The 55778-nt window shown below is 69.5% G+C and carries 61 protein-coding genes and 3 tRNA genes (1 of these 64 only partly in view); 61 read left to right on the plus strand and 3 right to left on the minus strand.

What is annotated here, in order from left to right; translation table 11 throughout:
* From CLV63_RS22285 to CLV63_RS22325, 9 genes are all read left to right on the plus strand, one after another.
* Positions 1-1643 carry the final stretch of a TIGR02680 family protein gene (locus tag CLV63_RS22285; protein WP_106585135.1) on the plus strand. 2779 nt of this gene lie to the left of the window's left edge, so 1643 of the gene's 4422 nt are visible here — the last part of the coding sequence; the start codon falls outside the window, past its left edge; its stop codon occupies positions 1641-1643.
* Between the two features lie 315 nt (positions 1644-1958).
* Positions 1959-4040 (plus strand): AAA family ATPase, encoded by a 2082-nt coding sequence (locus tag CLV63_RS22290; RefSeq protein ID WP_394339799.1) that lies wholly within the window; start codon positions 1959-1961, stop codon positions 4038-4040.
* A gap of 109 nt (positions 4041-4149) precedes the next feature.
* Positions 4150-4225: transfer RNA gene (locus CLV63_RS22295), tRNA-Thr, on the plus strand.
* 111 nt (positions 4226-4336) lie between these two features.
* Positions 4337-4409: transfer RNA gene (locus CLV63_RS22300), tRNA-Met, on the plus strand.
* Positions 4410-4527: 118 nt separating this feature from the next.
* Positions 4528-4692, plus strand: a complete 165-nt coding sequence (rpmG, locus tag CLV63_RS22305) for a 50S ribosomal protein L33 (RefSeq protein WP_106585136.1) — start codon at positions 4528-4530, stop codon at positions 4690-4692.
* A 153-nt stretch (positions 4693-4845) separates the two neighbouring features.
* Entirely contained in the window at positions 4846-5307 is a 462-nt protein-coding gene (locus CLV63_RS22310; RefSeq protein WP_106585137.1) for a MaoC family dehydratase N-terminal domain-containing protein, read from the plus strand.
* 13 nt (positions 5308-5320) lie between these two features.
* Entirely contained in the window at positions 5321-5749 is a 429-nt protein-coding gene (locus CLV63_RS22315; protein WP_106585138.1) for a MaoC family dehydratase, read from the plus strand.
* Positions 5750-5760: 11 nt separating this feature from the next.
* A complete protein-coding gene (locus CLV63_RS22320; RefSeq protein WP_106585139.1) occupies positions 5761-6828 on the plus strand; it encodes a UDP-N-acetylmuramate dehydrogenase in 1068 nt (355 codons plus the stop codon).
* A gap of 333 nt (positions 6829-7161) precedes the next feature.
* Positions 7162-7767, plus strand: coding sequence for a TMEM165/GDT1 family protein (locus CLV63_RS22325; RefSeq protein ID WP_281260754.1), 606 nt, complete (start codon positions 7162-7164; stop codon positions 7765-7767).
* A 12-nt stretch (positions 7768-7779) separates the two neighbouring features.
* Here the strand turns inward: CLV63_RS22325 and CLV63_RS22330 are convergent, their stop codons facing one another.
* Positions 7780-8802 carry an adenosine deaminase gene (locus CLV63_RS22330; RefSeq protein WP_106585141.1) on the minus strand — a complete coding sequence of 341 codons (1023 nt, stop codon included), beginning with the start codon at positions 8800-8802 and terminating at the stop codon, positions 7780-7782.
* 138 nt (positions 8803-8940) lie between these two features.
* The gene (locus tag CLV63_RS22335) at positions 8941-10149 is read right to left on the minus strand and encodes a pyridoxal phosphate-dependent aminotransferase (RefSeq protein ID WP_106585256.1); all 1209 of its coding nucleotides are present in this window, start codon (positions 10147-10149) and stop codon (positions 8941-8943) included.
* Between the two features lie 199 nt (positions 10150-10348).
* Here CLV63_RS22335 and CLV63_RS22340 point away from each other — a divergent pair.
* The 50 genes from CLV63_RS22340 (at position 10349) to truA (ending at position 51975) form a co-directional block, all read left to right on the plus strand.
* Positions 10349-10421 (plus strand) — tRNA-Trp (locus tag CLV63_RS22340).
* Positions 10422-10526: 105 nt separating this feature from the next.
* Complete coding sequence (gene secE, locus CLV63_RS22345) at positions 10527-10820, plus strand: preprotein translocase subunit SecE (RefSeq protein ID WP_106585142.1); 294 nt, start codon at positions 10527-10529, stop codon at positions 10818-10820.
* A gap of 159 nt (positions 10821-10979) precedes the next feature.
* Positions 10980-11918, plus strand: coding sequence for a transcription termination/antitermination protein NusG (gene nusG / locus CLV63_RS22350; protein WP_106585143.1), 939 nt, complete (start codon positions 10980-10982; stop codon positions 11916-11918).
* A 228-nt stretch (positions 11919-12146) separates the two neighbouring features.
* Positions 12147-12575, plus strand: a complete 429-nt coding sequence (gene rplK, locus CLV63_RS22355; RefSeq protein ID WP_106585144.1) for a 50S ribosomal protein L11 — start codon at positions 12147-12149, stop codon at positions 12573-12575.
* 81 nt (positions 12576-12656) lie between these two features.
* Positions 12657-13361 carry a 50S ribosomal protein L1 gene (gene rplA, locus CLV63_RS22360; protein ID WP_106585145.1) on the plus strand — a complete coding sequence of 235 codons (705 nt, stop codon included), beginning with the start codon at positions 12657-12659 and terminating at the stop codon, positions 13359-13361.
* Between the two features lie 196 nt (positions 13362-13557).
* Positions 13558-14361, plus strand: a complete 804-nt coding sequence (locus CLV63_RS22365; protein WP_106585146.1) for a DUF6612 family protein — start codon at positions 13558-13560, stop codon at positions 14359-14361.
* Between the two features lie 327 nt (positions 14362-14688).
* The gene (rplJ, locus tag CLV63_RS22370) at positions 14689-15210 is read left to right on the plus strand and encodes a 50S ribosomal protein L10 (RefSeq protein WP_106585147.1); all 522 of its coding nucleotides are present in this window, start codon (positions 14689-14691) and stop codon (positions 15208-15210) included.
* Between the two features lie 136 nt (positions 15211-15346).
* Complete coding sequence (gene rplL, locus CLV63_RS22375) at positions 15347-15727, plus strand: 50S ribosomal protein L7/L12 (protein ID WP_106585148.1); 381 nt, start codon at positions 15347-15349, stop codon at positions 15725-15727.
* 157 nt (positions 15728-15884) lie between these two features.
* Positions 15885-16082 (plus strand): ribbon-helix-helix protein, CopG family, encoded by a 198-nt coding sequence (locus tag CLV63_RS22380; protein WP_211301421.1) that lies wholly within the window; start codon positions 15885-15887, stop codon positions 16080-16082.
* Positions 16079-16459 carry a type II toxin-antitoxin system death-on-curing family toxin gene (locus tag CLV63_RS22385; protein ID WP_106585150.1) on the plus strand — a complete coding sequence of 127 codons (381 nt, stop codon included), beginning with the start codon at positions 16079-16081 and terminating at the stop codon, positions 16457-16459. Before CLV63_RS22380 ends, CLV63_RS22385 begins: the two co-directional genes overlap by 4 nt.
* A 454-nt stretch (positions 16460-16913) precedes the next feature.
* A complete protein-coding gene (gene rpoB / locus CLV63_RS22390) occupies positions 16914-20381 on the plus strand; it encodes a DNA-directed RNA polymerase subunit beta (RefSeq protein ID WP_106585151.1) in 3468 nt (1155 codons plus the stop codon).
* Positions 20382-20414: 33 nt separating this feature from the next.
* Positions 20415-24290, plus strand: a complete 3876-nt coding sequence (locus CLV63_RS22395; RefSeq protein ID WP_106585152.1) for a DNA-directed RNA polymerase subunit beta' — start codon at positions 20415-20417, stop codon at positions 24288-24290.
* A 157-nt stretch (positions 24291-24447) separates the two neighbouring features.
* The gene (locus CLV63_RS33695; RefSeq protein WP_106585153.1) at positions 24448-28119 is read left to right on the plus strand and encodes a hypothetical protein; all 3672 of its coding nucleotides are present in this window, start codon (positions 24448-24450) and stop codon (positions 28117-28119) included.
* Positions 28120-28314: 195 nt separating this feature from the next.
* Complete coding sequence (locus CLV63_RS22405; RefSeq protein WP_146165632.1) at positions 28315-28899, plus strand: hypothetical protein; 585 nt, start codon at positions 28315-28317, stop codon at positions 28897-28899.
* 452 nt (positions 28900-29351) lie between these two features.
* A complete protein-coding gene (gene rpsL, locus CLV63_RS22410) occupies positions 29352-29723 on the plus strand; it encodes a 30S ribosomal protein S12 (RefSeq protein ID WP_106585155.1) in 372 nt (123 codons plus the stop codon).
* A 2-nt stretch (positions 29724-29725) separates the two neighbouring features.
* Positions 29726-30196, plus strand: coding sequence for a 30S ribosomal protein S7 (gene rpsG / locus CLV63_RS22415; RefSeq protein WP_106585156.1), 471 nt, complete (start codon positions 29726-29728; stop codon positions 30194-30196).
* A gap of 45 nt (positions 30197-30241) precedes the next feature.
* Positions 30242-32356: an elongation factor G gene (gene fusA / locus CLV63_RS22420; RefSeq protein ID WP_106585157.1), complete on the plus strand. Its 2115-nt coding sequence runs from the start codon at positions 30242-30244 to the stop codon at positions 32354-32356.
* Between the two features lie 69 nt (positions 32357-32425).
* On the plus strand, positions 32426-33619 hold the full coding sequence (gene tuf, locus CLV63_RS22425) for an elongation factor Tu (protein WP_106585158.1): 1194 nt from the start codon (positions 32426-32428) through the stop codon (positions 33617-33619).
* Positions 33620-33866: 247 nt separating this feature from the next.
* Positions 33867-34175, plus strand: a complete 309-nt coding sequence (gene rpsJ / locus CLV63_RS22430) for a 30S ribosomal protein S10 (RefSeq protein ID WP_013156110.1) — start codon at positions 33867-33869, stop codon at positions 34173-34175.
* A 13-nt stretch (positions 34176-34188) separates the two neighbouring features.
* Entirely contained in the window at positions 34189-34836 is a 648-nt protein-coding gene (gene rplC, locus CLV63_RS22435; protein WP_106585159.1) for a 50S ribosomal protein L3, read from the plus strand.
* 3 nt (positions 34837-34839) lie between these two features.
* On the plus strand, positions 34840-35499 hold the full coding sequence (rplD, locus tag CLV63_RS22440; protein ID WP_106585160.1) for a 50S ribosomal protein L4: 660 nt from the start codon (positions 34840-34842) through the stop codon (positions 35497-35499).
* Positions 35496-35786, plus strand: coding sequence for a 50S ribosomal protein L23 (rplW, locus tag CLV63_RS22445; protein ID WP_106585161.1), 291 nt, complete (start codon positions 35496-35498; stop codon positions 35784-35786). The genes rplD and rplW overlap by 4 nt, the downstream gene beginning before the upstream one ends.
* Before the next feature lie 55 nt (positions 35787-35841).
* The gene (gene rplB / locus CLV63_RS22450; protein WP_106585162.1) at positions 35842-36675 is read left to right on the plus strand and encodes a 50S ribosomal protein L2; all 834 of its coding nucleotides are present in this window, start codon (positions 35842-35844) and stop codon (positions 36673-36675) included.
* Positions 36676-36687: 12 nt separating this feature from the next.
* Positions 36688-36966 (plus strand): 30S ribosomal protein S19, encoded by a 279-nt coding sequence (gene rpsS, locus CLV63_RS22455; RefSeq protein ID WP_106585163.1) that lies wholly within the window; start codon positions 36688-36690, stop codon positions 36964-36966.
* A 72-nt stretch (positions 36967-37038) separates the two neighbouring features.
* On the plus strand, positions 37039-37413 hold the full coding sequence (gene rplV, locus CLV63_RS22460) for a 50S ribosomal protein L22 (RefSeq protein WP_106585257.1): 375 nt from the start codon (positions 37039-37041) through the stop codon (positions 37411-37413).
* The gene (gene rpsC, locus CLV63_RS22465) at positions 37413-38249 is read left to right on the plus strand and encodes a 30S ribosomal protein S3 (RefSeq protein WP_106585164.1); all 837 of its coding nucleotides are present in this window, start codon (positions 37413-37415) and stop codon (positions 38247-38249) included. The genes rplV and rpsC overlap by 1 nt, the downstream gene beginning before the upstream one ends.
* A gap of 3 nt (positions 38250-38252) precedes the next feature.
* On the plus strand, positions 38253-38669 hold the full coding sequence (gene rplP / locus CLV63_RS22470; RefSeq protein WP_106585165.1) for a 50S ribosomal protein L16: 417 nt from the start codon (positions 38253-38255) through the stop codon (positions 38667-38669).
* Positions 38669-38923: a 50S ribosomal protein L29 gene (gene rpmC, locus CLV63_RS22475; protein ID WP_106585166.1), complete on the plus strand. Its 255-nt coding sequence runs from the start codon at positions 38669-38671 to the stop codon at positions 38921-38923. Before rplP ends, rpmC begins: the two co-directional genes overlap by 1 nt.
* A complete protein-coding gene (rpsQ, locus tag CLV63_RS22480; protein ID WP_106585167.1) occupies positions 38920-39204 on the plus strand; it encodes a 30S ribosomal protein S17 in 285 nt (94 codons plus the stop codon). The genes rpmC and rpsQ overlap by 4 nt, the downstream gene beginning before the upstream one ends.
* A 107-nt stretch (positions 39205-39311) precedes the next feature.
* On the plus strand, positions 39312-39680 hold the full coding sequence (gene rplN / locus CLV63_RS22485) for a 50S ribosomal protein L14 (RefSeq protein WP_106585168.1): 369 nt from the start codon (positions 39312-39314) through the stop codon (positions 39678-39680).
* Between the two features lie 3 nt (positions 39681-39683).
* On the plus strand, positions 39684-39989 hold the full coding sequence (rplX, locus tag CLV63_RS22490) for a 50S ribosomal protein L24 (RefSeq protein ID WP_106585169.1): 306 nt from the start codon (positions 39684-39686) through the stop codon (positions 39987-39989).
* A complete protein-coding gene (gene rplE, locus CLV63_RS22495; protein WP_106585170.1) occupies positions 39989-40564 on the plus strand; it encodes a 50S ribosomal protein L5 in 576 nt (191 codons plus the stop codon). Before rplX ends, rplE begins: the two co-directional genes overlap by 1 nt.
* A gap of 13 nt (positions 40565-40577) precedes the next feature.
* Complete coding sequence (locus CLV63_RS22500; RefSeq protein ID WP_106585171.1) at positions 40578-40763, plus strand: type Z 30S ribosomal protein S14; 186 nt, start codon at positions 40578-40580, stop codon at positions 40761-40763.
* Between the two features lie 266 nt (positions 40764-41029).
* Positions 41030-41428, plus strand: coding sequence for a 30S ribosomal protein S8 (gene rpsH, locus CLV63_RS22505; protein WP_106585172.1), 399 nt, complete (start codon positions 41030-41032; stop codon positions 41426-41428).
* Between the two features lie 16 nt (positions 41429-41444).
* Complete coding sequence (rplF, locus tag CLV63_RS22510; protein ID WP_106585173.1) at positions 41445-41981, plus strand: 50S ribosomal protein L6; 537 nt, start codon at positions 41445-41447, stop codon at positions 41979-41981.
* A gap of 2 nt (positions 41982-41983) precedes the next feature.
* Entirely contained in the window at positions 41984-42370 is a 387-nt protein-coding gene (gene rplR, locus CLV63_RS22515; RefSeq protein WP_106585174.1) for a 50S ribosomal protein L18, read from the plus strand.
* A 49-nt stretch (positions 42371-42419) separates the two neighbouring features.
* A complete protein-coding gene (gene rpsE / locus CLV63_RS22520) occupies positions 42420-43022 on the plus strand; it encodes a 30S ribosomal protein S5 (protein ID WP_106585175.1) in 603 nt (200 codons plus the stop codon).
* 2 nt (positions 43023-43024) lie between these two features.
* Positions 43025-43210, plus strand: a complete 186-nt coding sequence (gene rpmD, locus CLV63_RS22525; RefSeq protein WP_106585176.1) for a 50S ribosomal protein L30 — start codon at positions 43025-43027, stop codon at positions 43208-43210.
* Complete coding sequence (rplO, locus tag CLV63_RS22530) at positions 43207-43671, plus strand: 50S ribosomal protein L15 (protein WP_106585177.1); 465 nt, start codon at positions 43207-43209, stop codon at positions 43669-43671. The genes rpmD and rplO overlap by 4 nt, the downstream gene beginning before the upstream one ends.
* A gap of 338 nt (positions 43672-44009) precedes the next feature.
* Positions 44010-45326 carry a preprotein translocase subunit SecY gene (gene secY / locus CLV63_RS22535; RefSeq protein ID WP_106585178.1) on the plus strand — a complete coding sequence of 439 codons (1317 nt, stop codon included), beginning with the start codon at positions 44010-44012 and terminating at the stop codon, positions 45324-45326.
* Positions 45327-45983 (plus strand): adenylate kinase, encoded by a 657-nt coding sequence (locus tag CLV63_RS22540; RefSeq protein ID WP_106585179.1) that lies wholly within the window; start codon positions 45327-45329, stop codon positions 45981-45983.
* Positions 45983-46807: a type I methionyl aminopeptidase gene (gene map, locus CLV63_RS22545; protein WP_106585180.1), complete on the plus strand. Its 825-nt coding sequence runs from the start codon at positions 45983-45985 to the stop codon at positions 46805-46807. Before CLV63_RS22540 ends, map begins: the two co-directional genes overlap by 1 nt.
* Positions 46808-47000: 193 nt before the next feature.
* Entirely contained in the window at positions 47001-47468 is a 468-nt protein-coding gene (locus CLV63_RS22550) for a DUF1707 domain-containing protein (RefSeq protein WP_106585181.1), read from the plus strand.
* Positions 47469-47753: 285 nt separating this feature from the next.
* Entirely contained in the window at positions 47754-47975 is a 222-nt protein-coding gene (infA, locus tag CLV63_RS22555; RefSeq protein WP_017593374.1) for a translation initiation factor IF-1, read from the plus strand.
* Positions 47976-48039: 64 nt separating this feature from the next.
* Complete coding sequence (gene rpmJ / locus CLV63_RS22560) at positions 48040-48153, plus strand: 50S ribosomal protein L36 (RefSeq protein WP_106585182.1); 114 nt, start codon at positions 48040-48042, stop codon at positions 48151-48153.
* 216 nt (positions 48154-48369) lie between these two features.
* The gene (rpsM, locus tag CLV63_RS22565; RefSeq protein WP_106585258.1) at positions 48370-48750 is read left to right on the plus strand and encodes a 30S ribosomal protein S13; all 381 of its coding nucleotides are present in this window, start codon (positions 48370-48372) and stop codon (positions 48748-48750) included.
* Between the two features lie 73 nt (positions 48751-48823).
* Positions 48824-49228, plus strand: coding sequence for a 30S ribosomal protein S11 (gene rpsK / locus CLV63_RS22570; protein WP_106585183.1), 405 nt, complete (start codon positions 48824-48826; stop codon positions 49226-49228).
* 161 nt (positions 49229-49389) lie between these two features.
* Complete coding sequence (locus tag CLV63_RS22575; protein ID WP_106585184.1) at positions 49390-50412, plus strand: DNA-directed RNA polymerase subunit alpha; 1023 nt, start codon at positions 49390-49392, stop codon at positions 50410-50412.
* Between the two features lie 73 nt (positions 50413-50485).
* Positions 50486-51064: a 50S ribosomal protein L17 gene (rplQ, locus tag CLV63_RS22580; protein ID WP_106585185.1), complete on the plus strand. Its 579-nt coding sequence runs from the start codon at positions 50486-50488 to the stop codon at positions 51062-51064.
* Between the two features lie 77 nt (positions 51065-51141).
* Positions 51142-51975 (plus strand): tRNA pseudouridine(38-40) synthase TruA, encoded by an 834-nt coding sequence (gene truA, locus CLV63_RS22585; RefSeq protein WP_245928983.1) that lies wholly within the window; start codon positions 51142-51144, stop codon positions 51973-51975.
* A 167-nt stretch (positions 51976-52142) separates the two neighbouring features.
* On the opposite strand, the gene CLV63_RS34680 is transcribed toward truA, so the two are convergent.
* Positions 52143-53069: a hypothetical protein gene (locus tag CLV63_RS34680; RefSeq protein ID WP_245928984.1), complete on the minus strand. Its 927-nt coding sequence runs from the start codon at positions 53067-53069 to the stop codon at positions 52143-52145.
* 1581 nt (positions 53070-54650) lie between these two features.
* Between CLV63_RS34680 and rplM the strand changes: the two genes are divergently transcribed.
* Positions 54651-55100: a 50S ribosomal protein L13 gene (rplM, locus tag CLV63_RS22595; RefSeq protein ID WP_106585187.1), complete on the plus strand. Its 450-nt coding sequence runs from the start codon at positions 54651-54653 to the stop codon at positions 55098-55100.
* Positions 55101-55137: 37 nt separating this feature from the next.
* Positions 55138-55650, plus strand: a complete 513-nt coding sequence (rpsI, locus tag CLV63_RS22600) for a 30S ribosomal protein S9 (protein WP_106585188.1) — start codon at positions 55138-55140, stop codon at positions 55648-55650.
* The last annotated feature ends 128 nt before the right edge of the window (positions 55651-55778 follow it).

A 55778-nucleotide genomic window follows, 5' to 3' on the forward strand; every position in this document is an offset into this window, starting at 1 on the left:
CCGACCCCGACACCCTGCCCACCGGGGCCGACGAACTCGCCGGTGTCCTCGCCGGGATCGGGCGGCTGCGCGCCGAGATCGGCGCGACGCACCGCGACCTCGAATCGCTCGCCCTGCGCCTGGCTGAGTACCGCACCCGCATCGAGGAGTGGGAGCGGATCCGCGACGACCGGATCCTCGCGGAGGACGCCCGCTCCGCCGCCATCAGCGACATGATCACCGTCCGGCGCGAGACCGAGCTCACCGACCGCGCGCGCGGAGCGGCGCCGGAGCAGATCGAGGCAGCCGTCGGCGAGGTCCGCGGCCGCCGCGACACGGCAGCCGACGCCCTGCCCGCGGTCGAGCGCGCCGCCCAGCAGGCCCGCGACGACAGGGTCGCGGCCGAGACCCGGCTCGACACCGGCGTGTCGGAGCGCGCGGCGCAGGCGCAGCGGGCGCTCGACTCCGGCGCGCCGCTGCGCGCCATGCTGGCGGGCCCCGACGGGGCGCCCGACCCCGCCCTGCTCACGGCGGCCGGCCTGCCCGAGAAGACCGCGTCGCTCGCCGCCGCCGCACCCGAGACGGCGGCGGCCGAGCCGGACACCGACGAACCGGCCGACCTCGCCGAGCAGGTGCGGGCGCTCGACTCCCTCGTCGCCGCCATCGAGGACGCGCTGCCCGACGAGGCGACCGCCGACATCGACAACAGCGGCATCCTGCGCCGCCGCGAGGAATTGCACGGGCTGCTCGCCGAGGGCGGCGCCGCGGCCGCGCGCACCGAGCTGACCGAGCCGGCCGGGGTCAAGCGGCTCCTCGTCCACGACGACGACGGCACGCACGACATCACGGCCTTCGGCGACCGGCTCACCGACGCCATCGCGCAAGCGGAGGAGACGGCCGCGCGGCGCGAGGAGGAGGCGTACGAGCGCCACCTGCTGGGCGAGCTCGCCGCCCACCTGTCCCGCCAGATCGACCAGGCCCGCGCCCTCATCGCCACCATGAACGAGGTCCTCGGCGAGGTCACCACCTCCCAGGGGCTCGGCGTGCGGCTCGACTGGCGGCTCGCGCCGGACGCCGACGAGGACATCCGCGCGGTGGTCCCGCTGCTGGACCGCCCCGCAGAGCAGCGGACCCGGGTCGAGACCACCCGGCTGCGCGACGCACTGCGCCGCTGCATCGAGGCCATCCGCCGACTCGACCCCACCGCCACGGGCGGCGCCCAGCTCCGCTCGGCGCTCGACTACCGGTCCTGGTTCGCCTTCACGGTCTATGTGACCGACACCGCCCGCCCCGAGCGGGAGCGCAGGCTCAGCCACCGCACCGCGCTCAGCCAGGGCGAGCAGCGGGTCATCGCCTACCTGGTGCTGTTCGCCGCGGCGGCGGCGCAGTTCGATTCCCTCGCGGAGCACGCGCCCGACGCGCCGCGCCTCATCCTCCTCGACGATGCTTTCGCCAAGGTCGACGAGCCCACCCACGGCCGCCTCCTCGGCCTGCTCGTCGAGCTCGACCTCGACTTCGTGCTCACCTCCGAACGCCTGTGGGGCTGCTTCGCCAGCGTCCCGAGCCTGCACATCTACGAATGCCTGCGCGACCCCGCGTCGCCCGGGATCGCCACCCTGCACTTCACCTGGGACGGCAACCGCCGCAAACTCCTCGGCGTCTGACCCGATCGATCCGCACCGGAGCCACAACGACCGGCCAAGCAGGCCGGTCCCCGAGGCGTAATCAGTCCGGTCGCCCAAGGGGGTTTTGTACCTCATTCCCAGGGGGTGTCTCCGGGAGTCGCGGTGGAGGGGCGCGCCGGTGTCTGGACTGACGAGCGAGGAGCGACCGAGGTACGAGGGAGCGACGAGCGAGGAGGGAAGGCACCGGCCTGAAGCGCCCCGTAGCCGCGGCGACCAAGAAGCAGGTCTACTTGTTTGGCATGACCTGTCCTAGTCTGCAATGGCGAGATCGACTCAGAAGCAGGTGTGGTGACGGTGACGGCCCCAGCAACGTTCGCCGGACAGGTTCCGAATCGGCGCGGTGATCCGGCGCGTCCTGAGCGTTCTATTGAGGAGCGGCTGGCCGAGGCGCCTCTTGATGGTGAGGCCCGCCGCTGGGCGGTCGCGGCTCTGCTCGGTGATGACGCTGTCGCGTCGTGCGTCGACGGCGATGACGCCCCGCTGCCGGAGCCGCGGCCGGGCCCCGCTCCGGAGCCTGTCGCGGTTCGGCGCAGTTTCCTCAGCAGGGTCGAGGTGCAGGGGTTCCGCGGTATCGGTCGTACGGCGGCGTTGGAGTTCCCGCCGGGGCCGGGGCTCACGGTCATCGTGGGCCGCAACGGTTCGGGGAAGTCCAGTTTCGCCGAGGCGGCCGAGGCGGCGTTGACGGGCCGCAATCTGCGGTGGGATGCCATGCCCACCGCGTGGCGCGATGGCTGGCGGAATCTGCATTTCGACGACCGCACGGAGATCGCGGTCGATCTGCACTTGTCGGGCGACTCCGCGCCGACGCGCATCACGCGCACGTGGTCGGGTGAGAGTGTGCGGTCGGCGCGCGGCCGCGTGGTGGGCCCGGACGGTGTCTCCGGGCCGCTGCGCAGTCTGGGGTGGGACACCGAACTGGTGCGCTACCGCCCGTTCCTGTCCTATGACGAGCTCGGGCGGGCGGTGCATGGCCGCTCCGCGGAGCTGTACGACACTCTCACGGGTTTGCTGGGCCTCACCGGGTTGGCCGATGCGGAGCGGCGGCTCGCCAAGGCGTGTGAGCGTCTGGCGAAGGAGCAGGACGCGCCCAGCCGCGCGCTGCCTCTTCTGGTCGAGCGGTTGCGGGGCTACGACGATCCCCGTGCGCGTTCCGCTGTGGAGCTGCTCACCGCGCAGTCGATCGATCTCGGCCGCGTCGCGGCGATCGCGGCCGACGACGGGCCGGCCGATCCCGCGGCGCAGGTGGTCCTGCGGCGGTTGCGGCGGCTCGCCGTGCCGGAGCGGGCGCTGCTGAACGACGTCGTCAACGAGTTGCGGGGCGCCGCCATGGAGCTCGCCATGGCGGCGGGCACCAAGGGCGACCGCGCCCATGGCCTTGTCGAGCTGTTGGGAGCGGCGCTGGAGCACCATCGCCGCCACCCGGCGGAGCAGGACTGCCCCACGTGCGGCACCTCCGACGCGATCGGGCCGCAGTGGGTGCGCCGCGCCGAGGCGGAGATCGCGTCCCTGCGGACTCTCGCTGCGAGTGCGTCGTCGGCGTACGAACGGGCCGAGAAGGCCCGCGACCAGGCCCGGTTCCTAGTGGCGCCGCCGCCGTCCTGGCTGCCGCCCGACAGCGACCTCGGCGTGCTGTGGGCCGAGTGGGCCGCCGGCGGTGAACTCGCGGACCTCCGCGAGCTGGCCGACCACATCGAGACGGTCGGCCGCAGGCTGCGTTCGGCCGCCATCAGCGCGCGCAAGGCGGCGACCGAGCGTCTGGCCGACCCCACGGAGGGCTGGTCGTCGGCGGCCGAGGATCTCGCGGCGTGGGTCGAGGACGCCCACGCGGCCATGCGGGCCCGGCAGACCCTCGCCCCCGCGGGGCAGGCGCTCGAATGGTTCACCGAGGCGGCCCGGCAGGTCCGGGCCGACCGCCTGCGCCCGCTGTCGGCGCAGGCCGAGCAGGTCTGGCACCGGCTCCGCCAGGAGCGCCACATCGATCTCGACGCTCTGCGCCTGGTGGGCAGGGGCGCGCAGCGGCGGGTGGCGGTCGATGTGAGCGTCGACGGCTCCGATCCCGGCGGCAACGCGCCCGGGCTGCTGAGCCAGGGCGAGTTCCAGGCGCTCGCGCTGTCGATCTGCCTGCCGCGCACGCTCATCGCCGAGAACCCGTTCGGGTTCCTGGTGCTCGACGACCCGGTGCAGGCCATGGACACCGAGACGGTCGAGGGGCTCGCGGCCGTGCTGGCCGAGGTGGGGCGGCACCGCCAGCTCATCGTGTTCACCCACGACACCCGGTTGTCCGACTCCATCCGGCGCCTCGGCCTGCCGGCCGGGATCCGCACGATCCACCGCGATGCGATGTCGAACGTGTGGGTGACCGAGGACACCGCATGAGCCTGCCGCCGGAGGGGATTTCGATTTGGCAGAGCACCCCGCGACACCTGTATAGTCGTGTCCAACGCCAGCGCGGAGCACCGCACGGAAGTGCCGCCCGCAGTAGCGTGCCCCTTTAGCTCAGTCGGCAGAGCGTCTCCATGGTAAGGAGAAGGTCTACGGTTCGATTCCGTAAAGGGGCTCCACCACTTGATGAGGTCCGGTCCACTCAGGTGGGTGACCGGCGGAAATCTCATTCGCCGGTCGGATCGGGTTCGGGTAGCATGCAAAGGCCGCCCGGGGGACCCGGTCGACGAGGCGGAGTAGCTCAGTCGGTAGAGCAAGCGGCTCATAATCGCTGTGTCGTCGGTTCAAGTCCGGCCTCCGCTACTACCTGCGCGTACCCCTGCCGAGTTCGTCAGGGGTCCACGCAGGTCTTTTTGAGTGTCGCGGCATCTTCGCCGCGCGGATATGTCCTAAGGTTTTCCAGCGAGAAAGGCACTCCGACGTGGCTGCCACCGACGTGAGGCCGAAGATCACCCTGGCCTGCCAGGAGTGCAAGCACCGCAACTACATCACGCGCAAGAACCGTCGGAACAACCCCGACCGGCTTGAGCTGAAGAAGTTCTGCCCCAACTGCCGCACCCACCGCGAGCACAAAGAGACCCGCTAGTCTCGCCGCGGCACCGGCGCGCCCGAGGGTCCGGTGCGGTGCCCATCGCAGCAGTAGCCCAGTGAGCGCGCGGCGCTCTCTGGGCTACTAGTGTGTTCGGGGCCCTGCCCGCGGTCGCCGCCCGGGCCCGGGGCCAGTCGTGAGAGGGAGTCCATGGCGATCAACCGCGAGTTCCTGGGGCGGGAGTACACCTCCCCTGAACCGTACGAAGTCACCCGGGTGAAGATCCGCGAGTTCGCCGACGCGATCGGCGACGCCAACCCGGTGTACCGCGACCCGGCCACCGCGCGCGCCGCCGGGTATCCCGACGTCATCGCCCCGCCGACCTTCGCCATCGTCATGGGGATGGAGGGCGCCGGGCAGGCCATGTTCGACCCCGACCTGCGGTTGGACTACTCGCGTGTGGTCCACGGCGACCAGAGCTTCCGCCACTCCCGCCCGGTCCGGGCCGGCGACGTGCTCACCTGCGTCACCCGCATCCGCGACGTCAAGGCGCTCGGCGGCAACGAGCTGCTCACCGTCGACAGCGACATCAGCACGGTCGACGGTGAGCACGTCGTCACCGCGTCCAACATGATGGTCGTGCGCGGCGGTGCCGCGCAGGGCTCCGAGTAGCGGGGAGACGCCCATGACCGCCGTCATCAAGTACGCCGACGTCGAGGTCGGCACCGAGATCCCGGAGCAGTCGTACCCGGTGCGCCGGCTCGACCTCGTCCGCTACGCCGGGGCGTCCGGCGACTTCAACGAGATCCACTGGAGCGGCCGCGTCGCCAAGTCCGTCGGGCTGCCCGACGTCATCGCGCACGGCATGTTCACCATGGCGCAGGCCGGGCGGCTCATCACCGACTGGGCCGGCGACCCCGGTGCGGTCGAGGAGTACTCGGTGCGGTTCTCCGCGCCCGTGGTGGTCCCCGACGACGACACCGGCACCGAGATCACCGTCAGCGGTGTGGTGCGCAAGAAGCTCGACGACAACCGGGTCGAGGTCGCCCTCACGGCGCGCTCCGGCGGCGCCAAGGTCCTGGCCCGCCCCACGGCCGTCGTCCGCCTCGCCTGAGAAGGAACCGCGTGTCAGCAACCGCCCGCCAGGTCCCCCTCTCCGACTACACGACGCTGCGACTCGGAGGGCCCGCAGCGGTCCTCCGGCGCGCGTCCGACACCGAGTCGCTCGTCGCGGCCGTGCGCGCCGCCGACGCCGAGGGGATCCCGCTGCTGGTCCTCGGCGGCGGCAGCAACCTCGTCATCGCCGACTCCGGGTTCCCCGGCACGGTCGTCCACGTCGACTCCCCGGGGGTGCGGTTCACCCCGGGCGAGGGCGACACGGTGCGGGTCGCCGCCGAGGCCGGCGTCGACTGGGACTCCCTGGTCGAGCGCTGCACCGCCGAGGGTCTCAGCGGCATCGAGTGCCTGTCCGGCATCCCCGGCAGGGTCGGTTCCACGCCCATCCAGAACGTCGGCGCCTACGGCCAGGACGTCAGCGAGACCATCAGCACGGTGCGCGTCTACGACCGGCGCACCGGGGAACTGCGCACGCTGACCGGGGCCGAATGCGGCTTCGCCTACCGCGACAGCGCGTTCAAGGGCGACGACCGCTTCATCGTCTGCGAGGTCGCCTTCGACCTCACCCGCTCCCCGCTGAGCCGGCCCATCGCCTATGCGGAACTCGCCCGGCGCCTCGGTGTCGAGCCCGGCGACCGGGTGCCACTGGCCGCCGCCCGCGCGGCAGTCCTCGAACTGCGCAAGGGCAAGGGCATGGTGCTCGACCCCGGCGACCCCGACACCCGCAGCGCCGGGTCGTTCTTCACCAACCCCATCCTGGGCCCCGACGAGTTCACCGAGTTCACCAAGCGCGCCGCCGAGCGCCTCGGCCCGGACCTGCCGCCGCCCGGCTTCGCGGTGCCCGACGGGCGCACCAAGACCTCCGCCGCCTGGCTCATCGAGAAGGCCGGGTTCCGCAAGGGCTTCAGCGTCGGCCCGGCGCGCATCTCCACCAAGCACACGCTCGCGCTCACGAACCCGGGCGGCGCCACGACCGCCGACCTGCTCGACCTCGCCCGGACGGTGCGCGCCGGGGTTGCCGAGGCGTTCGGTGTGACCCTGGTGAACGAGCCCGTCATGGTGGGCACGTCCCTCTGAACGGCGCCGAAAGAATTATTTCAGGCCCGCCCAACTCTCGAATTCGATTGGCTTGATAATTAACGATGGAAAGCCAATGAATTGCGCCGTTCCTTTTTCCTGATAATCTGAGGAATGTCGAGGGGGAGTAGTCCCCAATCCATGCGGTCGACACAATGGCCATAGGCGCGGCCCGGTGCATCCGGGCGGCGCGCGGCCCGGTCGCATGAGCCCGCCGGTGGTCAGCCGCTTCTTCCGCGGCCGCTCGGGCGGACGAGACCTTCGGCCTGGCAGGCAATGCCGGGCCGAAGTGTCGTGTGCACTTCGTCCCGATCCACAAGGACGGAGGACGCCGTGGGATTCCTCGCAGCGCTCGGATTCAGTACCGCAGCGGTATTCATCGCCGAAATGGGCGATAAGACCCAGCTCGTCGCCATGTCCTTGGCGACCCGTTATCGGGTGCGCACCGTGCTCATCGGTGTCACCGTCGCGACCATCGCGGTCCACGGGGTCAGCGTGCTCATCGCCGAGGTGCTCGGCCTCGCGATCCCCACCGACTGGGTGACCCTCGCCGCCGGTGCCGCGTTCCTGTTCTTCGGAGCGTGGACGCTGCGCGGCGACGAACTCACCGACAAGGACGAGGAGCGGGCGGCGTCCCGGAGCATCCGGTCCGGCGTCATCACGGTCGCCACGATCTTCTTCGTCGCCGAACTCGGCGACAAGACCATGCTCGCCACCATCACCGTCGGCGCCAACCACTCGGGCACGCCGCTGGCGTGGCTCGCCGTGTGGATCGGGTCGACCGTCGGCATGGTGCTCGCCGACGGGATCGCCATCGTCCTGGGGCGGGTCCTCGGCAAGAGGCTGCCCGAGCGCGCGATCAGCATCGGCGCCGCCGTGCTCTTCTTCGCCGTCGGCGCGGTCATGACCTGGCAGGGCGTCGCCATGCTGCTGGCCTGACCCGCGGGCGGGTCACTCGGGCGGTGCCGCGAGCCAGGCGTCGATCCCGGCCAGCAGCTCCTTGGCGCGCGACTCCGGCACGGCCGAGCCGCGCACCGACATGCGGGCGAGTTCGGCGAGTTCGGCGTCGGAGAACCCGAACACCGAGCGGGCGATCTCGTACTGCTCGGCGAGGCGCGGCCCGAACAGCAGCGGGTCGTCCGTCCCGAGGGCGATGGGCGCACCGGCGTCGAACAGCCGGCGCAGCGGCACGTGGGCGACGTCGTCCACGACACCGAGACTCGCGTTGGACGTCGGGCACACCTCCAGCGTGACCTCCTGGGTGGCGATCCGCTCGACCAGGTAGGGGTCCTCGATGGCGCGGACCCCGTGCCCGATGCGGTGCGCGTCGAGGTCGTCGAGGCATTCGCGGACGCTGCGGGCCCCCAGCAGCTCCCCGCCGTGCGGCACGGAGAGCAGCCCGGCCCTGCGGGCGATGCGGAACGCGCCCTCGAACTCCAGCGCGCGCCCGCGCCGCTCGTCGTTGTTCAGGCCGAACCCGACGACGCCGCGGCCGGCGTACTGCGCCGCGAGCCGCGCCAGCGCCTTGGCGTCGAGGACGTGCTTGGTGCGGTTCGCGGCGACGACGATCCCGATCCCCACCCCGGTGTCGCGCTCGGCCGTGCGCGCGGCGTCCAGGACCAGGTCGAGGGTCGCGGTGAGGCCGTCGAACCGCGCCGCGTACCCGCTGGGGTCGACCTGGATCTCCAGCCACCCCGAACCGGCCGCGCGCTCGTCCTCGGCGGCCTCGCGCAGCAGCCGGTACATGTCGGACGGGGTGCGCAGCACCGACCGTGCGATGTCGTAGAGGCGCTGGAAGCGGAACCAGCCGCGCTCGTCGGTGGCCCTGAGCCGGGGCGGCCACTCGGCCAGCAGCGCTTGGGGGAGGTGCGTGCCGTGCAGGTCCGCGAGCTCCACGAGCGTCGAATGGCGCATGGAACCGGTGAAGTGCAGGTGCAGGTGGGCCTTTGGCAGCCGGGCGATCGGGCGTGACATGTCCCAAGGGTGCCGCAAAGACCGCGCCGCCGTCGTCCCGAGTGCGGGAAAAGGGTCCCCGGCCGCTGGAGGGCGCCCCCGGCAGCCGCCCCGCGGCGCTGCGGGGCGGCGGCGGGGATCACGGCGCCCGGCCGCCGCTCAGACGGCCTCGCGCAGCAGTTCGGCGATGCGGCCGACGCCCTCGGCGAGGTCGGCGTCGCTCAGCGCGTAGGACAGCCGCAGATAACCGGGTGTGCCGAACGCCTCACCCGGGACCACGGCGACCTCGGCCTGCTCCAGGATCAGCTCGGCGAGCGCGGCGGAGCTCGCCGGGCGCACACCCCTGATCTCCTTGCCGAGCACGCCCTTGACGGACGGATAGGCGTAGAACGCGCCCTGCGGCTCCGGGCAGAGCACACCCGGGATCTCGTTCAGCAGCCGGACGATGGCCTGCCGCCGCCGGTCGAACGCGTCGCGCATCTCGCGGACCGCGGCGAGGTCGCCGCCCACCGCGGCGATCGCGGCCCGCTGCGCGACATTGGCGACGTTGGAGGTCGCGTGCGACTGGAGGTTGCCCGCGGCCCGCACGACGTCCTCGGGCCCGATGAGCCAGCCCACGCGCCAGCCGGTCATGGCGTAGGTCTTGGCGACCCCGTTCACGACGACGGTGCGGTCCGCCAGCTCGGGCACCGCGACGGGCATGGAGGTGACCGCGGCGTGCCCGTACACCAGGTGCTCGTAGATCTCGTCGGTGAGCACCCACAGGCCGTGGGAGTCGGCCCAGCGCCCGATCTCGCGCACCTGGTCGGGGCCGTACACGGCGCCGGTCGGGTTCGACGGCGAGACGAACAGCAGGACCTTGGTCCGCTCCGTGCGCGCCGCCTCCAATCGGTCGACGTCCGCCTGGAAGCCGGTGGTCTCGTCGGTCCGGACGTACACCGGGACGCCGCCGGCGAGGCGGATGGACTCCGGGTAGGTGGTCCAGAACGGCGCGGTCACGATGACCTCGTCGCCGGGGTCGAGCAGCGCGGCGAACGCCTCGTAGATGGCCTGCTTCCCGCCGTTGGTCACCAGGACCTGGCCGGGGTCGACCCGGTAGCCGGAGTCGCGCAGGGTCTTCGCCGCGATGGCGTCCTTGAGCTCGGGCAGCCCGCCGGCCGGGGTGTACCGGTGGTTCCGGGGGTCCCGGCACGCCTCGGCGGCGGCTTCGACAATGGGCGCCGGGGTGGGGAAGTCGGGCTCTCCCGCGCCGAAGCCGATGACGGGGCGCCCGGCGGCCTTCATGGCCTTCGCCCTGGCGTCGACGGCGAGCGTCGCCGACTCGGAGATGCCGCCGATACGTGCGGAGATGCGGGGTCGGTCAGTCATGGCGGCCATGCTTGCACGGTGGCGGCGGCGACACGGCGCCGGTGCCCGGAGTATCGGGTTGGTCCGCGATCGGGATTGGGCATAGACTGCCCAGCGTCCGATTCCGGCCGGGGCCCGCAGCAGTGCGCGACCGAACCGGTACACCGCACCGCGCGTTGGCGGTTATGGTGGACGGACAAGGGGTGCCCGCGGCATCCGAAGGGCAGTGGCTCAATTGGTAGAGCACCGGTCTCCAAAACCGGCGGTTGGGGGTTCGAGTCCCTCCTGCCCTGCAATATCACATCGTTGATGCGGCGCAGCAGCGCATCGGGATCCCGGCCGATCGGCCGTCGGCCGGGTATTTCCACCCAGATCGCCTACCTTTTAAGGACCTCCAGGTGACACAGACTGACGCCGACGCGAAGCCGGAGAAGGAGCGCAAGCGTCGTACCGGTCCGGTGACCTTCACCAAGCAGGTCGTCGGCGAACTCCGCAAGGTCCGCTGGCCCACGCGCCGCGAACTCATCACCTACACCATCGTGGTGATCGTCTTCGTCGTGATCATGGTCGGCTACATCGCGCTCGTCGACCTCGGTGTCGGCGAGGCGGTCACCTGGCTCTACTCCACGCTCGGCGGTGGCGGCAGCGGCGGTGGCGGCGGCATGCCCGGCGGAGCGCCCGGCGGCGGCTGATCCGCCGTATCCGCACTCGAACCGCCCCGCTGCCCCGACCGCGCCATGGTCCGGTGCGATGCGGCGAGACCGTAAGCTGGGCAGGATAGTGGTGCCGACACCGTTGTTCCGCGATGTCGGCCGACCACGAGTGCGTACCCGACGAGAGAAAGAGCAGCCGTGTCCGAGTCCCCACTGACCTCTGACGACCGGCCCACTGAGGAGCGGGATCAGTCGTCGGAGGACGAGACCGGTCCGCGTGCCGAGCAGGCTGCTGACGACGCCGCCGAGGCCGGCACCGGGTCGGCTGAGACCGACGAGCAGGCCGAGGACGACACCGCCGGGACCGAAGAGACCACCGGGTCCGAGGAGTCCGCGGAATCCGAGGAGCAGGACGAGCAGTCCGATCCCGACGCGTCCGGCGAAGCGGCCGAGACCGCCGAGGAGTCCGAGACCGCTGAGGCAGGTGACGCCGAGGCCGACGACCCCGAGGCAGGCGACGCCGAAGCCGGCCCGCCCAAGCTCGACCCCGTCGAGGAGTTCAAGCTCGAACTCCGCCTGCTGCCGGGCGACTGGTACGTCGTGCACACCTACGCGGGCTACGAGAACCGGGTGAAGGCCAACGTCGAGAGCCGCACCCAGTCCCTCAACATGGAGGACTACATCTTCCAGGTCGAGGTGCCCACGCAGGAGGTCACCGAGGTCAAGAGCGGTAAGCGCCAGCTCGTCACCGAGAAGGTGCTCCCCGGCTACGTCCTCGTCCGCATGGAGCTCACCGACGAGTCCTGGGCCGCGGTCCGCAACACCCCCGGTGTCACCGGGTTCGTCGGCCTGTCCAACCGCCCCGCCCCGCTGAGCGTGCAGGAGGTCGCCGACCTCCTGGCTCCCGAGGTCGAGGAGGACGAAGCCGCGCCGGCCCAGAAGAAGGAGTCGGAGGCCCGCAGCGACGTCGCCTACGACATCGGCGAGTCCGTCACGGTCATGGAGGGCCCGTTCGCCACGCTTCCCGCCACTGTCAGCGAGATCAACCCCGACACCCAGAAGCTCAAGGTGCTGGTGTCGATCTTCGGCAGGGAGACCCCGGTGGAGCTGGCGTTCAACCAGGTCTCCAAGATCTGAGCGTCGCGTAGACTTGACGGGTCCGCCCTTTGCGGCGGGCCCGTCGCGCCCCGCCCGTGCGGGGCTTTATCGCGTGCCCCGCCCGGGTTCCGGCGGGCACGTGCCGCGGCACCCCGCACTCGGGGGCCACCGCGTCCGTCACCACCGGGGACCGGCCGCATTCGCGCGCCGCCCCCGCCCGGTGGCGTGGAACCCATCCGAGTAGTGAGAACAGGCAAAGGACCCGAAATGCCTCCGAAGAAGAAGCTTGCCGCCCTGGTGAAGGTGCAGTTGCCCGCAGGGCAGGCCACACCGGCACCGCCCGTCGGTACCGCGCTCGGCCCGCACGGCGTCAACATCATGGACTTCTGCAAGCAGTACAACGCCGCCACCGAGGCGCAGCGCGGCAGCGTCATCCCCGTCGAGATCAGCATCTACGAGGACCGCTCCTTCAGCTTCATCACCAAGACGCCCCCGGCGCCGAAGCTGATCCTCAAGGCCGCCGGCCTGGAGAAGGGCTCCACCGACCCCAACCGCACCACCGCGGGGTCCATCACGAGCGACCAGGTGCGTGAGATCGCGCAGACCAAGCTGCCCGACCTCAACACCGGCGACCTCGCGGCCGCCGAGAAGATCGTCTCCGGGACCGCCCGCTCCATGGGCATCACCATCAAGTAGCCCCTCGCGGCACCGTCAGTTCCGTGGCAGGGCCGAGCGCTGGCCCGAGAACCACAATCCTTGAACACATCAGGAGATCCCGTGAAGCGCAGCAAGAGCTACCGCAACGCCGAGGAGCGGGTCGACCGCACCCGCCTGTACACGCCCGCCGAGGCCGTGCAGCTCGCGAAGGCCAACGTCGCCACCAAGTTCGACCCCACCGTCGAGGTGGCCCTGCGCCTGGGCGTCGACCCGCGCAAGGCCGACCAGATGGTCCGCGGCACCGTCAACCTGCCGCACGGCACCGGCAAGACCGCTCGGGTCCTGGTCTTCGCCACCGGTGAGCGTGCGGAGGAGGCGAAGGCCGCCGGCGCCGACTTCGTCGGCGACGACGACCTCGTCGAGGAGATCCAGAAGGGCTTCCTCGACTTCGACGCCGTTGTGGCGACCCCCGACCTCATGGGCAAGGTCGGCCGGCTGGGCCGCGTGCTCGGGCCTCGCGGCCTGATGCCGAACCCGAAGACCGGCACCGTGACCCCTGATGTCGCACGCGCCGTCACCGAGATCAAGGGCGGCAAGATCGAGTTCCGCGTCGACCGGCACGGGAACCTGCACTTCATCATCGGCAAGGCGTCCTTCGGCGACCAGCAGCTGCTGGAGAACTACCAGGCCGCGCTCGAAGAGGTGCAGCGCCTCAAGCCGTCGGCGGCCAAGGGCCGCTACATCAAGAAGGCGAACCTGGCCACCACGATGGGCCCCGGCATCCCCGTCGACCCCAACGTCACGCGCAACCTCACCGCTGCCTAGAGCAAGCCGCAGGACGCAAAGCACGACGAGGAGGGGCGCCCCCGCCGCACGGCGGGGGCGCCCCTTTGCGTGTGCGCCGTCCTGACCCGCCGGTCGGCCGCTTGCGGCGTTCCTCCCGGAATCGGGAACCGGGCGCCCGCCCGTTCCGTCACACCAGGGCACAACCCCTTCAGACTGGGAGTGGAGAACGATTTCGATGCTGCGGAAGATCACAGGCACCCTGGCAGGTGTCGGCCTGGCGCTCGCCGCCACGGGCTGCGCCGCGATGCCGGGAGCGGCGGGGGGCGGCGGCCTGGGCGGGGGTCCGAGCGTCACGGAGGTCATCGACAAGGTCGTCGACAAGACGCGCGAGGTCGAGACCTACCAGGCGGAGATGAGCATGGCGGGGTCGATGGGCGGGGAGTCCATGGACATCACCAGCGACATCGAGTTCACGGCGAAGCCCGAGCCGACCTACAAGATGAGCATGGACATGGCCGGTCAGGAGAACACCGTGCTGATGCGCGGTTCGGAGATCCTGATGGAGGCCGACCCCGCCATGGGCGGCGGCTGGATGCGCGCCGGCGGCTCCGGTGAGCAGGCCATGAACCAGTCGCAGGACCCGATCGCCGAGGTCGAGAAGCTCCTCGCGGGCGACAACGTCGAGGAGGTCGGCAGCGAGGACGTCGGCGGGGTCTCGACCACCAAGTACAAGGGCTCCTACACCATCGACCAGGCGCTGGAGCAGATCCAGGACACCGAGGCCAAGGACGCAGCCAGGCAGGTCTACGACAAGGCCGGCGTCGACAAGATCGACTTCGAGGCCTGGGTCGGCGACGACCAGCTGCCGCGCAAGGTCACCAGCAGCGCGGGCGACACCGTGGACACCACCCTCACGTTCACGAGCTTCAACGAGCCGGTCGACATCCAGTACCCCGACCCCAGCGAGGTCAAGGACATGGACGACATGCTCGGCGGGGGCGGCGGCGCGCCGGACATCCCCGACCCCGGCGGCTACTGAGCCGGGCGCCGACCGCGGTGCCGGGCCGGTCGGCCCGGCACCGGCCGGGAGTTCGCACTCCCTGCCTGGGGTAGTATTGGAAACTGCCGAAGACCGCCGGTCGCCACCCATACGGGTGGCCTAAGGTCCCATCGCGAATGGGCGGCCCGCGCAGGTTTGATGCGAGCTTCTTCCGTGGTCTGTGCCGCTTCGGGCATTGTGCCGCGATAAGCCCCGTGCGCCTGCGCCGGGGCTCTTTTCATGCGCAGACGAACCTCGCTTCCGACGCCGTGGACCGTTCGTGAGACCCCTTGGCAATCACCGGTGTTCACTGTTGGAAGGAGACCCATGGCGAGGCCGGACAAGGCAGCCGCTGTCGCCGAACTCAAGGAGGAATTCCAGAGTTCGCAGGGCGCTGTGCTGACCGAATACCGTGGGCTCACTGTCGCGCAGGTCTCCGCACTGCGCCGCAGCCTCGGCCAGAACGCGCGGTTCCGCGTTGTGAAGAACACGCTCACCAAGATCGCCGCCACGGAGGCCGGTCTCGACCAGCAGGTCGTCGACCTGTTCGAGGGCCCCTCCGCCATCGCCTTCGTCAGGGGCGACGTGATCGAGGCCGCAAAGGGCCTGCGTGACTTCTCCAAGGCGAACCCGCCGCTGGTGATCAAGGGCGGTGTGATCGACGGCAAGTCGATGAGCCCCGAGCAGATCACCAAGCTGGCCGATCTTGAGTCCCGCGAGGTGCTCCTCTCGAAGCTGGCCGGAGCGCTCAAGGCCAAGCAGGGTCAGGCCGCAGCCGTCTTCCAGGCGCTGCCGTCCAAGACCGTGCGACTGGCCCAGGCGCTGGCCGACAAGCGAGCGGACGCCTAGTTACACGTTCGACACCGCGTCGGCGCACGTGCGCCGACGCCGCACGGCCGGCGGGCTCGACACCCGCCGTTGGGCAAGGACGAATCGGTGCGCGGCCGCAGGGCGGCGCGCCGGAAGAGAAAGAGGGATCGCAACCATGGCGAAGCTCAGCACCGAAGAGCTGCTCGGCGCGTTCGAGGAGATGACCCTCCTCGAGCTCTCGGAGTTCGTGAAGCTGTTCGAGGACAAGTTCGACGTCACCGCCGCCGCCCCGGCCGCCGCCGTGGCCGCCGCCCCGGCCGCCGCCGCGGAGGAGGTCGAGGAGCAGAGCGAGTTCGACGTCGTCCTCGAATCGGCCGGCGACAAGAAGATCCAGGTCATCAAGGAGGTCCGCGGCATCACGAGCCTGGGCCTGAAGGAAGCCAAGGACCTGGTCGACAACGCCCCCAAGGCGCTGCTCGAAGCCGTCAGCAAGGAGAACGCGGAGAAGGCGAAGGACGCCCTTGAGGGCGCCGGCGCCACCGTGACCCTGAAGTAGTCGCATCAGCCGACCGCCAAGGAGGCGGCCACCCCATCGGGGTGGCCGCCTCCTTGCGTTGCCGCAGGTCGCACGGTCCTGTGGAGAACGCCTGGCAGCCGATCGCGGCAGGCGGTATCACTGTGGTGTCACCCGGCCTAGAGTAGGGAGTATGGCGATGACACTGCGTTTGACCGACCGTGAGACCGAGTCGCTGCGCAAGCAGGCCGAGGCCGAGGGCCGCAGCATGCAGCAGGTCGCCAAGGCCGCGATCGAGGAGTACGTGGCGCGGCGGAGTGCCGACGACCAGATCCGGCAGGCCACCGAGGAGAGCGTTCGCACGTGGGCGCCTCTGCTGCGAAGGCTCGGCGAATGACCGCCTACCTGTCGTTGGAACAGGTCCTCTCCGTTGCGGAGGCCGCGGTCGGCGAGACTCCGTCGGTGCGCGATCTGGGCCTGCTCGATTCCGCGGTGCACCGGCCGCAGTCGGAGATGTTCGGGCGGGAGCTGTACCCGGACCTCTTCACCAAGGCCGCCGCGCTGCTCCACTCGATTGCCCTCAACCGCCCGCTCTATGACGGGAACAAGCGCCTCGCCTGGACGGCGACCGACGTCTTCCTGCGGGTGAACGGCGTGCAGATCGGCCCTGCCGAAGACGATGCATACGACTTCATGATCTCCGTGGCCGACGGGACGCTCTCGGAGGTCGAGGAGATCGCCAAGGTGCTGCGGTCGTGGGCCGAGCCGCGGTAGTCGCCGCGGTTGATCGCCGTGGGCGGGCGGCCTCCGGGCCGCCCGCCGGGCACCGCTTTACAGGTCCTTGACTGAAACATCATGCCCAGGTGTCGGCTCGCTCACACTCGTTCGGGTGTGTGGGTCCTCTCACGGGTGGCGAATCGCCCAGGATGGCCCGTGCGGGCTTGACGGATCCGATCGTTGGGGCGATGCTGCGTGGTGTCGTGAGTGGCTCAGGGGCAGGGTGTTGGACAGCGGTGTAGTATTGGGCTACACTGCCCTTTTGCGCTGCCCATTGGCGACTTCTGTGTTCGAACCCGCATACCGCGTCCGATTCTTCCCTGAATAGGCCAGTACGCGCGGGTTCCCGGCGAGGACCGACCATCGACTCACCCGAGTGGTCCATCGTCGTCCCTTGAGTCGTCCGGCGTGCGCGCGCATCAACCGCCACAAGCCTTCGGAAGGACCCCTGTTGGCAGCCTCGCGCAACGCCTCCGCTAACGCCCTTGGTCCGAACCGCGTTTCTTTCGCTCGCATTCAGGAACCACTCGAAGTCCCGAATCTTCTCGCCCTGCAAACCGAGTCCTTCGACTGGCTCCTCGGTAACGAGAAGTGGCGTACCCGAGTTGAGGTGGCCCGTAACGCAGGCCGCAAGGACGTTCCGGAGCAGTCCGGCCTCGAAGAGATCTTCGAGGAGATCAGTCCCATCGAGGACTTCTCGGGCACGATGTCGCTGTCGTTCCGCGACCATCGGTTCGAGCCGCCCAAGTACTCCGAAGAGGAGTGCAAGGACAAGGACATGACGTACTCCGCGCCGATGTTCGTCACGGCGGAGTTCATCAACAACGACACCGGTGAGATCAAGAGCCAGACGGTGTTCATGGGCGACTTCCCGCTCATGACCGTCAAGGGCACCTTCATCATCAACGGCACCGAGCGGGTCGTGGTGTCCCAGCTCGTGCGCTCGCCCGGTGTGTACTTCGACCGCCAGGTCGACAAGACCTCCGACAAGGACCTGTACGGGTGCAAGGTCATCCCCTCGCGCGGGGCGTGGCTGGAGTTCGAGGTCGACAAGCGCGACTTCGTCGGGGTCCGTATCGACCGCAAGCGCAAGCAGGGCGTGACCGTGCTGCTCAAGGCGCTGGGCTGGACCACCGATCAGATCCTGGAGCGGTTCGGCCAGTACGAGTCGATCCGCAACACGCTGGAGAAGGACCCCACGGCCGGGACCGACGACGCGCTGCTGGACATCTACCGCAAGCTGCGTCCGGGGGAGCCGCCCACGAAGGAGTCGGCGCAGACCCTGCTGGAGAACCTGTACTTCAATCCCAAGCGCTATGACCTGGCGAAGGTCGGCCGCTACAAGATCAACAAGAAGTTGGGGCTGGAGGCGGAGTACACGCAGGGCACGCTGACCGAAGAGGACATCGTCGCCACGGTCGACTACATCGTGCGGCTGCACGCCGGCGAGATCGAGCTGGAGCGTCCGCACGGGGCGTTCCCGATCGAGACCGACGACATCGACCACTTCGGCAACCGCCGCCTGCGGACCGTCGGCGAGCTGATCCAGAACCAGGTGCGGTTGGGGCTGGCGCGCATGGAGCGGGTCGTGCGCGAGCGCATGACCACCCAGGACGTCGAGGCCATCACGCCGCAGACCCTGATCAACATCCGGCCGGTCGTGGCCTCCATCAAGGAGTTCTTCGGCACCAGCCAGCTGTCGCAGTTCATGGACCAGACCAACCCGCTGGCCGGGCTCACCCACAAGCGCCGCCTCTCGGCGCTGGGCCCGGGCGGGCTGTCGCGTGAGCGCGCCGGCTTCGAGGTGCGCGACGTCCACCCCTCGCACTACGGCCGCATGTGCCCGATCGAGACCCCTGAGGGCCCCAACATCGGCCTGATCGGCTCGCTCGCCGCCTACGGCCGGGTCAACTCCTTCGGCTTCGTCGAGACCCCCTACCGCAAGGTCACCAACGGGGTCCTGACCGACGAGATCCGCTACCTCACCGCCGACGAAGAGGACCGCTTCGTCATCGCGCAGGCCAACACCCCCGTCAGCGCCGACGGCTCGTTCACCGACGACCGCGTCCTGGTCCGCCGCAAGGGCGGCGAGTTCGAGGCCGTCGTCAAGAGCGAAGTCGACTTCATGGACATCTCGCCGCGGCAGATGGTGTCGGTGGCGACCGCGATGATCCCGTTCCTGGAGCACGACGACGCCAACCGGGCGCTCATGGGCTCCAACATGCAGCGCCAGGCGGTGCCGCTGCTGCGGGCGGAGTCGCCGTTCGTGGGCACCGGGATGGAGTACCGCGCGGCCACCGACGCGGGCGATGTGATCCTGGCCGAGAAGGCCGGGGTGGTCGAGGACGTCACCGCCGACTACATCACGGTGATGGCCGATGACGGCACGCGCACGACCTACCGGGTGGGCAAGTTCCGCCGGACCAACCAGGGCACGTGCTTCAACCAGCGCCCGATCGTGGACGAGGGCCAGCGGGTCGGGGCCGAGCAGGTGCTGGCCGATGGGCCCTCGACCGATCTCGGTGAGATGTCGCTGGGCAAGAACCTGCTGGTGGCCTACATGTCGTGGGAGGGCCACAACTACGAGGACGCGATCGTGCTGTCGCAGCGCATCGTGCAGGACGATGTTCTGTCCTCGATCCACATCGAGGAGCACGAGGTCGATGCGCGCGACACCAAGCTGGGGCCGGAGGAGATCACGCGGGAGATCCCGAATGTGAGCGAGGAGGTCCTGGCCGACCTGGACGACCGGGGCATCATCCGGATCGGGGCCGAGGTGATCGACGGCGACATCCTGGTGGGCAAGGTGACCCCGAAGGGGGAGACCGAGCTGACGCCGGAGGAGCGGTTGCTGCGGGCGATCTTCGGGGAGAAGGCGCGCGAGGTGCGCGACACGTCGTTGAAGGTGCCGCACGGTGAGTCGGGCAAGGTCATCGGAGTGCGGGTGTTCAGCCGGGAGGAGGGCGACGAGCTGCCTCCGGGGGTGAACGAGCTGGTGCGGGTGTATGTGGCGCAGAAGCGCAAGATCACCGATGGCGACAAGCTGGCCGGGCGCCATGGCAACAAGGGTGTGATCTCCAAGATCCTGCCGCAGGAGGACATGCCGTTCCTGGAGGACGGGACGCCGGTCGACATCGTGCTGAATCCGCTGGGTGTGCCGGGGCGGATGAACGTGGGTCAGATCCTGGAGATCCATTTGGGGTGGCTCGCCAAGAACGGCTGGAAGGTCGAAGGCGACGACGCCCCGTGGAAGGACTCCCTGCGCAGCATCGGGGCCGACGAAGCCCCGGCCGACAGCAGGGTGGCCACCCCGGTGTTCGACGGCCTGCGCGAGGACGAGATCGGCGGCCTGCTGGCCTCCATCAGTCCCGACTCCGACGGCGACATCATGATCAACCCGGCCGGCAAGGCGCGGCTGTTCGACGGCCGCACCGGCGAGCCGTTCAAGGAGCCCATCGCGGTGGGCTACACCTACTTCCTGAAGCTGCACCACCTGGTCGACGACAAGATCCACGCGCGTTCCACCGGGCCGTACTCGATGATCACCCAGCAGCCGCTGGGCGGTAAGGCGCAGTTCGGCGGGCAGCGCTTCGGCGAGATGGAGGTGTGGGCGCTGGAGGCCTACGGCGCCGCCTATGCCCTTCAGGAGCTGCTGACCATCAAGTCCGACGACGTGGTGGGCCGGGTCAAGGTCTACGAGGCGATCGTCAAGGGCGAGAACATCCCCGAGCCGGGTATCCCCGAGTCCTTCAAGGTGCTCATCAAGGAGATGCAGTCGCTCTGTCTCAACGTTGAGGTGCTGTCCAGCGATGGCATGTCCATCGAAATGCGCGACAGCGATGAAGACGTTTTCCGCGCGGCGGAGGAACTGGGAATCGACCTGGGTCGGCGCGAGCCGAGCAGCGTCGAAGAGGTCTAATTCCGCGATCCAAGAGCAGGGGACGATAAACAAGTGCTCGACGTCAACTTCTTCGACGAGCTGCGCATTGGCCTCGCCACGGCCGACGACATCCGTCAGTGGTCCCACGGTGAGGTCAAGAAGCCGGAAACCATCAACTACCGCACCCTCAAGCCGGAAAAGGACGGGCTCTTCTGCGAGAAGATCTTCGGTCCCACCCGCGACTGGGAGTGCTACTGCGGCAAGTACAAGCGCGTGCGCTTCAAGGGCATCATCTGCGAGCGGTGCGGCGTCGAGGTCACCCGCGCGAAGGTCCGCCGTGAGCGCATGGGCCACATCGAGCTGGCCGCCCCGGTCACGCACATCTGGTACTTCAAGGGTGTGCCGAGCCGCCTCGGGTACCTGCTCGACCTCGCCCCGAAGGATCTCGAGAAGATCATCTACTTCGCGGCGTACATGGTGACCTGGGTCGACAACGAGGCGCGCGAGCGCGACCTCCAGTCGCTCGAGGCGCACATCTCCGTCGAGCGGCAGAACCTGGAGAAGCGCCGCGACTCCACCGTCGAGGACCGGCACCGCAAGCTGGAGACCGACCTCGCCGAGCTGGAGGAGCAGGGAGCCAAGGGCGACGCGCGTCGCAAGGTGCGCGAGGCCGCCGAGCGCGAGATGCGCCAGATCCGCGACCGCGCCCAGCGCGAGGTCGACCGGCTCGAAGAGGTCTGGAACCGCTTCAAGAACCTCAAGGTCCAGGACCTCGAGGGCGACGAGATGCTCTACCGGGAGATGCGCGACCGCTTCGGGAAGTACTTCCGCGGCGGCATGGGCGCCCAGGCCATCCAGGAGCGCCTCGTCAACTTCGACCTCGACGCCGAGGCCGAGAAGCTGCGCGAGACCATCCGCTCGGGCAAGGGCCAGAAGAAGGCCCGCGCCCTCAAGCGGCTCAAGGTGGTCTCCGCGTTCCTCAACACGAGCAACAGCCCCAACGGCATGGTGCTCGACTGCGTCCCGGTGATCCCGCCGGACCTGCGTCCGATGGTCCAGCTCGACGGTGGCCGCTTCGCCACCTCCGACCTGAACGACCTGTACCGCCGGGTCATCAACCGGAACAACCGCCTGAAGCGGCTGCTCGACCTCGGCGCGCCCGAGATCATCGTCAACAACGAGAAGCGGATGCTCCAGGAGGCCGTCGACGCGCTGTTCGACAACGGCCGCCGCGGGCGCCCGGTCACCGGCCCCGGCAACCGGCCGCTGAAGTCGCTGTCCGACATGCTCAAGGGCAAGCAGGGGCGGTTCCGGCAGAACCTGCTGGGCAAGCGCGTCGACTACTCCGGCCGTTCGGTCATCGTCGTCGGCCCGCAGCTGAAACTGCACCAGTGCGGCCTGCCCAAGCAGATGGCGCTGGAGCTGTTCAAGCCGTTCGTCATGAAGCGGCTGGTCGACCTCAACCACGCGCAGAACATCAAGAGCGCCAAGCGCATGGTCGAGCGGTCCCGGCCCGTGGTGTGGGACGTCCTCGAAGAGGTCATCACCGAGCACCCCGTGCTGCTGAACCGCGCGCCGACCCTGCACCGCCTCGGCATCCAGGCGTTCGAGCCGCAGCTGGTCGAGGGCAAGGCCATCCAGATCCACCCGCTCGTGTGCACCGCGTTCAACGCGGACTTCGACGGCGACCAGATGGCGGTGCACCTGCCGCTGTCGGCGGAGGCCCAGGCCGAGGCGCGCATCCTGATGCTCGCCACGAACAACATCCTGAAGCCGTCCGACGGCAAGCCGGTCACCATGCCCACCCAGGACATGATCATCGGCCTGTACTACCTGACCACCCTCAAGGAGGGGGCGGTCGGCGAGGGGCGCGCGTTCCGCACGCCGGCCGAGGCGATCATGGCCTACGACTCCGGTGAGCTCGACCTCCAGGCGCTGATCAAGCTGCGGGTCGACGGCGATGTCCCGCCGCCGGCCGACTGGGTGCGCCCGGACGACTTCGACGAGACCAAGCCCTACGTCCTGGAGACGACCCTGGGGCGGTACCTCTTCAACGAGACCACCCCGGTCGACTACCCGTTCGTGAACTTCCAGGTCGCGAAGAAGCAGGTGTCGTCGCTGGTCACGGAGTTGGCGGAGAAGTACCCGAAGGTGCAGGTCGCCACGACCCTCGACGCCCTCAAGGACGCCGGGTACCACTGGGCGACCCGGTCGGGCCTGACCATCGGCATCGCCGACGTCGTCGCGCCCCCGCGCAAGCAGCAGATCCTCGACGGCTATGAGAAGCAGGCCGACAAGATCCAGCGGGAGTACGACCGCGGTCTGATCACCGACGACGAGCGCCGCCAGGAGCTCACGGAGATCTGGACCAAGGCCACCAACGAGGTCGCCAAGGAGATGGAGGCCAACTTCCCCGCCGACAACCCGGTGTGGATGATGGTCAACTCCGGCGCCCGCGGCAACCCGATGCAGGTGCGCCAGATCGCGGGTATCCGCGGCCTGGTGTCCAACACCAAGGGCGAGACCATCCCGCGGCCGATCAAGGCGTCCTACCGCGAGGGCCTGTCCGTGCTGGAGTACTTCATCTCCACGCACGGCCAGCGCAAGGGCCTCGCCGACACGGCGCTGCGCACCGCCGACTCCGGGTACCTCACCCGGCGCCTGGTGGACGTCGCGCAGGACGTCATCGTCCGCGAGATCGACTGCGGCACCGACCGCTCGCTGTGGCACGAGATCGGCGAGAAGAACGCCGCCGGGGTCGTGGTGCGCAAGCACAACGTGGAGAACACGGGGTCGGGCCGGACCATCGCCGAGGACGTCGTCGTCGACGGCAAGGTCATCCTGCCCGCGCTGTCCGACACCACCGAGCAGGCGATCGACAAGGCCATCGAGGCCGGTGTCACCCGGGTGCGCGTGCGCAGCTCGCTCATCTGCGAGGCCCGTATCGGCGTCTGCACCACCTGCTACGGCCGGTCGCTGGCGACCGGCCAGCCGGTGGACGTCGGCGAGGCCATCGGCATCATCGCGGCGCAGTCCATCGGTGAGCCCGGCACGCAGCTCACCATGCGGACCTTCCACATGGGCGGTTCGGCCGGGCAGGACATCACGCACGGCCTGCCGCGTGTCACGGAGCTGTTCGAGGCCCGCATCCCCAAGGGTGTGGCCCCGATCTCCGAGCTCGACGGCCGGATCCGGCTGGAGGAGACCGACAAGAGCCGCAAGATCATCCTGATCCCGGACGACGGCTCCGACGAGATCGCCTACCCGGTCCCGATGCGCGCCGCGCTGATGGTCCGCGAGGGCGACCACGTGAAGGTCGGCCAGCAGCTGATCCAGGGCGCCATCAACCCGCACGAGGTGCTGCGCATCCAGGGGCCGCGCGCGGTCCAGCAGCACCTGGTGTCGGAGGTGCAGGAGGTCTACAAGTCGCAGGGCGTCTCGATCCACGACAAGCACATCGAGATCATCGTGCGGCAGATGCTCAAGCGGGTGAACATCCTGGAGGCGGGCGACGCAGCCCTGCTTCCCGGCGAGATGGTGGAGCGCCCCAAGTTCGAGTCGCTCAACCGGCAGGTGGTGGCCGAAGGCGGCCAGCCCGCGTCGGCGCGGCCCGTACTGCTCGGTATCACCAAGGCGTCGCTGGCCACCGAGTCGTGGCTGTCGGCGGCGTCGTTCCAGGAGACCACCAGGGTGCTCACCGAGAACGCCATCCACGGCAAGACCGACCCGCTCCTCGGGCTCAAGGAGAACGTCATTCTGGGTAAGCTCATCCCGGCTGGTACGGGTATGCCCCAGTATCGCAATATCCGAGTGGAACCGACCGAGGACGCCAAGGCGTCTATGTACTCGGTGTCGGGTTACGAGGAGCCCAGCGAGTACACCTTCGGGCAGGGATCCGGCGAAGCCGTCCCGCTGGAGGAGTACGACTTCGGTCCCTACAACAGGTGACCGAGAAGGACGATCGGTGAGATCGCTTGACTGATTCGGCGGCGGCGGCGGTCCACCCCAGATGGGGTGGAACTGCCGCCGTCGTCATGTCCGATCGTCATACTCGGGTGGGGACAGTTCTGATACGCGCTCACGCGCGGGCGGGAGAACGACGACAGTGACCGAACACGGGGGAGGCGGCCCATACGGGTCGGCGGAGGAAGACCAGGAGCACGGGCCCGGCAGACAGGGCACCGAGTCCTGGTTCGTCCCGACCACCGACCGGTACCGGACCCAGGCCGACCAAGACGAGCAGTTCCCGCCGGGGAACCCGGCCGACCAGGCGCCGCAAATGGGCGCCGGGGCCGACGAGCGGGCCGCGGGGGCGGCCGGCGGCGTCTCGACACCCGAGACCGGGGGGTACCCGGGGCTGCGGGGCGGCACGGAACGTCCGGGAATGGCCGAGCCGTACCCGTCGGCGCTGGGCGACCTCGGCGGGCCCGGCCCGCAGGCCGCGGCGCCCGGCGACGGCGACCTCTTCTCCGGGGCCGACGGGTCCCGCGGGTCCGGCGGGGGGCAGGACGAAGGCATCTACCGGCTGCCGCAGTCGGCTCCCCCCGCGCCGCCGTCGGGCGGCACGGGCGGTTACCCCGGCTTCGGCGCGAGCGTGCGCGGCGAACGGCCGCCCGCCGAGCCCGACCAGCAGCCGTGGGGCGGGTCACCGTCCGGCGGCGCCGACACAACGGCCGACCTCTCCGGCGTCCCGGGGACGGGCGGCGGCGCGTCCGGCGGCGGGTTCTCCTGGAGCGACAGCCCGCCGGCCGAGTCCGGCCGGCGGCCGTCCTCGTGGGAGGCGCCGGCGCCTGAGCGGCCCGGCGCCGAACCGCGCGCCGACTCTCCCGCGGTCCCCCGGGCCGAGGGCCACGGCCCTGCGGGCGGCGACCCCTTCGCGCCGTCGCGCCCGCAGCCGTGGGGCGGGGCGCGCTCCGGCGGCGCCGACACCACGGCCGACCTCTCCGGTGCACCGGGGGGCGGCGGCTACGCCGCTCCTGGCGGCGGGTTCTCGTGGGGCGACCCCTCCACCGCGGGGCCCGGCCCGCAGTCGCCGGAGTGGGGCGGGCCCGCGCGCGCGGACTCCGGCCCCGACTCCGACCTCTCCGGTGGCCCCGGCACGGGCGGCCACACCCCTTCGGGCGGCGGGTTCTCGTGGGGCGACACCACGTCCGGAGAGTCCGTTGCGGACGCCCCGTGGCGGCCGGGCGGCGACTCCGGCCCGTCGCGGTTCGACTCCGGCGCGCCGGAATCGGCCCCGTCGGGCTACGGGACGCGGTTCGACCCGGCGGCCTCCGACTCCGCCGCCGCAGGCGGCACCGGGGCGCGCTTCGACTGGGACCGGCCGGTCGGCTTCGAGCCAGGCCCGGCGGCGTCCGCGCCGCAGCCCCCGGCCGAACCCCCGGCGTGGAGCGCCGACTCCGGGTCCACGCGCTCCTTCGGCGAGCCCTACGACCCTGGCGGGCAGGGGGGCTCGTTCCACGGGTCCGACCGCCCCGGCGAGTCCGGCGGCGGTGCTTCGCCGTACCGTCCCGCCGAGGACCGCCCCGCCTGGGACGCCCCGGCGACGGGCGGCCGCGCCGCCGATCCCGCGCCGTTCGACGTCGACTCCGCGAGTTCGGTCTACGCCGAGGGCAGGCCGCCCGCGGGGTCCGCGCGCGAACCCCACGAGTGGGAGAGCCCGGGCGAGACCGGCGGCACGTTCGGCCCGCGGGGTGGGGAGGCCCCGCAGGCGTTCGGTTCCGGTGCGCGATCCGCGTCAGCGGAGCCGGGCCAGGGCGACTACGAGGACTTCTCGCGCCCCTACATGGAGCGCATGTCGTTCGACTCGCCCCCGCCGCCGAGCCGCGGCGGGGCGCCGGGGGACGACCCCGAATCGCGTCGCGACCCCGGCGGCCCGCCGGGCGCGGCTGCGCCCGACCTCTTCGCCCCGGACCGGGCGGCGTCGACGCCTTCTGCGCCCGAGCGGCCCGATCCGCTCGGCGGCGGCCTCGGCACCGGCAGCGGGAACACCTGGGCGTTCAGCCGCGACGACGAACGCCTCCCGCAGAACGTCCGCGACGCAGCCGAGCGCGACCGCCAGCGGCGCCAGAACGGGTCGCCCAGTCACGAGACCCAGGACTTCGCTTCGGGTGACGCGCCGCAGTTCGGCGCCTCGCCGGCCGGCGGCATCGGCGACCAGGCGCCGAACCGCGCCCCGTCGCCGTTCGACCGCGACGGCCCGCGGGACGGCCCCGCGCCCTCGGCCGACAGCCCCGCCCCGCCCGGCGACTACGACTCGCTGTACGCGAGCCGCGGCCCGGCCGACAGCCCTGCCCCGTCCGGCGACTACGACTCGCTGTACGCGAGCCGCGGCCCGGCCGGCTCCGGAGCACGGGCGCCCTCGGCCGACCGCGACGAACTCGGGTTCGACGGACGCCCGGGCGCGTACGGCGACCAGGGTTCCGCCCCGGCACCGCCGTTCGGCGACCAGGGGACCGCTCCCGCATCGCCGTTCGGCGACCAGGGTTCCGCCCCGGCACCGCCGTTCGGCGACCAGGGGACCGCTCCCGCATCGCCGTACAGCGACCAGGGTGCCTATCCCGGCACGCCGTTCGGCGGCGGCCAGGAACCCCGGCCCGACTTCGCCGACCCCGGTCCGGGCACCCGCGAGATCCCGGCCGTCCCCGACGACCGCGGGTTCGGTGCGTCCCCGGGCGGGTTCGGGCAGAGCACGCAGGCGATGCCCGCCGTGGGCGACGAACTCGGGTTCGACGGCCGCGGTTCGACCGCGGGTGCAGCGGGCCCAGAGCCGCGTTACGACGAGCTCGGCGCACGCGAACCCGAGTACGGCGCAGGTCCCGGCGGCCTGAGCGGCCCGCAGGGCTTCGGCGGTCCCGAAGGCTTCACCGGAGGGGAGTACCAGGGCGGCCCCGGAGGCACCGGGGTTCAGCAGGGCTTCGCGGGCACGGGGGGTCAGCAGGGCTTCGCGGGCACGGGGGGTCAGCAGGGCTTCGGAGGCACCGGGGGCCAGCAGGGCTTCGCCGGTCCCGGCGGCTATGGCGGCCCGGAGCAGTACGGCGGCCCGCAGGGCTACGGCGCTCCGGAGGGGTTCGGCGGCCCGCAGGGCCACGGCCCCGAGGGCTACGGCGCCCCCGATGCCTACGGCGGCCCGCAGAACCCCGGGGGCCCCGAGGGCTACGGCGGCCCGCAGGGCTTCGGTGGTCCCGACGGCGGTCACCCCGTCACGCCGCACGGCGGCAACGAGGGCTTCGACCTCTACCGCGAGCGCGGCGGCCCCGATGACGGTTCCCACGGTGGCCCCGGCCCGCAGGGCGGCGCCACCCAGTGGGACGGCGGCGGCTACCGCGGCGGTCCCATCCAGCCGGGGGGCCCGTACCCGCCGACCGGGGACTTCCCGGCGGTCGACGAGTACGCCGGGCACCCGGACGACCCGCAGGGGCGGCGCGGGCGCAGCGGCGGCGGCCGCGACTCCATGGCATCGGAGTTCCCGGGGTTCGAGGAGCGTTCGTCGAGCGGCGAGCGGTACCCGGGCTACGACAACGTCGACTACTGGCCCGAGACCGCGGGCCTCGCCGTTGCGACCATGTGGCTGGGCATCCTCGGCCTGTTCCCGCTCATCGGCCTGTTCACCGCGATCGCCGCGCTGATCACCGGCCCGAAGGCGCGCCGAGCCATCGGCGCGTCGAACGGGGAACTGGAGGGCGGCAACCTGGTGGTGATCGGAACGGCGTTCGCCGTCCTCGGTCTCGTCGCCAACATCGCCGGCGGCGTCGTCGCCTACCTCTACCTCATGTGACGCCGACAGCAGCATGACCACACAAAGGGGCCGGGCACTCCAATCAGGAGAGCCCGGCCCCTCGCCGTGCCAGGGCGGCCTGTCGCACGTCCCGGCCTTCACCGGGCGGCCCGGCTCCGAGCGGATCGCCGCAAGGCCCCGCGGCTCGATCCGTTGGCCTCGCCGCGGCGGCGGCCGGTGTGCGAGGTTGTCGGAGTGGATCAGGAGTACCGGATGGAAGGCGCCGCGTCCGTCGAGCAGAAGGGGTGGCCTGTGGGCGACCGGATGACGCTGCCCTGGGTGGTTCTGGCCGTTGTGCTGACGGCCGGCTGCGTCGGCGGGGAACCGGATCCCGGTCCGTCGCCGACAGCGTCGCCGCTGCCGACATCCACTGCGGCACTCGGCAAGGGGTTCGAGAAGCTCAGCGGCCTGCGGCTGCCGGAGGACGCGACGGGCCTGAAGGTCGACGCGGAACTCCTTGAAGGCGATCGCCCTTACTATCGGCTCCGCTACGAGACGACCCGGGGCGGTGCGGAGGTCGCCTGCACCGCGGACAACTTCACCTTCTATCCCTCCGATGGTCCGCCGGACGCCGAACAGCGCGAGGAGTTCTCCATCGGGGAGCACCGGACGGAGATCGCGGAGACGGTGGAGTGCACGGGGGACCACCCCACGAACGGGCTCGTCCAGAGGGGCGTCCTCGTCGTGTTCCCGGCGGACGGCGCGAAGCGGGACGACGGTGAACCCGATGGCGAGGACACCGCCATGGTCTACGCCTACGCGTCGGAGAACCCCGGGTAGGGGCCCGCCGTCGACGTCCGTACCGGGTGGGTGACGCATCGCTCCCGCTGTGTGGGGGGAAACTGCGTGAGCACTCGTTGTGGGACGTAGAATGGAAGACGACCTACGGCAGCAGCGGGCTGCGCGAGCATCGGGCGACCGGGCCACGGTTTTCATTTTGACCGTGTCTACCGGCTCGGTTACCCTGGACTTTCCTGCCCGTGAGTCGACGGGTCACACGCGTGCGCTCCATTGGATGCGATCTCAGTTCATGTGGGTCGCAGACGCTTGCGCCGCGTGATACCTCCTCCCATGATCATCGACCATTTGGTCGGCGTCGGCCGGTGCTCACAGTGCCGGAACAACCGCGACACGCCCGGATGCGTGGGTCGGGGGGGACGGGAATGTCAGCAGGTCAACAGCGAAGACTCGGCTAACAACCGGCGTAGGTCACGAGTAAGTACGGAGACGCGGTGCCCACCATCCAGCAGCTTGTCCGCAAGGGCCGCCAGAGCAAGGTCGCCAAGAACAGGACCCCGGCGCTCAAGGGGAGCCCCCAGCGTCGTGGTGTGTGCACGCGTGTCTACACCACCACGCCCAAGAAGCCGAACTCGGCGCTGCGCAAGGTCGCTCGCGTGAAGCTGAGCAGCCAGATCGAGGTCACCGCGTACATCCCCGGTGTCGGCCACAACCTCCAGGAGCACTCGATCGTGCTCGTCCGCGGCGGCCGTGTGAAGGACCTTCCCGGTGTGCGCTACCGGATCGTGCGCGGTTCGCTCGACACGCAGGGCGTCCGCAACCGCAAGCAGGGTCGCAGCCACTACGGCGCGAAGAAGGAGAAGTAAGTATGCCGCGCAAGGGCCCGGCGCCGAAGCGCCACCTGATCAACGACCCGGTCTACGGTTCGCCTCTGGTCACCTCGCTGATCAACAAGGTGCTCATGGACGGCAAGCGCTCCATCGCGCAGAGCATCGTCTACGAAGCCCTTGAGGGTGCCCGCGAGAAGTCCGGCCAGGACCCGCTCGTCGTCCTCAAGCGCGCGCTGGACAACGTGAAGCCGGCCCTTGAGGTGCGCAGCCGCCGTGTCGGTGGCGCCACCTACCAGGTGCCGGTCGAGGTTCGCGCCTCCCGCAGCACCACGCTGGCGCTGCGCTGGCTGATCCAGTACAGCCGCGCCCGCCGCGAGAAGACCATGACCGAGCGCCTGATGAACGAGCTGGTCGACGCCAGCAACGGTCTGGGCGCGAGCGTCAAGCGCCGCGAGGACGTCCACAAGATGGCCGAGTCCAACAAGGCGTTCGCCCACTACCGCTGGTAACCCCCGCGGCTTATCGATACGAGAGACCGAGAGAAGACGAGCCACATGGCTACCACTGCTCTTGACCTTGCCAAGGTCCGCAACATCGGGATCATGGCGCACATCGACGCGGGCAAGACCACGACGACTGAGCGGATCCTCTTCTACACCGGCGTGAACTACAAGCTCGGTGAGGTCCATGAGGGCGCGGCCACCATGGACTGGATGAAGGAGGAGCAGCAGCGGGGTATCACCATTACCTCCGCTGCGACCACGACGCACTGGAACGACACGACGATCAACATCATCGACACGCCCGGCCACGTGGACTTCACTGCCGAGGTCGAGCGGTCGCTGCGTGTGCTCGATGGTGCGGTCGCGGTGTTCGACGCCAAGGAAGGCGTCGAACCGCAGTCGGAGCAGGTGTGGCGTCAGGCCGACCGCTACAACGTCCCGCGGATCTGTTTCGTCAACAAGATGGACAAGATCGGCGCGGAGTTCCAGCGCTGCGTCGACATGATCAGCGACCGCCTGGGTGCGAACCCGCTGGCGATCCAGCTCCCCATCGGTGCGGAGTCCGACTTCAAGGGCGTCATCGACCTCGTCCGCATGAAGGCCTACGTCTGGAGCGACGAGGCCGCCAAGGGCGAGATGTACGACACGATCGACATCCCGGACACCCACGCCGAGGCGGCGCGCGAGGCGCACGACAAGATGGTCGAGGTGCTCGCCGAGGCCGACGACGAGATCATGGAGCTCTACCTGGAGGGCCAGGAGCCCACCGTGGAGCAGATCGTCCCGGCGATCCGCCGTGCGACCGTCGCCGGTACGGCCATCCCGATCGTTTGCGGCACCGCGTTCAAGAACAAGGGCGTGCAGCCGCTGCTCGACGCGGTCGTCGACTACCTGCCGACCCCTCTGGACGTCGAGGCCGTCGCCGGCCACGACCCCAAGGACGAGGCGGAGAAGCCCGAGCTCCAGCGCAAGCCGAGCAACGAGGAGCCCTTCTCCGCGCTGGTCTTCAAGATCATGAGCGACCCCCACCTGGGCAAGCTCACCTACATCCGGGTGTACTCCGGTGTCCTGGAGGCCGGCACCGCGGTGCTGAACAGCCTCAAGGGCCGCAAGGAGCGCATCGGCAAGATCTACCGGATGCACGCCAACAAGCGCGAGGAGATCGCGAGTGTCGGCGCCGGTGACATCGTCACGGTGATGGGCCTCAAGGACACCACCACGGGCGAGACGCTGTGCGACCCCGGGCACCCCATCGTGCTGGAGTCCATGACGTTCCCCGCGCCGGTGATCGAGGTCGCGGTCGAGCCGAAGACGAAGAGCGACCAGGAGAAGCTGGGCAGCGCGATCCAGCGCCTCGCCGAGGAGGACCCGTCCTTCACGGTGCACGGCGACGAGGAGACCGGCCAGACCATCATCGGCGGCATGGGCGAACTGCACCTCGAGGTGCTGGTCAACCGCATGCGCGATGACTTCAAGGTCGCCGCCAACATCGGCAAGCCGCAGGTGGCCTACCGCGAGACCATTCGCAAGAAGGTCGTCAAGGTCGACTACACCCACAAGAAGCAGACCGGTGGCTCCGGCCAGTTCGCGCGCGTCATCATCGACCTCGAACCGCTCGTGGTCGACGGTGTGGGCGACAGCGCCGGGTACGAGTTCGAGAACAAGGTCACGGGTGGCCGGATCCCGCGCGAGTACATCCCGTCGGTCGACGCCGGCTGCCAGGAGGCCGCGCAGTTCGGCATCCTCGCCGGCTACCCGCTGGTCGGGGTCAAGGTCACCCTTCAGGACGGTGCCGCGCACGACGTCGACTCCTCGGAGCTCGCGTTCAAGGTGGCCGGCTCCATGGTCTTCAAGGAGGCCGCTCGTCAGGCCAAGCCGGTTCTGCTCGAACCGGTCATGGCGGTCGAGGTCACCACGCCCGAGGACTACATGGGCGACGTCATCGGTGACCTCAACAGCCGCCGCGGTCTGATCCAGAGCATGGACGAGCGCTCCGGCGCGCGGGTCGTCAAGGCCCAGGTCCCGCTCTCGGAAATGTTCGGTTACGTGGGTGACCTGCGCAGCCGTACTCAGGGTCGGGCGAACTACACGATGGTGTTCGACTCCTACGCCGAGGTGCCGACCAACGTCTCCACGGAGATCGTTGCCAAGGCCCGCGGCGAGTAATCGCGACACGCAACAACTCAGTTAGCAAACTCGTACGTCACACGGCGTTAGACCAGTAGGAGAAGTCCAGTGGCGAAGGCCAAGTTCGAGCGGACCAAGCCGCACGTCAACATCGGCACCATCGGTCACATCGACCACGGCAAGACGACGCTGACCGCTGCCATCACCAAGGTGCTGCACGACGCGTACCCGGAACTCAACCCCTTCACGCCTTTCGAGGACATCGACAAGGCCCCTGAAGAGCGCGAGCGCGGTATCACCATTTCCATCGCGCACGTGGAGTACCAGACCGAGTCGCGGCACTACGCTCACGTCGACTGCCCGGGCCACGCCGACTACGTGAAGAACATGATCACGGGTGCGGCCCAGATGGACGGCGCCATCCTGGTCGTCGCCGCCACCGACGGTCCGATGCCGCAGACCAAGGAGCACGTGCTCCTCGCCCGCCAGGTCGGCGTGCCCTACATCGTGGTGGCCATGAACAAGGCCGACATGGTGGACGACGACGAGATCTTCGAGCTCGTCGAGCTCGAGGTGCGCGAGCTCCTCAGCGAGTACGAGTTCCCCGGCGACGACCTGCCCGTCGTCAAGGTCTCCGCGCTCAAGGCGCTGGAGGGCGACGAGAAGTGGGCCGAGGCCGTTCTCGAACTCATGAAGGCCGTTGACGAGAACATCCCGGAGCCGGTCCGCGACGTCGAGAAGCCCTTCCTCATGCCGATCGAGGACGTCTTCTCGATCACCGGCCGCGGCACCGTCGTGACCGGCCGCATCGAGCGCGGTGTCGTCAACGTCAACGAGACCGTCGACATCGTCGGGATCAAGGACACCAAGCAGACCACCACCGTCACCGGTGTGGAGATGTTCCGCAAGCTGCTCGACCAGGGCCAGGCGGGCGACAACGTCGGCCTGCTCCTGCGCGGCATCAAGCGCGAGGACGTGGAGCGCGGCCAGGTCATCATCAAGCCGGGCACCACCACCCCGCACACCGAGTTCGAGGGCCAGGTCGTCATCCTGTCCAAGGACGAGGGCGGACGGCACACCCCGTTCTTCAACAACTACCGGCCCCAGTTCTACTTCCGCACCACGGACGTCACCGGCGTCGTCACGCTGCCCGAGGGCACCGAGATGGTCATGCCGGGCGACAACACCGAGATGAAGGTCGAGCTGATCCAGCCGGTCGCCATGGAGGAGGGCCTCAAGTTCGCCATCCGCGAGGGTGGCCGGACGGTCGGCGCCGGTCGTGTCACGAAGGTTGTCAAGTAGCACAACGCAAGGGGTGCCGGAGTCACGGTGCCTCGGTGTGGCGGTCGGGCCGCAGGTCGGTTCGGCCGCCACACCATGAACGACGCCATCGGGCTCTGTAGCGGTGAAGCCACCTCAGGGGACAGCCCTGAAGCACTTTCTCAGGTGAATAGAGCCAGCAATAGGGCAGCCCCGAGGGGGCCCCGAGCCGGAGTCATCGGCCGGCGCGCGGCCTCTACGGACACGAACGAAGGACGATAAGGCCACCATGGCGGGACAGAAGATCCGCATTCGGCTCAAGGCATATGACCACGAGGTCATCGACAGCTCGGCGCGCAAGATCGTCGAGACGGTGACCCGGACGGGCGCGCAGGTCGCGGGCCCGGTGCCGCTGCCGACGGAAAAGAACGTTTACTGCGTCATCCGTTCGCCGCACAAGTACAAGGACTCGCGCGAGCACTTCGAGATGCGCACGCACAAGCGGCTGATCGACATCATCGACCCGACGCCGAAGACCGTCGACTCGCTCATGCGGCTCGACCTTCCGGCCGGCGTCGACATCGAGATCAAGCTCTAAGGGACGCACAGACATGACCAAGCAGATCAAGGGAGTTCTGGGCGAGAAGCTCGGCATGACCCAGGTCTTCGACGACGCGGGCCGGATCGTGCCCGTGACGGTCCTGAAGGCCGGTCCGTGCGTCGTGACCCGCGTCCGTACTCCGGATACCGACGGCTACTCCGCCGTGCAGCTCGGCTACGGCGACATCAACCCGCGCAAGGTGAACAAGCCTCTCGGCGACTACCTGCGCCGGCACGAGCTCCCCGTCAAGCGCCACTTCGTCGAGGTCCGCACCACCGACGCGAGCGAGTTCTCGCTGGGCGAGGTGCTGGACGCCGGTGCCTTCGCCACGGGCGAGAAGGTCGACGTCACGGGCAAGACGAAGGGCAAGGGGTTCGCGGGTGTGATGAAGCGCCACGGGTTCCGCGGCCTCAGCGCCACGCACGGCACCCAGCGCAAGCACCGGTCGCCCGGCTCCATCGGCGGCTGCGCCACCCCCGGACGCGTGTTCAAGGGCATGCGGATGGCCGGGCGCATGGGCAACTCGCGCAAGACCATCCAGAACCTCATCGTGCACGCGGTCGACGCCGACAAGGGGCTGATCCTCGTGAAGGGTGCGGTTCCCGGCCCGAACGGCGGCCTGGTGCTCGTTCGCACCGCCGCGAAGGGGGGTAAGTAGGCCATGGCGACCATCAAGGTCTCCGGTTCCGACCGGACCGTCGATCTCCCCGCGGAGGTCTTCGAGCAGAAGGTCAACATCCCGCTGATCCACCAGGTGGTCGTGGGCCAGGAGGCGGCGGCCCGGCAGGGCACGCACTCCACCAAGACCCGCGGCGAGGTGCGCGGCGGCGGCAAGAAGCCGTACCGCCAGAAGGGCACCGGCCGCGCCCGCCAGGGTTCGACCCGCGCCCCGCAGTTCGCCGGCGGTGGGACGGTGCACGGCCCCAAGCCGCGCGACTACTCCCAGCGGACCCCCAAGAAGATGAAGGCCGCCGCACTGCGCAGCGCCCTCTCGGACCGGGCCCGGCACGGCCGGCTGCACGTCGTCAGCGACTTCGTCGCGGCCGACGTCACCACCAAGCGCACGCAGACCGCGCTGAAGGCGCTGCGCGAGATCACCGGGTCCGAGAAGGTCCTGATCGTTCTCCACAGCGACGACGAGCACAACCGGCTGGCGCTGCGCAACCTGCCCGAGGTGCACTTCCTCGACGCCGACCAGGTGAACACCTACGACGTCCTGTACTCGGACGACATCGTGTTCACCGAGGCCGCCTACGAGGAGTTCCTCGCCCACGTGCAGGGCACCTCGTCGGCTGCGACGTCTCAGGAGGACGACCAGTGAGGATCCCCGACCCTCGGGACATCATCGTCGAACCGGTGATCTCCGAGAAGAGCTACGGGCTCATGGACCAGAACAAGTACACGTTCCTGGTTCGCCCCGGCTCCAACAAGACGCAGATCAAGCAGGCTGTCGAGCAGATCTTCTCGGTGAAGGTCACCTCGGTCAACACGATCAACCGCCAGGGGAAGCGCAAGCGGACCCGGTTCGGGTTCGGGAAGCGTCCCGACACCAAGCGCGCGATCGTGAGCCTCAAGGACGGCGACCGGATCGACATCTTCGGAGTCTGATCCACCCGCCGTACCGGTTCATCCCGAGCAACACGTAAAGGAATGCGCGAAGAAGATGGGCATTCGTAAGTACAAGCCGACGACACCGGGTCGCCGCGGATCGAGCGTGAGCGACTTCGTCGAGGTCACACGTTCGACCCCGGAGAAGTCCCTGGTCCGTCCGCTTCACTCCAAGGGCGGGCGCAACGGCCACGGCCGTATCACAGCCCGCCACCAGGGCGGCGGTCACAAGCGCGCGTACCGCGTGATCGACTTCCGCCGCCACGACAAAGACGGCGTTCCCGCCAAGGTCGCACACATCGAGTACGACCCCAACCGGACCGCCCGGATCGCCCTGCTGCACTACGTCGACGGCGAGAAGCGCTACATCCTCGCGCCGGCCGGCCTCAAGCAGGGAGCCCGCGTCGAGAACGGCCCCAACGCCGACATCAAGCCGGGCAACTGCCTCCCGCTGCGCAACATCCCCACGGGTACGTTCGTGCACGCGGTCGAGCTGAAGCCCGGCGGCGGCGCCAAACTGGGCCGCTCCGCGGGATCGCAGATCCAGCTCCTGGCGAAGGAGGGCAACTACGCCACGCTGCGCATGCCCTCTGGTGAGATGCGCCAGGTCGAGGTCACCTGCCGGGCGACCGTCGGCCAGGTCGGCAACGCCGAGCAGTCCAACATCAGCTGGGGCAAGGCCGGCCGCATGCGGTGGAAGGGCAAGCGCCCGACCGTCCGCGGTGTCGCCATGAACCCGGTCGACCACCCGCTCGGCGGTGGCGAGGGCAAGAGCTCGGGTGGCCGCCACCCGGTCAGCCCGTGGGGCCAGCCCGAGGGCCGTACCCGCAAGCCCGGCAAGGCCAGCGACCGGCTCATCGTGCGTCGGCGTAGCAAGAAGAAGCGGTAAGGAGCACGTCTGATGCCACGTAGCCTTAAGAAGGGCCCCTTCGTCGACGACCACCTGGTGAAGAAGGTGGAAGGGCAGAACGAGAAGGGCACCAAGAACGTCATCAAGACGTGGTCGCGCCGCTCCATGATCATCCCGGAGATGATCGGGCACACGATCGCCGTCCACGACGGGCGCAAGCACGTTCCCGTGTTCGTGTCGGAGTCGATGATCGGCCACAAGCTCGGTGAGTTCGCTCCCACGCGCACTTTCCGCAGCCACGTCAAGGAAGACCGCCGTAGCCGCCGTTAGCGGTTGCACGAGTAATGAGCCATGTTCCCCATGGTGAATGGGGATGAGAGTTCCGTGAGCGAGGGAAAAGCGATGGGAACGAGGGCACAGGCACGGTTTGTCCGTGTTACGCCCCGGAAGGCCCGCCGAGTGGTGGACCTTATTCGCGGGCTGCCCGCTGACGAGGCACAGGCGGTGCTCCGGTTCGCGCCGCAGGCGGCGAGTGAACCGGTGGGCAAGGTGCTCGCGAGCGCCATCGCCAACGCCGAGCACAACGACAAGCTCGACCGCGGGTCGTTGGTGATCAGCCGGGCGTGGGTGGACGAAGGTCCGACCCTGAAGCGCATCAGGCCGCGCGGTTTCGGCCGTGCGTTCCGGGTCACCAAGCGAACCAGCCACATCACCGTGGTCGTCGAGACGCGCGAGAGCGCCGGCGCCTCGTCCAAGACGAAGGAAAGGACCCGATAGTGGGCCAGAAGGTCAACCCGCACGGGTTCCGACTCGGTATCTCCACCGACTACAAGAGCCGGTGGTATGCGGATAAGCTGTACAAGGACTACGTCAAGGAAGACGTTGCGATCCGCCGGCTGCTGAACCAGAACATGGAGCGCGCCGGCATCTCCAAGATCGAGATCGAGCGCACCCGCGACCGCGTCCGCGTCGACATCCACACCGCCCGGCCGGGCATCGTCATCGGCCGCCGCGGCGTCGAGGCCGACCGCATCCGCACCAACCTCGAGAAGCTGACCAAGAAGCAGATTCAGCTCAACATCATCGAGGTCAAGAACCCCGAGATCGACGCGCAGTTGGTCGCTCAGGGTGTGGCGGAGCAGCTGTCCAGCCGTGTCGCGTTCCGTCGGGCGATGCGCAAGGCGATGCAGAGCGCCATGAAGAGCGGCGCCAAGGGCATCCGTATCCAGTGCGGTGGCCGGCTCGGCGGCGCGGAGATGTCGCGCTCCGAGTTCTACCGCGAAGGCCGTGTCCCGCTGCACACGCTCCGCGCCGACATCGACTACGGCTTCTTCGAGGCCCGTACGACGTTCGGCCGCATCGGCGTGAAGGTGTGGATCTACAAGGGCGACGCTCCGGCGACCCGCGCCGAGCGCGAGGCCGCGGCTGCCGCCGCGCAGCGCGCTCCGGGCGGCGGCGCCGGCGCCGCAGGCAAGGGCGGGCGCGAGCGTCCGCAGCGCCGCCGCCGTCCGCAGGGCGGAGCGCCGGGCCAGCCCGACGCCGCCAAGGCCGGCGCAGCCGCTGAGGCCCCCGCGCCGCAGGCCGCCGAGAAGTCCGGGAACGAGGAGAGCTGACCGATGCTCATTCCCCGTAAGGTCAAGTACCGCAAGCAGCACCACCCCGACCTCAGCGGTCGCGCCAAGGGTGGCACCAGGGTCAACTTCGGTGAGTTCGGCATCCAGGCACTGGAGTCCGCCTACGTCACCAACCGGCAGATCGAGTCGGCGCGTATCGCGATGACCCGGCACATCCGCCGTGGCGGCAAGGTGTGGATCACGATCTTCCCGGACCGCCCGCTGACCAAGAAGCCCGCCGAGACCCGCATGGGTTCCGGCAAGGGTTCGCCGGAATGGTGGGTCGCCCCGGTCAAGCCCGGACGCGTGATGTTCGAGCTGTCCGGTGTGCCGGAGGAGATCGCGAAGGAAGCGATGCGCCGCGCCATGCACAAGCTGCCCATGAAGTGCAAGTTCGTGAAGCGAGAGGCGGGGGAGTAATGGCAAAGTCCCTGACCGCCAGTGAGCTGCGCGGGCAGTCCGTCGAGGATCTGACCGGCAAGCTCAAAGAGGCGAAGGAAGAGCTGTTCAACCTCCGCTTCCAGGCCGCCACCGGGCAGCTCGACAACCACGGCCGGCTCCGTGTCGTCAAGCGTGAGATCGCGCGGATCTACACGGTCATGCGGGAGCACGAACTCGGCATCATGCCGCTGACCGGTGAGTCGGCTGAGGAGACGAAGGAAGCAGCCGAATGAGCGAAGAGAAGGCCCTGACTCGCGACCACGAGCGCAACTACCGCAAGGTGCGCGAGGGCCTGGTCGTCAGCGACAAGATGGACAAGACCGTGGTCGTCGAGGTGGAAGACCGCATCAAGCACGCCATGTACGGCAAGGTCATCCGCCGCACCACCAAGTACAAGGCGCACGACGAGCAGAACAGCTGCGGCGTCGGCGACCGGGTCCGTCTCATGGAGACCCGCCCGATGTCGGCGACCAAGCGCTGGCGCATCGTGGAGATCCTGGAGAAGGCCAAGTAAATTCCGCCGGCTCGGCGGCCGATTCGTGGAGATCGGCCGCCGCCGGGCGGTATCGAGCAACTGCCATGCGCGAGCCGTGAACTCGCGCGCAGAAATCAGGAGCAGACGTGATTCAGCAGGAGTCGCGACTCAAGATCGCCGACAACACGGGTGCCAAGGAAATCTTGACCATCCGCGTCCTCGGCGGCTCGGGTCGGCGCTACGCGGGTATCGGCGACATCATCGTGGCGACGGTGAAGGACGCGCTTCCCAACGCCGGCGTGAAAAAGGGCGATGTCGTCAAGGCCGTCGTGGTGCGCACCAGTAAGGAGCGCCGCCGGCCCGACGGCTCCTACATCCGCTTCGATGAGAACGCCGCCGTGCTCATCAAGGACGGTGGGGACCCGCGAGGCACCCGTATCTTCGGCCCGGTAGGGCGTGAGCTGCGGGACAAGAAGTTCATGCGCATCATTTCGCTTGCGCCGGAGGTGCTCTAGGCGATGAAGATCAAGAAGGACGACGAGGTCATCGTCATCGCCGGCAAGGACAAGGGTGCCACGGGGAAGGTCATCAAGTCCCTCCCCAAGGAGAACCGGGTCGTTGTCGAGGGTGTCAACCTCATCAAGAAGCACAAGAAGGCGAACCAGGCGGGCGGCCAGCAGGGTGAGGTCGTCACCCAGGAGGCGTCGATCCACGTGAGCAACGTGGCACTGGCCGAGGACGGCAAGGCCACCCGCGTCGGATACCGCTTCGAGGAAGACGGAACCAAGGTTCGGGTCTCCCGCCGCAGTGGTAAGGACATCTGATGACGGTCACGAACGACACCGCCGCCCCGGCGATGCCGCGCCTCAAGGAGAAGTACCGCGCCGAGATCATCCCGGCGCTGCGCTCCGAGTTCGACATCGCCAACATCATGCAGGTCCCCGGGCTCACCAAGATCGTGGTGAACATGGGGGTCGGCGAGGCCGCGCGCGACGCGAAGCTGATCCAGGGCGCCATCGCCGACATCCAGGCCATCACCGGGCAGAAGCCGAAGGTGAACCGGGCCAAGAACTCCATCGCGCAGTTCAAGCTGCGCGAGGGCCAGCCGATCGGCGTCAGCGTCACGCTGCGCGGCGACCGGATGTGGGAGTTCCTGGACCGGCTGCTCTCCCTCGCGCTGCCCCGGATCCGCGACTTCCGCGGCCTGTCGCCGAAGCAGTTCGACGGCCGCGGGAACTACACGTTCGGTCTGACCGAGCAGGTCATGTTCCACGAGGTCGACCCCGACAAGATCGACCGTCCCCGCGGGATGGACATCACGGTCGTCACCACGGCGACCGACAACGACCAGGGCCGCTACCTGCTCAAGCAGCTCGGCTTCCCGTTCAAGGACGCCTGAGGAGACCACAGGTATGGCGAAGAAGGCACTGATCGCTAAGGCGAACCGGAAGCAGAAGTTCGAGGTTCGCACGTATACTCGTTGCTCGCGGTGCGGCCGTCCGCGCGCCGTCTTCAGGAAGTTCGGCCTCTGCCGTATCTGCTTCCGCGAGATGGCGCACCGGGGCGAACTCCCGGGCATCGCCAAGTCAAGCTGGTAATACCATGGACCGGCCGACCCTGTGTTCCGCGGGTCGGCCGCCCCCATGGGGCCGGCGAGCGGCGCACTCTCGCCGCGGCGCGTCAGCGCCGAAAGAGATGACCAACAGATAGGGCACGGTGCGGTCCGCCAGGCGGACCGCGCACGCCCATGACCACGCCGCAGGTCCGATAGTGATCCGCCGCCGTGCTCGCACGCGGCGGAGCAGGCTCTGGGAAGGGCACTGTCCGCTCGTCGGAAACCGCAGTGAGGAAGGGCCATTCGGCCATGACGATGACCGACCCGATCGCAGACATGCTCACGCGTCTGCGCAACGCGAATTCGGCATACCACGACACCGTGGCGATGCCGTACTCGAAAATCAAGGCGCACATCGCCGAGATCCTCCAGCAGGAGGGCTACGTCCAGGGCTGGCGCGCCGAGGAGGCGACCGTCGGGCAGAGCCTCGTGGTCGACCTGAAGTACGGGCCGACCCGTGAGCGCTCCATCGCGGGCGTCCGCCGCGTCTCGAAGCCCGGCCTCCGCGTGTACGCGAAGAAGGACAACCTTCCGCGCGTCCTGGGTGGGCTCGGCGTCGCGATCATTTCGACGTCCGGCGGCCTGATGACCGACAAGCAGGCCAAAAAGCGCGGCGTGGGCGGCGAAGTCCTCGCCTACGTCTGGTAGAGGGAGAGATTTCAGCATGTCGCGTATCGGTCGACTGCCGATCTCGGTCCCGAAGGGCGTCGAAGTCACGATCAACGGGCAAGACGTCACCGTCAAGGGGTCGAAGGGCACACTGGCGCACACTGTCACCGAGCCGATCACCGTTTCGCTGGACGACGGCGAGTTCACGGTGCTCCGCCCGGACGACAAGCCCGAGAACCGCTCACTGCACGGGCTGACCCGTGCACTCATCGCGAACCTCATCGAGGGCGTCTCCAACGGGTACAGCAAGACCCTGGAGATCCACGGTGTGGGGTACCGCGTCGCAGCCAAGGGCGCGAACCTGGAGTTCTCGCTCGGCTACAGCCACCCCGTTGTGGTCGAGCCGCCGGAGGGCATCGCCTTCCGCGTCGAGAAGCCGACCGTGCTGCACGTCGACGGCATCGACAAGCAGCTGGTGGGCCAGGTCGCCGCGAACATCCGCGGTCTGCGCAAGCCCGACCCGTACAAGGCGAAGGGCGTGCGGTACAAGGGCGAGCACATCCGCCGCAAGGCCGGAAAGGCTGGTAAGTAAGCATGGCGAATCGCTCGACGCTGGCCCGCAAGGGGACGGCTACGCGTGCGGCTTCCCGTGCGCGCCGGCACATCCGGGTCCGCAAGAAGATCACCGGCACGACCGAGCGTCCGCGCCTGGTCGTGACCCGGTCGTCCAAGCACATGGTCGCGCAGATCGTCGACGACACCGTCGGCAAGACGCTGGTGTCGGCCTCGACGCTGGAGACCGGGATCCGTGCCGCCGAGGGCAAGAAGACCGACAAGTCGCAGCAGGTCGGCGAGTTGATCGCGCAGCGCGCGAAGGACGCCGGCATCGACACCGTCGTGTTCGACCGCTCCGGGCACAAGTACCACGGCCGCGTGGCCGCCCTTGCCGAGGGCGCGCGCTCCGGCGGACTGGAGTTCTAGGCATGGCTCCGGTCAAGAGCACTTTCATCCACGGGAAGAGGAACCACTGATGGCTGCAGCACCGCGGCGCGGCGCCGGCGGCGAACGGCGTGACCGCCGTGACGATCGCCGCGGCGGCGCCGCAGACAAGGGTGTCTCCTACATCGAGAAGGTCGTGACCATCAACCGGGTCGCGAAGGTCGTCAAGGGCGGTCGGCGCTTCAGCTTCACCGCGCTGGTCGTCGTCGGCGACGGCAACGGGATGGTCGGCGTCGGCTACGGCAAGGCCAAGGAAGTTCCCGCGGCCATTGCCAAGGGCGTCGAAGAGGCCAAGAAGAACTTCATCCGGGTGCCTCGGATCCAGGGCACGATCACGCACCGCGTCCAGGGCGAGGAGGCGGCCGGTGTCGTCCTGCTGCGTCCCGCCGCCCCGGGTACCGGTGTCATCGCCGGCGGTCCGGTGCGCGCCGTGCTGGAGTGCGCGGGGATCCACGACATCCTGAGCAAGTCGCTCGGGTCGTCCAACCCCATCAACATCGTGCACGCGACGGTCGCGGCCCTGAAGGGCCTCAACCAGCCCGAGGCGATCGCGGCCCGCCGCGGCCTGCCCATCGAGGACGTCGCCCCGGCGGCCATGCTGCGTGCCCGAGCGGAAGCCAAGGCGGGTGCCTGACAATGGCCAAGCTGAAGATCACGCAGACCCGTTCCAAGATCGGCGGTAAGCACAAGCAGCGCGAGAGCCTGCGGACGCTCGGTCTTGGCCGGATCGGCAAGTCCGTCGTCCGTGAGGACCGTCCCGAGGTTCGCGGGCAGATCACGATCGTCGCGCACCTCGTCAATGTCGAGGAGGTCGGGGAATGAACGACTACTCTCCCGACGCGCTGCTGAAGCTGCACCACCTGCGGCCGGCCCCCGGCGCCAACAAGGCCAAGACCCGCAAGGGCCGCGGCGAGGCGTCGAAGGGCAAGACCGCGGGTCGCGGCACCAAGGGCACCAAGGCCCGCGGCACCGTGCCCGTCGGCTTCGAGGGCGGCCAGATGCCGCTCATCCGCCGGGTGCCGAAGCTCAAGGGCTTCAGCAACGCGCGGTTCACGACCACCTACCAGGTGGTGAACCTGACCGCTCTGGGGAAGCTGTTCCCCGAGGGCGGTGAGGTGACCGTCGAGAGCCTGGTCGCCAAGGGCGCGGTTCGCAAGAACCAGCTCGTCAAGGTACTGGGCACCGGCGACATCTCGGTGGCGGTGCAGGTGAGCGTGCACGCGTTCTCCGCTTCCGCCAAGGAGAAGATCGCTGCCGCCGGCGGTACGGCCACCGAGCTGTAACCGGCACGGGAATGTGTCCGAAACGGGTCATCGGCGGTGTGAGCTGCACGGACCCTCGTTCGGGTGCTGACCGAGTGAGTTCATGGGGGCGTTCGCTGACTACACCCACTAGATTGGGTTAATCAGCGGGCGCCCTTCGGTGCTTGCGCCGGGTGGCGGGCATCCACAGTCCCTCGGATGCGCCGCCCTCGGCATGCCGCGGTTGGCTGCTAGGGTGCCATCCGCATGAAAGACTTCCGAGTTCGCCGCCGTGCAGGCGGTGAGCTGACGTTCAACGATTCAGGATCGGCCGCGATGTCTCGAATCGGTCCCGCCGCCGAAGCCTCGCAGGAGGAGACGTGCTAGGTGCGTTCGTCCGTGCGTTCCGCACGCCCGACCTGCGTAACAAGCTGCTGTTCACCATTTTCATCCTGACCGTCTTCCGCATCGGTTCGGTCGTGCCCGCGCCGGGCGTCGACTCCGCTGCGATCAAGCAGTGCCTGCAAAACGTGCAGGCGGCTGATGAGTCCGGCATCTATTCGCTGGTGAACCTGTTCAGCGGCGGTGCGCTGCTTCAGCTCGCGGTCTTCGCGACCGGCATCATGCCGTACATCACCGCGAGCATCATCCTGAACCTGCTGACCGTGGTCATCCCGCGGCTGGAGTCGCTGAAGAAGGAGGGGCAGGCCGGTCAGTCGAAGATCACGCAGTACACGCGTTATCTGACCCTCGGCCTCGCCGTGCTCCAGGCGACCAGCATCATCGCGATGGCCCGAACGGGGCAGCTCTTCCAGGGCAGTTGCCAACCGGCCCAGTACATGCCCGATCAGTCGATCCCGACCCTGGTCACCATGGTGCTGACCATGACGGCGGGCACCTGCATCGTCATGTGGTTCGGTGAGCTCATCACCGAGCGGGGTGTCGGCAACGGCATGTCGCTGCTGATCTTCGCGAGCATCGTCGCCGCGTTCCCCTCCTCGATCATGCGGATCTGGGAGGAGCAGAGCGAGTGGGTGTTCGCCCTCATCATCGTCGCCGGCCTGATCCTCATCGCGGGCGTGGTGTTCATCGAGCAGGCGCAGCGCCGCATCCCCGTGCAATACGCCAAGCGGATGGTGGGCCGCCGCATGTACGGCGGCAGTTCGACCTACATCCCGCTGAAGGTGAACCAGGCGGGTGTGATCCCGGTCATCTTCGCGTCCTCGCTGCTGTACCTGCCGCAGCTCGCGATCGGGCTCATCGGCCAGGACTCCAACCACCCGGTCGTGAAGTTCCTCTCGACCTACTTCAACCCCAACGGCACACATCCGGTCTACATGGCCACGTTCTTCGTGCTGATCGTCGGGTTCGCGTTCTTCTACGTCGCCATTACGTTCAACCCCACTGAAGTGGCCGACAACATGAAGAAGTACGGTGGGTTCATCCCAGCCATCAGGCCGGGGCGTCCGACCGCCGAGTACCTCGACTACGTGCTCACCCGGCTGACGACCCCCGGCTCGCTGTATCTGGGTCTGATCGCTCTGCTGCCGATGATGGCGCTGGGGGCCTCGGGTGCGAACGCGAGCTTCCCGTTCGGCGGTACGAGCATCCTGATCATGGTCGGTGTCGGGCTGGACACGGTGAAGCAGATCGAGTCTCACCTCCAGCAGAGGAACTACGAAGGTTTTCTGCGATAGATGCGTGCCGTACTGGTGGGACCTCCGGGGGCCGGCAAGGGTACCCAGGCCCAGATCCTGGCGACAGAACTGTCAATTCCGAAGGTGTCCACTGGCGACATCTTCCGTGCCAACGTCAGTGGCGGCACCGAGCTCGGCAAGCGGGCGAAGTCGTTCATGGACCGCGGTGACCTCGTCCCCGACGAGGTCACCAACGCCATGGTGCGCGACCGGCTCGCCGAGGACGACGCCCGCGACGGGTTCCTGCTCGACGGCTTCCCGCGCAACGTCGCCCAGGCCGAGACCCTCGACGCGATGCTCAAGGAGACCGAGCGCAGCCTCGACGTCGTCCTCGAGTTGAAGGTCGACGAGGAGGAGGTCGTCAAGCGGCTCTCCGGGCGGCGCACCTGCCGCTCCTGCGGGCACGTGCAGCACGTGCTGTTCGACCCGCCGGCGCGCGACGGCGTCTGCGACGTCGACGGCGGCGAGCTGTTCCAGCGCGACGACGACCGCGAGGAGACCATCCGGCACCGCCTGGAGGTCTACCGGGAGCAGACCGCCCCGCTGGTGTCGTTCTACGACGCCAAGGGCATCCTGGCCACCATCCAGGCCACCGGCTCCGTCGAGGACGTCACCGGCCGCGCCAAGAGTGCCCTGCGCGACGGCGCATTCGGCTGATGTTCCGCAAGACGGCACCCGAGGTGCAGCTCAAGACCCCGGCCGAGATCCAGCGGATGCGGGCGGCCGGCCGGATCGTCGCCGCGACGCTCGACACGCTGCGGGCGGCCGTCCAGCCGGGGATGACGACCCTCGACCTGGACGCCATCGCCGAGCAGAGCATCCGCGACGCCGGGGCCGTCCCGTCGTTCAAGGGCTACCAGGGGTTCACCGGCTCCATCTGCGCGTCGGTGAACGAGGAGATCGTGCACGGCATCCCGGGCCATGCCCGGGTGCTCGCCGAGGGCGACATCATCTCCATCGACTGCGGCGCGATCCTCGAGGGCTGGCACGGCGACTCCGCCATCACGGTGGCGGTCGGCACGCCGGCCGAGGGCGACGCCGCCGTCATGGCGGTGTGCGAGGAGTCGATGTGGCGCGGTATCGACGCCATGCGGCCCGGCAAGCGGCTCGGCGACATCGGACACGCCATCGACTCCTACATCCGCTCCCAGGGCCGGTTCGGCAACGTGCGCGAGTACGGCGGCCACGGCATCGGGACGGAGATGCACATGGATCCGCACGTGCTCAACTACGGCAAGCGGGGCGACGGCATCCCGCTGGTCGAGGGCATGTGCCTCGCCATCGAGCCCATGGTGAACCGCGGCAGCCGGCACTGGGTGCAACTGGCCGACGGCTGGACGGTGGTCACCCGCGACGGCGCGCGCTCCGCGCACTTCGAGCATTCGGTCGCCATCACGCCCGAAGGGCCGCTGGTGCTGACCGCGCGCACGGAGAACCGCGCGAAGATCGCCGCGATGGGCCTGCCCGACCCCGGGTTCTGACCCGTTCTCCTTCGGCCGTGTTCCGCTGCCTGTCGTGTCCCCGCCATAGGCCCAGTGTCGCGGTAGGGGGCGGGTAGGGGGCCGCACGTTCCCCGATGCTCCCGGGCCGCCGGGCTACTGAGGCTAGCCTTGGTACGCACTATGATGTGCTGTACGGGGCAGTAGACGAGCGGTTGCTGAGGATGGAGCGGGAATGTCCGAGATCTCCCCGGAGCTGCGGGCGTCCGATTCCGACCGCGACCGGGTGGCGAAGCTCCTCCAAGACCACTTCGCCGACGGCCGGTTGGAGAACGACGAGTTCAGCGAGCGGTTGGAAGGCGCCTATCAGGCGCGTACCCGCGGCGAGCTCGAAGCCCTCACGGAGGACCTGCCTGAGCGCGACCTTGCCGCACTGCCGAAGGAGACCCCGCAGCGCCCCGCGCAGCGTCCGGCGCACGGCACGTCGGCGGCCGGTGTCGCGCGCGACCCCGCGCTGATCATCCCGTGGGTGCTGTGGGGCGGCGTCAACACGCTCTGCTTCTCCATCTGGCTGATCCTGCTGCTCACCGGCGCGAGTTCGGGGTACCCGTGGTTCCTGTGGGTGCTCGGCCCGTGGGGGATCGTCATGGCGTTCATCACCATCGGCGTGGTCGCCACGCGGCGCAGCGACGTCGACTGGTAGGGCTGACGGCGCACTGCGGCCCGGCCGCGGGCCATGGCGTCGGCAGCGTCGGCGAGCGGGTAGACTTGGTCCGCCCACACGCGGGCTGTTGGGTCAGGCTGCCGGAATTCGCGATCATTCACCGCGTCGACGTATGCTAGTGCAGTTGACCTGATCTTCCAGTGTTCACACTCCTTATGGTTATGGGCGAGCAGTCGCGCTCGTGCCTTGGTGACCCTCGTCAACGAGGCTGGAGAACGCGTCGGGTCGATTCCATCAACCTAGTGATGAACGAGCGTGGAGGATATGGCCAAGAAAGACGGCGCCATCGAGATCGAGGGCTCCGTTATCGAGTCCCTGCCCAACGCTATGTTCCGAGTAGAGCTCGACAACGGGCACAAGGTCCTCGCCCACATCAGCGGCAAGATGCGGATGCACTACATCCGCATCCTCCCCGACGACCGCGTCGTCGTGGAGCTGAGCCCGTACGACCTCACGCGCGGGCGCATCGTTTACCGCTACAAGTAGTCCGCGACCCCGCCGCCCCGCCCATGGGGTCGGTCCGGGGCCGGGCACCGAGTACGGAGCCACAATGAAGGTCAAGCCGAGCGTCAAGAAGATCTGCGCCAAGTGCCGCGTGATCCGCCGCAACAACCGGATCATGGTCATTTGCTCAGACCCGCGGCACAAGCAGCGGCAGGGCTAGTACCCCCGCTCTTTTGGCGCACGCCGCCGCCGGAACGGATGTTCTGGCGGCGACCGATCGAAGTACACGTAAATCCTGTCCCGATTCCCTCGGGGCCCTTTCGGGCCCGCAGCGGGGGAACCACCCCCGGTCGGAGGCCGGGGCCTCGTCGATTGGGCGACGAGAGGATCTCGGGACGGGACAGACCTCCGCAGCCATGTGAAGGAGATCGCCCAGATGGCACGCATCGCAGGCGTCGATCTACCCCGCGACAAGCGGGTCGAGATCGCTCTCACCTACATTTTCGGAATCGGGCGCACCAGCTCCCGCGCCGCCCTTGAGAACACGGGCGTCAACCCCGACACCCGCGTCCACGCGCTCGGCGAGGACGAGCTCGTGAAGCTGCGCGACTGGATCGAAGCGAACTACCAGGTCGAGGGCGACCTGCGTCGTGAGGTGCAGGCCGACATCCGCCGCAAGATGGAGATCGGGTGCTACCAGGGCATCCGCCACCGCCGCGGCCTTCCCGTGCACGGTCAGCGCACGCAGACCAACGCGCGTACCCGCAAGGGCAAGAAGAAGACCGTGGCCGGCAAGAAGAAGGTCGGCAAGAAGTAGTCCGTCCGGACCCAGCAGTTTCTCGCAGTGTCCGGGAAAGCCAACGGACCGATGATCTTGGGAGTTTTCAGGAATGCCGCCTAAGGGCCGTCAGGGCGCAGCGCGCAAGGTGCGTCGCAAAGAGAAGAAGAATATCGTCCACGGGCATGCTCACATCAAGAGCACGTTCAACAACACGATCGTGAGCATCACCGACCCCACCGGTGCGGTGATCGCGTGGGCGAGTTCCGGGCAGGTCGGGTTCAAGGGCTCGCGCAAGTCCACCCCGTACGCCGCGCAGATGGCGGCCGAGGCCGCCGCCCGCCGCGCGCAGGAGCACGGCGTCCGCAAGGTCGACGTCTTCGTCAAGGGTCCCGGCTCCGGCCGCGAGACCGCCATCCGCTCGCTCCAGGCCACCGGCCTCGAAGTGGGCTCCATCCAGGACGTCACGCCCACCCCGCACAACGGGTGCCGTCCGCCCAAGCGCCGCCGGGTCTGACCCGAACGAAGGCGCGCGCCGCCAGGCCGTGTCCGGCCCGCCCGCCGAGGGTGCGGTGTGGATCCGGCCGTACGAGGTAGTAGTTGATTGAGGGCCCCGCGTCCGCGGGGCCCGCCAGTGGCCGTCATATAGCGGGCGGCCGTGGGAAAGGAATACGGATCATGCTGATCGCTCAGCGACCTTCGCTGTCCGAGGAGACGATCTCCGAGCACCGCTCCAAGTTCGTCGTCGAACCCCTGGAGCCGGGTTTCGGTTACACCATCGGCAACTCGCTGCGTCGTACCCTGCTGTCGTCCATCCCCGGTGCCGCGGTCACCAGCCTGCGCATCGAGGGTGTCGAGCACGAGTTCACCACCGTGCCCGGCGTCAAAGAGGACGTCACCGAGGTCATCCTGAACCTCAAGGGCCTCGTCGTCTCCTCGGAGCACGACGAGCCGGTCCTGATGTACCTCCGCAAGCAGGGCCCGGGTGTGGTGACCGCCGCCGACATCGCTCCGCCGGCGGGCGTCGAGGTGCACAACCCCGACCTCCACATCGCGACCCTGAACAGCAAGGGCAAGCTGGAGATGGAGCTGACGGTCGAGCGCGGCCGCGGTTACGTCTCGGCGACCCAGAACAAGCAGCCGGGCCAGGAGATCGGTCGCATCCCGATCGACTCGATCTACTCGCCGGTCCTGCGGGTCACCTACAAGGTCGAGGCCACGCGTGTCGAGCAGCGCACCGACTTCGACCGGCTGATCCTCGACGTCGAGAGCAAGCCCTCGATCCGCCCCCGCGACGCGGTGGCGAGCGCCGGCAAGACCCTGGTCGAGCTGTTCGGCCTGGCGCGCGAGCTCAACGTCGACGCCGAAGGCATCGACATGGGCCCGTCGCCGACCGACGCCGCGCTCGCCGCGGACCTGGCGCTGCCGATCGAGGACCTGAACCTGACGGTCCGTTCCTACAACTGCCTCAAGCGCGAGGGAATCCACAGCGTCGGCGAGCTCGTCGCCCGCTCCGAGCAGGACCTGTTGGATATAAGGAATTTCGGGGCGAAGTCCATCGACGAGGTCAAGCAGAAGCTCGTCGACATGGGCCTGTCGCTCAAGGACTCCCCGCCCGGATTCGACCCGAGCACGGCGGCCGACTCCTACGGTTCGGACGACGGGGACGAGGAGTCCTACGTCGAGACCGAGCAGTACTGATACCCCAAGACTCGTCGCAGAGGTTCACGGCCGAGTGCCAGGTCGAGAACCGCTTTTCTAGGAGAACCACACGATGCCCACGCCAACGAAGGGGCCCCGCCTGGGAGCCGGTCCGGCTCATGAGCGGCTCATGCTGGCGAACCTGGCGACCTCGCTGTTCCAGCACGGTCGTATCAAGACCACTGAGGCCAAGGCCAAGCGGCTGCGCCCGTTCGCCGAAAAGATGATCACCCTCGGCAAGCGGGGCGACCTGCACGCGCGCCGTCAGGTCATGCGGTCGATCCACGACAAGAGCGTCGTTCACGAGCTCTTCACCGCGATCGGCCCGCGCTTCGAGAACCGCCAGGGCGGCTACACCCGCATCACCAAGCTCGGCCCGCGCAAGGGCGACAACGCGCCCATGGCAGTGATCGAGCTGGTCGAGGCCCTGGCGGGTGCGCCCGTCAGGACCGCGCAGGCCGCACCGAGGTCGGCGGCCGCCGCCGACGCCGCTGCGGAGGTCGCCGAGGCCGAGGCCGCGGCAGCGTCCGACAAGGCCGAAGAGGCCGTCGAGGAGAAGCCGGAAGAGGCGGCTGAGGCTGCGGTCGACACGGCCGCCGACGCCGAGCAGCGCGCCGAAGACGCGCGCGGCGAGGCCGACGACAAGAAGTAGTCGCCGCTCTACCGCCGCAGGTGCCCGGTCCCCGTCGCGGGGCCGGGCACTTGCTGTTACCAGCCACGGGAGTACGCGTGAACGATGGGCCGCAGGTCCGGCTGCGTCTGGACATCTCCTACGACGGCACGGACTTCTCCGGCTGGGCGAGCCAGCCGGGGCTGCGCACCGTCCAGGGCACCCTCCAGGAGGCGCTGGGCCGTGTCCTGCGGCTCGCCCGCGAGCCGCAGGTGACGTGCGCCGGGCGCACCGACGCCGGGGTCCACGCGCGGGGCCAGGTCGGCGAGGTGGACGTGCCCGCCGAGGTGTGGGCGGCAGAGGGCGACCGGCTGCTGCGGCGGCTCGCCGGGGTGCTGCCGCCCGATGTCCGGGTGGCGCGGGTCGGCGCGGCGCCGGAGGGGTTCTCCGCCCGGTTCTCGCCGCTGTACCGGCGCTACGTGTACCGGGTGAGCGACGCCCCTGGCGGGGTCGATCCGCTGCGCCGCCGCGACGTCCTGTGGCACCGGCGCCCGCTGGACCGGGAGCGCATGAACGAGGCCGCCGCCGGGCTCGTGGGAGAGCACGACTTCGCCGCGTTCTGCCGCAAGCGGGAGGGCGCCACGACCATCAGGGAACTGCTGCGGTTCGACTGGGCCGCTGTGTCGGAGCACGGCTACGAGGCGACGGTCCAGGCCGACGCGTTCTGCCACAACATGGTCCGGGCCCTCGTCGGCGCGCTGCTGGCGGTGGGCGACGGGCGGCGCGGCACGGAGTGGCCGGGCAGGGTCCTCGATGCAGGCGTGCGGGACTCCGCTGTGCACGTGGTGGCGCCGCACGGGCTGTGCCTGGAGGAGGTGCGCTACCCGCCGGACGACGAGCTGGCGCGGCGGGCGGCGGCAACCCGCAGGGTGCGCGCCCTGCCGGGCGCCTGAGCGGCTGCTGGGGTACCGGCCTGGCCTGCCCGGTCAGGATGTGCTTCGGTGGTCGCTGCTGCGCAGCAGCGACCACCGAAGCACATCCTCTCGGCCGAAAGCCGGACCGGTACCCCAGCAGTCACTGACGCGCCCTCGGGCGCGGCTGCGGGGGTGCGCCCTGCGGTTCAGCCCTTGGCGCGCTCGCCCAGCGCGGCAAGGGGGAGTTCGGCGCCGTCCTCGCCCGTCTCGGCGAGTTCGGCGTCGGTGCCCTGCGGGGTGCGGCCGTCGTCGTTCGCCGCGAGGGAGAAGACGACGTAGCGGCCCCACCGGGACCCGTTGGCGTGGCCGCCCGCGGTGGCGAGGCGCTCGCTGCCGCTGCCCTCCTTGCCGCGCAGCCCGGCGAAGTACTGGGCGGATTCGAGGTCCATGGCCTCCTCGACGGCGGTGGCGTTGTCGGCGTCGGACATCGCCGCGACACCGATGGTGACGGCGCGGCTCTTGTCCTCGTTGACGTAGGACGCGCGCACGACCTGGCGGCACTCGTTCTCGGTGAGGGCCGCGCCGAAGTCGCCGTTCGCCGCTGTGTCGCACTTGTCGGTCTCGTCGGTGTTGACGAGGGTGAACGCCTCGCCGCCGAGCGTGATCTCCTTCTCGGGGAACAACTCCTCGATCGTCAGTGCGCCGGTGTCGGCGGATTCGTTCGCGACCCGGTTGGCGTCGTATCCCCCGCCCGTGCCGAGGCCGCCGCTGGCGAACAGGTAGGCGCCGGTGCCGGCGGCCCCGAGCAGCAGCACGAAGCCGCCGGCGTAGAGCAGCATCCGGCCGAGCGAGGACGACCCGGCGTGCCGGGAGCGGTCGTCGAGGTCGTCGAAGCCCGAGATGTCGATCTGCGCGGTGTCGCCGACGCCCGAGCCGGATCCTTCGTCGCGGAACATCTGGAGCCCGCCGAACTCGTCGTCGCCTATGGCGGAGATGTTCTGCGTGGCGCCGTCGGGACCGGCGGGACCGGCGGTGCCGGCACCGCCCACGGCCGCGATGTTCTGGGTGGACGCGTCGGCCGAGGCGGGGTAGCCGCCGGGGTCGGGCGGAGCGGCGCCGCCGGGCGGGAGCACGCGGCCCTGGATGGGCTGCTGCGCGCCGGAGGGCTGCGCCGGGCCCTGGCCGTGCCATGCGGGGCGCTGCGGCCGGGGCTGCTGCTGGCCGGGTTGCTGTGGGCCGGGCTGCGGCGGTCCCTGCTGGGGTGCCCCGGCGGGCGGGCCCTGCGGGCCGCCCGGAGGGGGCCCCGGGGCGCCGGGCCGTCCGTGCGGGAACGCCTGCTGCCCGCCGGTCGGTGCGGCGTGCGGCGGCCCGCCCGGGCCCGCGGTGCCGGGACCGAGGGCGGGGCGCGCCTGCGGTGGTCCTCCGGGGGCGGGTGCGTTCGGCGGCCCGCCAGCGGGCGGGCGCCCTTGCGGGGCCTGGGGTGCGCCCTGCGGCCGCTGCCCGCCGGTGGGGACCCGGTACGAGGCCTGTCCGCCGGTCGGGGGCGGCGCCTGTCCGCTCGGTGCCTGCCCGCCCGGCGGCGGGCCGTAGCCCGGGCTGCCGGGCTGCTGCGGCCCGCGGAACGGCTGCTGCCCGCCGGTGGGAGCGCCGTGGGGCGGTTGCTGCCCGCCGGTGGGTGCGGGGCTGTGGGGCTGTTGGCCGCCGGTCGGGGCGGGCCGGTGGGGCTGCTGCCCGCCGGTCGGCGGGCCGTGGGGCGGCTGCGCGGCGCCGGGCGGCGGCGCCGGTGCCCCCGGACGGCCCTGCTGCGGCGCAGGGGGCTGCGGAGGGTACGGCGCGCCTTGGGGTGCGCCCTGGCCGCCGTGCCACGCGGGCCGCTGCGGAGGACGCTGCCCGCCGCTCGGTGCGGCGCCCTGCTGCGGCCCAGGGGCCTGCGGGTGCTGGAGGTCGGGCCGGGCCGGCCGGTCCTCGCCCTGTGGAGCCACCGCGCCCGGCTGCTCGGGCCGGGGCGGCTGCTCGCCGTGATCGGCTCTGCCGTCATTGGGATCGTTCGAATGCGGTGCGATGACGAGACTCCGGAGGCTGTCCATCGGGCGGCGGGTGCGATGTCGTGCAGGTATGTGCCGCGAACGTGGCGCACCCGGTTCCTGAGCCCGCTTGCGCGGCTGCTCCCTGCCCGGGGCGGAATGCGGGGCGGCCGCGGGATCGGAATCCGCGGGTGGCCCGCCTACGACTCTAGCGTCCGCCCCGCCGACGGCGGCATGCTATGGGGCGAATCGTCCGCGAACGCCGCATTGGGGCGTCCTGGGCGGCCGGGGCCCCGCTGGTGCGGGCGCCGCGCGGCGGTGGCGCGGCGGTGGCGGCCTGCGCTCGGGGTTCGGGCCCGCGGACCGGCGCGAGCACTCGCAGAACAAGGCATAATGGAGTAGGAGTATTCACGGATCGCAGTGCGGCCAGCGTGGGGCCCATGGCTCGAAGGTCGGGAATCATGGGTCGTTTTGACATGCGGCGTATTCGATCGATATGATGCTCCGTCGTTGTGCGTTGAGTTTGCCGTGGGTTCCCGCTTTCCTCGCTGGGCGCCGATCACGCAGCACCGTCTGCGCACTCAACCACCGGGCGGGCCCCACCTTGCGGGCGGCCCGGCCCAGAAATACGAGTTCCCCATCCCCGCTCGCGGGGATGGACACCGCCGACTGAGACGAAGGCATACGATCGTGCGCACATTCAGCCCCAAGCCCAGCGATGTCCAGCGTCAGTGGCACGTCATCGACGCCAGCGATCTCGTGCTCGGCCGGCTGGCCAGCCACGTCGCCACGCTGCTCCGAGGCAAGAACAAGCCCTACTACGCGCCCCACATCGACACCGGTGACTTCGTGATCATCGTGAATGCCGACAAGGTGGCGCTGACCGGTCACAAGCTGGAGCAGAAGCGGGCTTACCGGCACTCCGGTTACCCGGGCGGTCTGCGTTCCGTCGCCTACAGCGAGCTGATGGCCAAGCACCCCGAGCGCGCGGTCGAGAAGGCCGTGAAGGGCATGCTCCCGAAGAACTCCCTCGGCCGTGAGATGGCGAAGAAGCTCAAGGTGTACGCGGGGGCGGAGCACCCGCACCAGGCCCAGCAGCCGGTGCCGTTCGAAATCCCCAAGATCCAGCAGCCCGCTTAGGCTTTACGCGAGACCTAAAGGAAGTACGAGGAGAACCGTGGTCGAGCCCACCGGCATCGAAGACGTCGTCCAGGAGACCGGGGAGAACCCCGAGGAGTTCCCGGCCGAGTACACCAGCGAGTCGCCCGACGAGGCCGGTGCCGCCTACGTCCCGACCGCCTCCGGCCCCGGCGCCGGCACCGGTCGCCGCAAGCAGGCCGTCGCCCGCGTGCGCATCACCCCGGGCGGCGGGGAGTGGAAGATCAACGGCAAGGCGCTCGAGGTGGCCTTCCCCGACAAGGTGCACCAGCAGCTCATCAAGGACCCGCTGGTCACCCTGGGCTTCGAGGGCGCATATGACGTCTTCGCCCGCCTCAACGGCGGCGGCCCCAGCGGGCAGGCCGGCGCGCTGCGCCACGGCATCGCCCGTGCGCTGGCCGGCCTCGACCCCGAGCACAACCGCCCGCCGCTGAAGAAGGCCGGCTACCTCACCCGCGACTCCCGCGAGGTGGAGCGGAAGAAGGCCGGTCTCAAGAAGGCCCGCAAGGCCCCGCAGTACTCCAAGCGGTAACGACCGCATCCCAGGGCGCCGTTCACGTGCCCTCTCCGATGCTCGTCGGTCGCCGCGCCACGGCCCGCCGGTCACCCGTCCTCGCGGACGGGTGGCCAGTGCGGGCCATAGCTGTTTCCAACGCGGTT

This window comes from Murinocardiopsis flavida, assembly GCF_003014485.1.
Lineage (GTDB): Bacteria > Actinomycetota > Actinomycetes > Streptosporangiales > Streptosporangiaceae > Murinocardiopsis > Murinocardiopsis flavida.

What these genes read in the sequence shown, in the direction of transcription:
- CLV63_RS22540 (WP_106585179.1), top strand. Translation starts at nt 45,327, where the DNA reads ATGCGTGCCGTACTGGTGGGACCTCCGGGGGCCGGCAAGGGTACCCAG.
- CLV63_RS22335 (WP_106585256.1), bottom strand. Translation starts at nt 10,149, where the DNA reads ATGACTGACCGACCCCGCATCTCCGCACGTATCGGCGGCATCTCCGAG.
- rpsJ (WP_013156110.1), top strand. Translation starts at nt 33,867, where the DNA reads ATGGCGGGACAGAAGATCCGCATTCGGCTCAAGGCATATGACCACGAG.
- rplL (WP_106585148.1), top strand. Translation starts at nt 15,347, where the DNA reads ATGGCGAAGCTCAGCACCGAAGAGCTGCTCGGCGCGTTCGAGGAGATG.
- rplO (WP_106585177.1), top strand. Translation starts at nt 43,207, where the DNA reads ATGAACGACTACTCTCCCGACGCGCTGCTGAAGCTGCACCACCTGCGG.
- rplX (WP_106585169.1), top strand. Translation starts at nt 39,684, where the DNA reads ATGAAGATCAAGAAGGACGACGAGGTCATCGTCATCGCCGGCAAGGAC.
- CLV63_RS22385 (WP_106585150.1), top strand. Translation starts at nt 16,079, where the DNA reads ATGACCGCCTACCTGTCGTTGGAACAGGTCCTCTCCGTTGCGGAGGCC.
- rpmD (WP_106585176.1), top strand. Translation starts at nt 43,025, where the DNA reads ATGGCCAAGCTGAAGATCACGCAGACCCGTTCCAAGATCGGCGGTAAG.
- rpsQ (WP_106585167.1), top strand. Translation starts at nt 38,920, where the DNA reads ATGAGCGAAGAGAAGGCCCTGACTCGCGACCACGAGCGCAACTACCGC.
- rpmJ (WP_106585182.1), top strand. Translation starts at nt 48,040, where the DNA reads ATGAAGGTCAAGCCGAGCGTCAAGAAGATCTGCGCCAAGTGCCGCGTG.
- CLV63_RS22315 (WP_106585138.1), top strand. Translation starts at nt 5,321, where the DNA reads ATGACCGCCGTCATCAAGTACGCCGACGTCGAGGTCGGCACCGAGATC.
- CLV63_RS22380 (WP_211301421.1), top strand. Translation starts at nt 15,885, where the DNA reads ATGACACTGCGTTTGACCGACCGTGAGACCGAGTCGCTGCGCAAGCAG.
- rplP (WP_106585165.1), top strand. Translation starts at nt 38,253, where the DNA reads ATGCTCATTCCCCGTAAGGTCAAGTACCGCAAGCAGCACCACCCCGAC.
- CLV63_RS22330 (WP_106585141.1), bottom strand. Translation starts at nt 8,802, where the DNA reads ATGTCACGCCCGATCGCCCGGCTGCCAAAGGCCCACCTGCACCTGCAC.
- CLV63_RS22575 (WP_106585184.1), top strand. Translation starts at nt 49,390, where the DNA reads ATGCTGATCGCTCAGCGACCTTCGCTGTCCGAGGAGACGATCTCCGAG.
- rpmC (WP_106585166.1), top strand. Translation starts at nt 38,669, where the DNA reads ATGGCAAAGTCCCTGACCGCCAGTGAGCTGCGCGGGCAGTCCGTCGAG.
- rplR (WP_106585174.1), top strand. Translation starts at nt 41,984, where the DNA reads ATGGCGAATCGCTCGACGCTGGCCCGCAAGGGGACGGCTACGCGTGCG.
- rplC (WP_106585159.1), top strand. Translation starts at nt 34,189, where the DNA reads ATGACCAAGCAGATCAAGGGAGTTCTGGGCGAGAAGCTCGGCATGACC.
- rpsS (WP_106585163.1), top strand. Translation starts at nt 36,688, where the DNA reads ATGCCACGTAGCCTTAAGAAGGGCCCCTTCGTCGACGACCACCTGGTG.
- rplQ (WP_106585185.1), top strand. Translation starts at nt 50,486, where the DNA reads ATGCCCACGCCAACGAAGGGGCCCCGCCTGGGAGCCGGTCCGGCTCAT.
- rplE (WP_106585170.1), top strand. Translation starts at nt 39,989, where the DNA reads ATGACGGTCACGAACGACACCGCCGCCCCGGCGATGCCGCGCCTCAAG.
- rplV (WP_106585257.1), top strand. Translation starts at nt 37,039, where the DNA reads ATGGGAACGAGGGCACAGGCACGGTTTGTCCGTGTTACGCCCCGGAAG.
- rplF (WP_106585173.1), top strand. Translation starts at nt 41,445, where the DNA reads ATGTCGCGTATCGGTCGACTGCCGATCTCGGTCCCGAAGGGCGTCGAA.
- CLV63_RS22550 (WP_106585181.1), top strand. Translation starts at nt 47,001, where the DNA reads ATGTCCGAGATCTCCCCGGAGCTGCGGGCGTCCGATTCCGACCGCGAC.
- rplD (WP_106585160.1), top strand. Translation starts at nt 34,840, where the DNA reads ATGGCGACCATCAAGGTCTCCGGTTCCGACCGGACCGTCGATCTCCCC.
- CLV63_RS22500 (WP_106585171.1), top strand. Translation starts at nt 40,578, where the DNA reads ATGGCGAAGAAGGCACTGATCGCTAAGGCGAACCGGAAGCAGAAGTTC.
- fusA (WP_106585157.1), top strand. Translation starts at nt 30,242, where the DNA reads ATGGCTACCACTGCTCTTGACCTTGCCAAGGTCCGCAACATCGGGATC.
- rpsK (WP_106585183.1), top strand. Translation starts at nt 48,824, where the DNA reads ATGCCGCCTAAGGGCCGTCAGGGCGCAGCGCGCAAGGTGCGTCGCAAA.
- rplB (WP_106585162.1), top strand. Translation starts at nt 35,842, where the DNA reads ATGGGCATTCGTAAGTACAAGCCGACGACACCGGGTCGCCGCGGATCG.
- CLV63_RS22365 (WP_106585146.1), top strand. Translation starts at nt 13,558, where the DNA reads ATGCTGCGGAAGATCACAGGCACCCTGGCAGGTGTCGGCCTGGCGCTC.
- rpsH (WP_106585172.1), top strand. Translation starts at nt 41,030, where the DNA reads ATGACGATGACCGACCCGATCGCAGACATGCTCACGCGTCTGCGCAAC.
- map (WP_106585180.1), top strand. Translation starts at nt 45,983, where the DNA reads ATGTTCCGCAAGACGGCACCCGAGGTGCAGCTCAAGACCCCGGCCGAG.
- CLV63_RS22310 (WP_106585137.1), top strand. Translation starts at nt 4,846, where the DNA reads ATGGCGATCAACCGCGAGTTCCTGGGGCGGGAGTACACCTCCCCTGAA.
- rpsG (WP_106585156.1), top strand. Translation starts at nt 29,726, where the DNA reads ATGCCGCGCAAGGGCCCGGCGCCGAAGCGCCACCTGATCAACGACCCG.
- rpsM (WP_106585258.1), top strand. Translation starts at nt 48,370, where the DNA reads ATGGCACGCATCGCAGGCGTCGATCTACCCCGCGACAAGCGGGTCGAG.
- rplJ (WP_106585147.1), top strand. Translation starts at nt 14,689, where the DNA reads ATGGCGAGGCCGGACAAGGCAGCCGCTGTCGCCGAACTCAAGGAGGAA.
- infA (WP_017593374.1), top strand. Translation starts at nt 47,754, where the DNA reads ATGGCCAAGAAAGACGGCGCCATCGAGATCGAGGGCTCCGTTATCGAG.
- rpsE (WP_106585175.1), top strand. Translation starts at nt 42,420, where the DNA reads ATGGCTGCAGCACCGCGGCGCGGCGCCGGCGGCGAACGGCGTGACCGC.
- rplK (WP_106585144.1), top strand. Translation starts at nt 12,147, where the DNA reads ATGCCTCCGAAGAAGAAGCTTGCCGCCCTGGTGAAGGTGCAGTTGCCC.